This is a genomic window from Pseudomonas benzopyrenica (genome assembly GCF_036884265.1).
In the GTDB taxonomy this organism is placed as follows: Bacteria; Pseudomonadota; Gammaproteobacteria; order Pseudomonadales; family Pseudomonadaceae; genus Chryseomonas; species Chryseomonas benzopyrenica.
In genome coordinates, this window is sequence record NZ_CP145723.1 from 3,569,352 (window position 1) to 3,621,613 (window position 52,262).

Genomic DNA, 52,262 nt, shown 5'->3' on the forward strand with positions numbered 1-52,262 from the left:
CTCCAGGCAGTAGTCCAGCAACGGCAGCACCTGGTCGAGATTCTGGCCACGCAGGGGCACCATGTTGAGCTTGATCTTGAGTCCGGCAGCACGCGCCGCTTCGAGTCCGGCTAGCACCGTGGCCAGGTCACCACCGCGCGCCAGACGGGGAAAGGCCTCGGCGTCGAGGGTATCGAGCGAGACGTTGAGGCGCCGGATGCCGTGATCGATGAGGAAATCCAGCTTTCGTGGCAGCAGCTGACCATTGGTGGTCAGGCTGATGTCCTTGAGACCGAGCTGGGAGACACGGGCGAGAAAGGGCTCCAGCCGCGGCGTGACCAGGGGTTCGCCCCCGGTGATGCGCAGCCGTTCGATACCGGCGGCATCGATGAGGTATTCCACGCCCCGGGCCATGGTCTCGGCACTGAGTTCGTCCTGCGCCGCTACGAGCCGCTTGCCGTTGGGCACGCAGTACGTACAGGCATAGTTGCAGGCCGCCGTGAGGCTGATCCGCAAGTTGCGAAACGCCCTACCCTGGCGGTCGACGATCATCTTGGGGGTACTCCACTAGAACAAGAGAAAAGGGATGACGCGGCATCCCTTGCCTCTATCGGACCCTAGGATCGGACAGGCGTTTCGACGTCTCGCTTGCGCCGGTTGCCCATGCGCACGCCGATCTCCATGAGGAACTGGAAGAAACCTTCCTGATCCTCCAGCACGTCGCGCCAGAACGGCGAATGGTAAAGGGCCACGGCCCCGTGCACCAGCGCCCAGGCGGCGCAGTAATGGAAATAGGGCGGGACGTCCTCGAGCTTGCCTTCGTCGATCCGACCTTCGATCAGGCTGGTCAGCCGCTGGAAATTGGAGGTGCGGATGCTGTGCAGCTGCTCGACCAGTTCGGGCACCTGACGCGTCTTGACCACCTTTTCCTCGAGTCGATCGAACAGGCGATAGCGCTGCGGATCGCTCATGCGGAATTCGAAATAGGCGCGGGAGAGCGCTTCGCGATCCCGGGCGACGTTGTCCGACTGGAACAGCTCGGCCAGGTCCCGCTCGTAATCCAGCATCAGGCGCAGATAGATCTCGGCCTTGGAATTGAAGTGCTTGTAGATGGTGCCTTTGCCGATACCGACCGCCTCGGCGATCATCTCGACGGTAACGCTGTCTTCTCCTTCGGAGAGAAACAATTGCAGAGCGGTATCGAGGATTTCCTGTTCGCGGCGACGGAACTCGCGGACTTTGCGGGATTCTTTCTGCATGGCAGCCCACTTGTTGTTTTGAAAAGGGATAGGGCCTTCGAATCGCCAGTTGCCCCTCGGCATACCGGCACTTCGTCACACCTTGGGCGAGCTCCACCGAAAGCATCGGTGAACCGCGCGGGCGCGCCCCTTATTATGCCCCATCACACCCAGATTGTACGGATCGAGTCAATGTCTTCCTGGAAGCACGAATTCCCTCAGGCCTACGCCATGAGATACCTCAACCACGCGGCCGTGGCCCCGTGGCCCAAGCGCGCCGCGCAGGCCGTCACTGAATTCGCCGCCGAGAACTGCCAGTATGGTGCGCGCAACTATCCGACCTGGCTGGTCCTGGAGCAGCGCCTACGCGATCGCCTGACCCGCCTGCTCAATGCGCCTTCCAGCAGCGACATCGCCCTGGTGAAGAACACCTCCGAGGCCCTCTCCTTCGTGGCCTTTGGCCTGGATTGGCAAAGTGGCGACCAGGTGGTGATCAGCGACGAGGAGTTCCCCTCCAATCGGGTGGTCTGGGAAGCCCTGGCACGCTTTGGCGTCGAGGTGGTGGAAGTCAGCCTGGGTGACACCCCCGAGGCCAATCTGCTGGCCGCCTGCGGTCCGCGCACCCGACTCATGGCCATCAGCGCCGTGCAGTACGCCAGTGGCCTGCGCCTGGACCTGCCCCAGCTGGGCCAGGGCTGCGAGGCCAAGGGCGTGCTGCTGTGCGTCGACGCCATCCAGCAACTGGGCGCCCTGCCCTTCGATGCCCAGGCCTGCAACTGCGCCTTCGCCATGGCCGACGGCCACAAGTGGATGCTCGGCCCGGAAGGCCTGGGGGTGTTCTACTGCCGCGCCGATCTGCGCGAGCAATTGAAACTGCACGAATACGGCTGGCACATGCTGGACAACGCCGGCGACTACAGCCAGCGCGAATGGCAACCGGCCAAGACGGCAATGCGCTTCGAGTGCGGCAGCCCCAACATGCTGGGTGCCGTAGCCCTGGAGGCGAGTCTGTCACTGCTGGAAGATGCCGGCATGGAGCAGGTCGGCAAGGACTTGCTGGCGCGGATCGAGCTGCTCGACAGCCATATCCGTCGCCTGCCCGGCGCGATCCTGCATTCGCCGGTCAATGCCGAGCGCCGCTCAGGCATCCTCACCTTCTCGCTCGAAGGCTGGGACAACCGCCAACTATTCGAACGCCTCAAGACCGCCGACGTGGTCTGCGCCCAGCGAGGTCCGGGCATTCGCCTATCGCCGCACTTCTATACCAGCGAGCACGTGCTGGAGCAGACCCTGGATCTGGTGGGGGCGCTGGCGCGCTTCTAATGGTCGAAAGGCACGGGATAGCCAGTGTTGGGGCAGCGCTATTCCAAAACTGTTTAAAAAACGTCCAATCCCGACTGGACCTTTCCCCGAGCTGGCCAATACTCAAGTGACTGGCCGCGTCGACCCCCGCGGCGCGGGCCAGGGAGGCGGTTCTCTGTCTTGGCGATCCGCTGGTCCGGCCCGGGTATCCCAGGATACCCGGGCCATTTTTTTGCCTAGAGGGCAGCGCGAGGAAACAGCCGGCGGAAGTTGGCGGTGGTCTGCTCGGCAAGGGTTGCCAAGCTCACCCCTCGCACGTCGGCCAGGCATTGGGCGACCTCGACCACGAATTGCGGCAGATTGGCCTTGCCGCGGTGGGGTACCGGGGCCAGATAGGGCGAATCGGTTTCCACCAGCAGGCGATCGGCCGGCACCTGGCGAGCGACGTCGCGCAGCTCGGCGGCATTGCGAAAGGTCAGGATGCCGGAAAAGGAGATGTAGAAGCCCAGGTCCAGAGCGGCCTTGGCCGTTGCCCAGTCCTCGGTGAAGCAGTGCAGCACCCCGGCGCCCGGCAGGTCGGCGGCGCCCAGCATCGCCAGGGTGTCGGCGCGCGCTTCCCGGGTATGGATCACCAGGGGCAGCGCCGTGCGGCGGGCCGCTTCGAGGTGCAGGGCGAAGGACTGCTGCTGGATCTCGGCGGTGTCGGGCTGGTAGTGATAGTCGAGGCCGGTCTCGCCGATGGCGGCGACGCGCGGATGGGCCAGCCGCTCCAGCAGCCAGTCGAGATCGATGGCGCTGCCCTGGGCGGCATCCAGCGGGTGAATGCCCACCGCGCAGTGGACATCGGCATAGCGTTCGGCCAGGGCCTGCACCGTGGGCGCGTTGCCGGCATCGACGCCGATGCAGAGGAACTGGCTGACGCCCCGAGCGCGCGCAGCATCCAGCGCTGCATCCAGGGAGCCGTCATGAAGGGAAAGATCGAGTCGATCCAGGTGACAGTGGGAGTCGACGAAGTGCACGAGAAATAGCCTTGAATCAGGAGAGGCCCCGCCCCGAGCGGGACGGCGACAGTCTCACATGGTATGGGTGGGACGGTCCGACTTCAGCGAGCCGGCCAGATAGGTTTCGATCTTGTTGCGCGCGGTATTGTCGCCTTCGTTGAACTGCACGCCGACTCCGGCGGCTTTATTGCCCTGGGCGCCCTTAGGGGTGATCCAAACCACCTTGCCGGCAACCGGAATCTTGTCCGGCTCGTCCATCAGGTTGAGCAGCATGAAGACCTCGTCACCCAGCTTGTAGGTCTTGCCCGTGGGAATGAACAGGCCACCGTTGCGGATGAAGGGCATGTAGGCGGCATAGAGCACCGACTTGTCCTTGATGGTGAGGGACAGGATGCCATTACGGGGGCCCAGGTTCTGCGGCAAACTCATGAGATTCTCTCGAGACAGGCAAGACGAACGCGCGGATCGCTAGCGTCCGGGCACCAGGCCGGCCCAGCGGATCAACAGCGATTCCAGCAACAATACGCGGTTGAGGTTGGCTTTGCCCAGCACCTTCTGCCGCTCGGCATGCAGCCATTCCTGCAGGGCCAGCACCTCGTGCGGCACGCTCTTCTCAGCCAGGTAACCCAGCACCTTGGCCATGTCCGGCGCGGCTTCGGCATCGGCGCCACCCCACTGCTGACGCAGCACGCCATGGGTCCATTCGCAGAACCAGTCGAGCAGCAGCGGCAGGGGTACGGCGTTCCAGCTCTCGGCCAGTTGACTGGGTGCTGCCTGGCGCTTGAGCAGGCGCTTCACCCCTTCCACCACCAGGGCCCGGCGGGCGAGCACGTCCTCGCCGTGCAGGCGCAGGGCCGCCAGCGGCGAGCCGCCGGCCAGCACCAGCAACTGGATGCGGATCTCTTCCTCAAGGTCCGGCAGGCGCTCGCCCAGCCAGGCGAGACTCTCAGCGCGCGAGGGCACCGGACAGGCCTGCTGCACGCAGCGGCTGCGCACGGTGGGCAGCAGGCGACTCGGCTGGTGACTCACCAGCAGCAGCACGGTAGCACCCGAGGGCTCTTCCAGACTTTTGAGCAGGGCATTGGCGGCATTGAGGTTCATCGCCTCGACCGGCTCCAGCAGGATCAGCTTACGCCCACCCAGCTGGGCGGTCTGGGAGACGAAGTCCACCAGGCCGCGGATCTGATCGACACGGATAGGCTTCTCGGCCTCTTCCGGCTGGATCACGCAATAATCGGGATGCGTCCCTGCCCTCAGGAGCAAGCACGCCTTGCACTGGCCGCAGGCGGCATCGCCTTGGGGCGCCTGGCAGAGCAGCAAAGCGGCCAGGCGCTCGGCCAGGTCGCGCTTGCCGATGCCGCGGGGACCATGCAGCAGATAGGCATGAGCATGCTGCCGCCGGGACGAGATCCGCGCCCAGAGCGCCTGCTGCCAGGGATAGACGTCAGCCACCTAGCGTCGGCTCCAGGGTGGCGACCAAGGCGCGCAGCTCCGCCTGTACCTCGGCCAGGCTGCGCGAGGCATCGATCAGACGATAACGCGCCGGCACGGCCTGGGCGCGGTCCAGATAGGTCTGGCGCACCGCTTCGAAAAAGGCGCACTGCTCCTGCTCGAATCTGTCCAGGACACCACGGCGGGCCGCCCGGGCCAGGCCGATCTTCACCGGCAGATCGAATACCAGGGTCAGGTCGGGTTGCAGATCGCCCAGCACGAAGGCTTCCAGCGTGGCGATGCGCTCCACGGGGACACCGCGACCGCCGCCCTGGTAGGCATAGGTCGCATCGACGAAGCGATCACAGAGCACCAGGGCACCCCGCGCCAGGGCGGGCCGGACGACCTGGGCCAGATGCTGGGCGCGGGCGGCGAACATCAGCAGCAATTCGGTATCCACGGCCATGGGCTCGGCGGCCGGCGCCAGCAGGATCTCGCGGATCCGCTCGGCCAGCGGCGTGCCACCCGGCTCGCGGGTCAGCACCACTTCACGCCCACTGGCGCCGAGGAGTTCGGCGAGATAGTCGCGGTTGGTGCTCTTGCCCGCGCCCTCGGGGCCTTCGAGGGTGATGAACAGGCCGTTTGCCGTCATGGGGTTTCCTTGGTTTCGGGCGTCTGCGGAGCGGGACTGGAGCGATAGTCGGAGCGCCGCTTGAGCTGGAAGTCGCGGACCGCCTGATTGTGCGCCTCCAGGTCCTTGGAAAAGACATGGCTACCATCGCCGCGGGCGACGAAATACAGGCTGTCGCCGTCCTTGGGATGCAGCGCCGCATGGATGGCTTCGCGTCCCGGCATGGCGATCGGCGTCGGCGGCAATCCCGCGTTGAGATAGGTGTTGTAGGGCGAAGGCTCGCGCAGATCGGCGCGGGTGATCCGGCCGTTGTAGCGCTCGCCCATGCCGTAGATCACCGTGGGATCGGTCTGCAGCAGCATGCCGGCCGCCAGGCGCCGGACGAAGACGCCGGCGATCTCGTCGCGCTCCTCGGGCACGCCGGTCTCCTTCTCCACCAGCGACGCCATGATCAGGGCCTGGTAGGCGTCCTTGTAGGGCACTGCGGGATCGCGCGCCTGCCATTCCTGGTCGAGCACCGCCTGCAGGCGCTGATTGGCCTGGCGCAACAGATCCGACTCGCGCTGGCCCTTCACATAGCGATAGGTATCGGGAAAGAAGCGCCCCTCGGGATGCTGGCCCTCCAGCCCCAGGCGTTTCATCAGGGCGGCATCGTCCAGCTCGGCGGTATCGTGTTCGAGCTTGGGCTGCCGCGCCAGGGCAGCGCGCACCTGCCGGAAATTCCAGCCTTCCACCAGGGTGAGGCCGTACTGCACCACCTCGCCCTTGCGCCAGAGGCCGAACAGCTGCTCCACGGTCATGCCTGGGGTCAGGCGGTATTCACCGCTATGCAGCGTCTGCCCGGCCAGATTGAAGCGCCAGTACAGGCGTAGCCAGAAGGCGCCGTCGAGCACCCCCTGCTCTTCCAGGCGCAGCAGACTGCCGCCTGGGGTCGCCCCCTTGGGGATCTCGATCAGTTGCTCGCCGTCGACCTTCAGCGGCTGAATCAGCGCTTGGTGCTGGCGCCAACCGGCCAGGACCAGCAGCAGGCCGCCAGTGGCCAGCAGCGCCGTAAGCAGAGCTCTCGCCTTGCGCATCGGCTATTCCAGAATCTCGTTTATCGAACCTTGCAGTTTACGGGTCACCGGTCCCACGGACCAGTTCGCGGCTGCGTACCGGCGCACGGGCCAGATACCATATTGGCTGTTGCAGAGGAAAACTTCGTCGGCACCGAGCAGGTCATCCAGCGACAGCGATAGCACCTCGGTCGGGATGCCCTCCGCGGCGGCGATGTCGAGCAGCAGGCCACGCATCACGCCGGCCACGCCACAATCATCGAGCGCGGGGGTCAGCAGCCGCCCCGCGCGAACCAGGAACAGATTGCTGAATACCCCTTCGATCGGCCTGCCGTCCTGAGCCAGCATCAGGCCTTCGGCATACTCGGTGCTACTCCACTCCCCACGCGCCAGCACCTGTTCGAGTCGATTCAGGTGCTTGAGTCCGGCCAGCAGCGGCTGGTGCGCCAGGCGTGTGGTGCATGGATAGAGGGCGATGCCCTCGGTGGCATGGACTGCCGGATAGGCCGGTGCCGGGGAGCCCAGCAACAGCCGTCGCACCTCGGGCTCGGCCGGCGGAGCATAACCGCGCAGGCCATCACCACGGGTGAGCAGCAGCTTGGCGACGCCCTCTCCCAGCAGCGTCGCATAGGCGCGGATCTCGGCGTCCAGCTGCGCGATGTCGCCGGAAATACGCAGCCGCTGGCAACCCGTGGCCAGCCGCTGCAGGTGACGGTCCAACAGACGTGGCTGGCCCCGGCGTACCGCGATGGTCTCGAACAGCCCATCGCCATAGGCCAGACCCCGGTCGCGTTGCAGACCGGGATCCAGCGGTTGGCCGTTGAGCCAGTCCTGGATCAAGCGTCGAAGCGCCGGAACACCAGACTGCCGTTGGTACCACCAAAGCCGAACGAATTGGACAGGGCCACTTCGATGGGCCGCTGCCGCGCCTCGTGAGGCACGAAATCCAGATCGCAGCCGTCGCTGGGATGGTCCAGGTTGATGGTGGGCGGCGCCACCTGATCGCGCAGGGCGAGTACCGTGAAGATGGCCTCCACCGCACCCGCGGCACCCAGCAGGTGACCGGTCATGGACTTGGTGGAGCTCACGCTCAGACGCTTGGCCTGTTCGCCGAACACCTGCTTGAGGGCAGCTACTTCAGCCAGGTCGCCGGCTGGCGTGGAGGTGCCATGGGCGTTGACGTAGTCGACCGCTTCCGGCGCGATGCCGGCGTCCTTGAGGGTCGCTCTCATGCAACGAGCGGCACCCGCGCCGTCTTCCGGCGGTGCGGTCATGTGGAAGGCGTCCGCGCTCATGCCGAAACCGATCAGCTCGGCATAGATGCGGGCGCCCCGCGCCTTGGCGTGCTCGTACTCTTCCAGCACCAGGGCGCCGGCGCCATCGGACAGCACGAAGCCATCACGGTCGCGATCCCAGGGCCGGCTGGCGCGGGTCGGATCGTCGTTGCGGGTCGACAGGGCACGCGCCGCGCCGAAGCCACCCAGACCCAAACCCGAGGTCGCCATCTCCGAACCGCCGGCGACCATGACATCGGCCTCGTCGTAGGCGATGTTGCGCGCCGCCATGCCGATGCAATGCGTCGCCGTGGTGCAGGCGGTGGCGATGGCATAGTTGGGACCCTGCAGACCCAGATGGATCGACAGGAAACCGGACACCATGTTGATGATGGAGCCCGGGACGAAAAAGGGGGAAATACGGCGTGGACCCTGGGCGAGCAGCGACTGGCAATTCGCCTCGATATTGGTCAGTCCACCGATGCCGGAACCCATGGCGACACCCATGCGCTCGCGATTGCCATCGTTGACCTCGATACCGCTGTCACGCATGGCCTGGAAGCTGGCAGCGAGACCGTATTGGATGAACAGATCCAGCTTGCGGGCTTCCTTCGCGGACAGGTACTGCTCCACGTCGAATCCCTTGACCGATCCGCCGATCCGCGTGCTGAAGGCAGAGACGTCCATATGCTCGATCGGCGCGATACCGCTGCGACCGGCCAGGATGCCTTCCCAGCTGCTCGCCACATCGGCGCCAAGCGGCGATACCATGCCCATACCCGTGATCACGACACGTCTACGCGACACACCCAACTCCTCTTGTCCTTCCGGGGCGGCCACCCCTCTTAAAAAAAGCCGATTCCAGCGATCTTGACCTTGGACCTAAAGAAAAGCCGCACGCCCTACAGGACGTGCGGCTTCTTGTGTCCGAAACTGGCGACTACTTATTGCTGGTGAGCAACGATGTAGTCGATAGCTTCCTGGACGGTGGTGATCTTCTCAGCCTGCTCGTCCGGGATTTCGGTCTCGAATTCCTCTTCCAGAGCCATCACCAGTTCGACGGTGTCAAGGGAGTCGGCGCCCAGATCCTCGACGAAGGAAGCGCTGTTGGTAACTTCCTCTTCCTTCACGCCGAGCTGCTCAGCGACGATCTTCTTAACGCGTTCTTCGATGGTGCTCATACCGTGTTCTCACTCCTAAAGGAAAAATCCGCACAACGGATTGCGCGTAAGTGTATAGAAAGGGATTTCCGTATTTCAAGCTGACGCGACATCAAGACGTATGCACGGCCATTGCTGGTCCGACAGTTTACCAGCTTAGCGCAATAGCCGCGCGGGGGTAACGCCGGTCAGCTCATGTACATTCCGCCGTTCACGGGGATCGTGGCGCCGGTCACATAGGCCGCGCCCTCGCCGGCCAGGAAGCCGACCACCTTGGCGATCTCGTCGGCCTGGCCGAGGCGGCCGGCCGGGATCTGGGTCAGCAGCGCGGTGCGCTGGGCTTCCGGCAGTTCACGGGTCATGTCGGTATCGATGAAGCCAGGCGCAACGGCGTTGACGGTGATATTGCGCGAACCCACCTCGCGAGCCAGCGCCCGGGTGAAGCCCTCGAGACCGGCCTTGGCGGCGGCGTAGTTGGCTTGGCCGGCATTGCCCATGGCTCCCACCACCGAGCCGATGCTGACGATGCGACCCCAGCGCCCCTTGGTCATGCCCTTGAGCACAGCCTTGGACAGGCGGAACAGGCTGTTGAGGTTGGTATCGATCACGTCGAACCACTCGTCGTCCTTCATCCGCAGCATCAGGTTGTCGCGGGTGATGCCGGCGTTGTTGACCAGGATCGACGGGGCGCCGAATTGTGCCTGGACCTGCTCGAGGGCAGCCGCGACGGAGGCGTTGTCGGAGACGTTGAGCACCAGACCGGTGCCTTCGATACCGTTGGCCTTGAGCGACTCGGCGATGCGCTGGGCGCCCGCCTCACTGGTCGCGGTGCCGATCACAGTGGCGCCCAGGCGGCCCAGTTCCAGGGCGATGGCTTGACCGATACCACGGGTGGCGCCCGTGACCAGGGCGACCTTACCTTGCAGACTCATCTCGTTTCCTCGATTCAAAAAGCCGCGCGCGCGGCGGCGAAGGCGTCGGGGGTGTCCAGGGCCAGCGTTTCCACGCCCTTGACGCATCTCTTGTTCAGACCGGCCAGCACCTTGCCGGGGCCGCACTCCACCAGGTGGGTGACGCCCTGGGCAGCCAGGTACTGTACGGATTCGACCCAGCGCACCGGACTGTAGAGCTGGGCCAGCAGATCCTGCTGGAGGCTGTCCAGGTCGGTGTTGACGCCGGCATTGACGTTTTGCACCACCGGAATCTCCGGCTGGCTCCAGGTGCAGCCGCGTACGTCCTCGGCGAACCGCTCGGCCGCCGGGCGCATCAGCTCGCAGTGGGACGGCACGCTGACCGGCAGGGCCACGGCGCGCTTGGCACCCAGCGCCTTGCAGGCCTCGATGGCGCGCGCTACCGCGGCGGCGGCACCGGCGATCACCACCTGACCCGGGGCATTGAAATTGACTGCGCTCACGACCTCGCCCTGGGCGGCTTCGGCACAGGCGGCCAGCACCTGGGCATCTTCCAGACCCAGGATGGCGGCCATGCCACCCTGCCCGGCCGGCACGGCCTGCTGCATCAGCTCACCGCGACGCGCCACCAGGCGTACCGCCTCGGCGAACGGCAGGCTGCCCGCGGCGACCAGCGCCGAATATTCGCCCAGGCTGTGACCGGCGACATAGGCCGGCTTGGTGCCGCCTTCGGCCAGCCACAGACGCCATAACGCGATGGAGGCGGTCAGGATGGCGGGCTGGGTACGGTCGGTCTGGTTGAGCGACTCCTGGGGGCCCTGCTGGGTCAGCGCCCAGAGGTCGTAGCCGAGGACGGCGGAGGCTTCGGCGAAGGTTTCGCCGATCAGCGCATGGTGCGTGGCCAACTCACCCAGCATGCCCAGGGCCTGGGAACCCTGACCGGGAAAGACGAAAGCGAGAGAGGCGGACATAGGCAGGTCTCTTGTAGGTCCATTGCTGGCGAAACCGCGATTCCGCCACTGACAGACTGAGATGTCGGTGTTGACCGGTCGGTCACACCGCTTTCAGAGCCGCCAAGTTTAACCGGATACGGCCAGGCAGATCAGTCTCCACGTCGCGCAGAGCGCGCTCGATGGCCTGAACGAGACCGACTTCGCCTGCCGCGCCATGGCTCTTCACCACCACCGCGTTCAAGCCGAGAAAGCTCGCGCCATTGCGCAGCTCCGGATTCCAATGACGGAAACGGCGGGCCAGCCAGGGTTGCAGCAACCGACGTTCGAGCCAGGAGGCCGTGCCGCTGCGCTCGACCAGCAGGCGCAGCAGCGCCTCGCCGGACTTGAGCACGGCGTTGCCGGTGAAGCCATCGCAGACCACCACGTCGGCTGCGGCGGCATAGAGATCGCTGCCTTCGACGAAGCCGATGAAATCGAAGGCCTGACTCTGAGCGAGGCGCCGGGCGGCGTCCTGAATCACCGGCGTGCCCTTGCCCGGTTCGCGCCCGACGTTCAGTAGCGCGACCCTTGGCCGCACCAGACCCCGCGCCTGGGCCGCCCCCGCGCCCAGATAGGCGAACTGCACCAGCTGTTCGGCCGAGGTGTCGAGGTTGGCGCCGAGATCCAGCAGCAGCGTCTGATGCCTGTCCCGTCCGGGCAGCGCCGATACCATGGCGGGTCGATCGATATCCGGCAGCGTTCCGAGCAGCTGTCGCGCGAGCGCCATCCAGGCCCCGGTATTGCCGGCACTCAGGCAGCCCTGGGCACGCCCCTGCTGGACCGCTTCGAGGGCGGCATGCATGGAGGTCCGGGTGCGACTGCGCACCACAGCAGCGGGTCGCTCATCGGGCCCGACGAGGGCATCGACGTATTCGAACTGCAGGCGGTTGGCGAGGGAGGCAGGCGGTGACCAGGCCGACAGGGCGTCGCGCTGACCACAGAGGAGAAGCTGTAAGGCGGGGAAACGCTCGAGAGCGTCGAATGAAGCAGGAACAATGCAGCGGGGACCGAAGTCCCCGCCCATTGCATCGATCGCGATGACGATTTCGATCGAGGACTACTCGTCGGAACCCTTGTCGATCACTTTGCGACCGCGGTAGAAACCGTCGGGCGACACGTGGTGGCGCAGGTGAACTTCACCGGTGCTCTTTTCCACGGACAGAGCGTTCGCTTCGAGGGCGTCGTGCGAACGACGCATGTCGCGAGCGGAACGGGATTTTTTGTTCTGCTGAACAGCCATGATTTAACTCCTAAACGTTTGGGTCACGCTTCAACTGCGCAAGTACACTGAACGGGTTGGGTCGCTTTTCCTCGTCCGCCGGCTCTTCGGGCGCCTCGAAACCTTCCGGATGTTGGCAAGCACCTTCCGGATGCACAGGAATGATCGGCAGAGCGAGCAACAGCTCTTCTTCGATCAGGCTATGCAGATCCAGGGGTTCTTCACCAACCTCCAGGGCATCGTAACCCTGTGGCAAGGCATCGGCCGACTTCCCTTCCCAGAGCACGGCGAAATCGAATTCGCTGCTAATGGGAAGCACTGCCGGCTCCAGACAACGCTGGCAAATCATCTCGACCGCGGTATCCAGGACACCATGGATGACGAATTGCTTTTGTTGATCACGCCCGAAGTCGAGGACGACGGCTACCGCGCCTTCGGACTTCACGAGCTGCTCGCCGACACGCCGCATGTTCGCGAGAGGCAGCTCACCCTTGAGGGTTACGCCGCGATCCGCCAATTTGCGAGGATCGACCTGAGGTGGAATTGGCCCATTCAACATAAGCGCGCCATTATAGGGACGGCCTTACGGCTGTCAAAGGAAATTAACCCCGAAGCGATTCCGACCGACCTCTGGTCGACCGCGCCCGAGAACAAACCGATGCCTCTCATTCTACTCGCTTCCAGCTCACCTTACCGCCGCCAATTGCTGGAAAGGTTGCACCTGCCCTTCGCCCACCAGTCGCCGGACATCGACGAGACGCCGCTACCCGGCGAAAGCCCCCGGGCGCTGGTGGAGCGACTGGCGCGGGCCAAGGCTGCCGCCCTGGCCGACCAGCCCGCGCCCACGCTCATCATCGGCTCGGATCAGGCAACCGCCATTGATGGCGAGATTCTCGGCAAGCCCTTGACGCATGAACGGGCCCACCAGCAACTGGCCCGCGCCAGTGGCCAGACGCTGGTATTCCATACCGGACTCGCCCTGCTGGACAGTCGCACCGGCGAGTGCCGTAGCGAGGTGGTGGATTTCCAGGTGCGCTTTCGCCCGCTCGACGCGGCGACGATCGACCGCTACCTGTTGGCGGAACAGCCCTATGACTGCGCCGGCAGCTTCAAGGCCGAGGGCCTCGGCATCGCGCTCTTCGACGCCATGCAGGGAGAGGATCCGACCAGTCTGATCGGCCTCCCCCTCATTCGGCTCGCCGCGCTGCTGCGCGAGGCAGGACTGCAGGTCCCCTGAGACCTGCTGGACGCTGCCCTAGCGCAGCGTCGGACCCTGCCAGCCCATATAGAGGGCCAGACGCTCGGCGACGCTGGCGCCCAGGCGCTTGGCGAAGCGATCAAAGGGCGAATCTTCCTGGGTATAGTCCACCAGCCGCTCTTGCTTGATCACATCCCGCGCCACGTAGCTGGCACTGCCCAGGCCATCGATCAGTCCCAGGGTCAGGGCTTGCTCGCCGGACCAGACCAATCCGGAGAACAACTCGGGATGACCCTCGACCTTGAGCCGGTCGCCACGCCCTTTCTTGACGCTGTCGATGAACTGCTGATGGGTGGTATCCAGCACCTGCTGCCAGAAGCGGGTTTCCTCGGGCTTCTGCGGCTGGAAGGGATCGAGGAAAGCCTTGTGCTCGCCAGAGGTGTAGACGCGCCGCTCCACACCCAGCTTTTCCATGGTGCCGACGAAGCCGAAGGAAGCCGCGGTCACGCCAATGGAGCCGACCAGGCTGGCCTTGTCGGCATAGATGGCATCGGCCGCACTGGCCACATAGTAGGCGCCCGAGGCACCCAGGTCGGTGATCACCGCGTACAGCTTGATGTCCGGATGCAGGCCGCGCAGGCGCTTGATCTCGTCATAGATGTAGCCGGATTGCACCGGACTGCCGCCTGGGCTGTTGATGCGCAGTACCACGCCACGGGTGTTGCTGTCGTCGAAGGCCTTGCGCAGGGCCGTAACTACATTGTCGGCACTGGCCTTCTCGTCGTCGGCGATCACGCCCTTGAGCTCGATGAGCGCGGTATGGGCACCGGACTCGGTCACCCCACCCTTCTTGCCCAACGACAGCAGCGGCGTGAACAGCACCAGCATGACGATCAGGTAGGCGAAGGTCAGCAGCTTGAAAAAGATGCCCCAGCGCCGCGCCCGCCGCTGCTCGCGCACACTGGCGAGCATGGTCTTCTCGATCAGGGCCCAGGTCTTGTCGTCCGCCGGACGCGCACGCCCATTGTCTTCCTTCCACTCGTCAGCCATGCCCTACCTCACTCCTGCCCACAACGTTGTCACCCAGCCACAGCGCCAGGTCCGCGAAAGCTTCGATCACCAGGCGCGGTCCGAAATCCCTCAGCACCTCGGCCGGCTGGGCACCATAGGCGACCCCGACCGCAGCGACCCCGGCGCGCCGGGCCATCTCCAGGTCGAACACCGCATCTCCCACCAGCAGGGCACGCTCAGGCCCCACGCCGCAATGGGCGAGGATCTCCTGCACCATCTGCGGATCGGGCTTGCCGGCCGTCTCGTCGGCGCAACGGGTGATATCGAAGAACTCGCTCAGGCCATGCTGCTGCAGCGAACGGGCCAGCCCACGCCGGCTCTTTCCGGTCGCCACGGCCAGTTGGTAACCCTGGGCGCGAAAACGCTGCAGCCCACTCATCACCTCCGGAAACAGCGGCGATGCCTCCTGTTCGCGGCGGACGAACTCGGCGCTGTAGGCATCGCGAAAGCCCTCGATCTGCGCCGGAGTCACCAGGTGCGGATAGAGGGTCTGGATGGCCGCGACCAGCTCCAGGCCGATGATGCCCTTGATGGCCACGTCGCTACGCGGCGGCAGCCCCAGCTGTTCGGCCGCCACGTGCATCACCTCGACGATCCGGCCGATGGAATCCGCCAGGGTGCCGTCCCAGTCGAAGATCAGCAGCTGGTAGTCAGGCATCCAGGCGCTCCAGCGTCTGGCTCCAGGTGCCGTCGACCGGCGCTTCCAGGCGCAGCTCACCACCTTCGGGCAAGGGGATCACCAGACTCGCCGAGTGCAGGAACAGCCGCTTGCCGCCCAGCTCGCGAATCTCCTGGGAGAAGTCTTCATCACCGTATTTGGGATCACCGGCGATGGCGTGCCCGGCGTGACGGGCATGGACGCGGATCTGATGGGTACGACCGGTCACCGGCCGCGCCTCGACCAGGGTGGCGAATTCCCCATAGCGCCGCAGCACGCGGAATTCGGTGAGCGCTTCCTTGCCTTCGTCGTTGACCTCGACCATGCGCTCGCCGGATCTGAGGGTGTTCTTCAGCAGCGGCGCATTGATTTTCTTCTTGGCCGCCGGCCAATGGCCGCGCACCAGGGCGTGATAGCGCTTGTCGACGCCATCGCCACGCAAGGCCTCGTGCAGGAAACGCAGCATGCTGCGTTTCTTGGCGATCATCAGCAGGCCCGAGGTATCCCGGTCGAGGCGATGGACCAGCTCGATGTCGCGGGCCTCGGGACGCAGCTGGCGAAAGACCTCGATGACCCCGCCGGTCAGGCCACTGCCGCCGTGCACGGCGATCCCGGCCGGCTTGTTGATGACGATGAGGGCCTTGTCCTCGTGGACGATGGACTCTTCCAGCCGCTCGAGCAGCCCCTTGGCCAGGGGTGCCGGCTCGCCGGGCTCGGACAGCCGCAGCGGCGGTACGCGAATCTGGTCGCCGGCCTGTAGACGATAGTCGGGCTTGATGCGCCCCTTGTTCACCCGCACTTCGCCCTTGCGCAGGATGCGATAGATGAGGGTCTTGGGCGCGCCCTTGAGTTGGGTACGCAGGAAGTTGTCGATACGCTGGCCGGCATAGTCGGCGGGCACATCGAGCAGTTGAACGCCGGTGCTGGGAGAAGGAGGCTTAGTCATCGGCAGATGATAGCAATTTTCCCTTATTTGAAGCACTTAAAGCTTGCTGCTATAGTCCGGAGGCGGTTATCAGTCCTGTCTGGATGGCACCGCTCGCGAGGCCGTCGATTCCGCCCGCGAATAATAGGCTGCAAATGCAATAGTCACTGGACGTCTGGCCGTCCAGCAGACCGCCGACTCTGCCCAAGGGGGTGAGTGGCGAGCTGCGATCCGCCTGGTAACCAAGGCAGCGGCACCCAGGGTGCCAGCTGTAAAACGACAACCGCTCCGGACCTTGCGGGCGGCACCAGATTCCTGAAGATTGTGTGCAGGATGGAGATGCACAACCAGCGTATCGCGTAGCCTGACAGTACGCCTGCAGCCCGCTTCGCGCCCAGCTTCGGCCAAGGTGACGATCGCAGGTGGAAGCCTCAAGGCCAACGGCCGATGCTCCAACCGCGACACCTGACACGAATCCCGCGACGACCCGGCTGCCCGAGCCTTTCGGCTGTCACGCCCGCACCATGCCTGGTTGATTCCTCCTTCTGCGGAGCTGCAAAGGCAGTCGCTCAAGCGCCTGCAGGAGACGTAGTCGCGGCACGCCCCCGGGCCTGCTGCTGGACACGAAGACCGGAGCTACTCCGGTTTCGATACGACCCCGTGCACCCTTCTCCTGAATCCTGTTGCCACCACGCGGGCCGAGAGCCTGGAACGTAGTGGTATTACATGAAGAGAATGCTCATCAACGCGACCCAGCCCGAGGAATTGCGGGTTGCCTTGGTCGACGGTCAACGCCTGTTCGATCTGGACATCGAGTCCGGAGCCCGCGAACAGAAAAAGGCCAACATCTACAAAGGCCGCATCACCCGCATCGAACCCAGCCTGGAAGCCGCCTTCGTCGACTTCGGGGCCGATCGCCACGGCTTCCTGCCGCTGAAGGAAATCTCCCGGGAATACTTCAAGAAGAACCCGGAAGGCCGCGTCAACATTAAGGAAGTGCTCTCCGAAGGCCAGGAAGTAGTCGTCCAGGTCGAAAAGGAAGAGCGCGGCAACAAGGGCGCCGCCCTGACCACCTTCATCAGCCTTGCCGGTCGCTACCTGGTGCTGATGCCCAACAATCCCCGCGCGGGCGGCATCTCCCGTCGCATCGAGGGTGAAGAGCGCAACGAACTGCGCGAAGCCCTGAACGGCCTGAACGCTCCGGGCGACATGGGCCTGATCGTGCGCACCGCAGGCCTCGGCCGCAGCACCGAAGAGCTGCAGTGGGACCTCGATTACCTGCTGCAACTCTGGTCCGCCATCAACGAAGCCTCGGGCGAGCGCAAGGGTCCCTTCCTGATCTATCAGGAAAGCAACGTCATCATTCGCGCCATCCGCGACTACCTGCGCCAGGACATCGGCGAGGTCCTGGTCGACAGCGTCGAAGCCCAGGAAGAGGCCCTGAGCTTCATCCGCCAGGTGATGCCGCAGTACGCCAGCAAGATCAAGCTGTACCAGGACAGCGTCCCGCTGTTCAATCGCTTCCAGATCGAAAGCCAGATCGAGACCGCCTTCCAGCGCGAAGTGAAGCTGCCGTCGGGTGGCTCCATCGTCATCGACCCCACCGAAGCCCTGGTGTCCATCGACATCAACTCGGCGCGCGCCACCAAGGGTGGCGACATCGAAGAAACCGCCCTGCAGACCAACCTGGAAGCGGCTGAGGAAATCGCCCGCCAGCTGCGCCTGCGCGACATCGGCGGCCTGATCGTCATCGACTTCATCGACATGACCCCGGTCAAGAACCAGCGTGCCGTGGAAGATCGTGTCCGCGAAGCCCTGGAAGCCGACCGCGCTCGCGTGCAGATCGGTCGCATCTCGCGCTTCGGCCTGCTGGAAATGTCCCGTCAGCGCCTGCGCCCTTCCCTGCGGGAAACCAGCGGCATCGTCTGCCCCCGTTGCAACGGCCAGGGCATCATCCGCGATGTGGAATCCCTGTCGCTGGCCATCCTGCGCCTGATCGAGGAAGAAGCCCTCAAGGACCGCACCGCCGAGGTCCGTGCCCACGTACCCATCCAGGTCGCGTCCTTCCTGCTCAACGAGAAGCGCAACAGCATCACCAAGATCGAGTTGCGTACCCGCGTGCGCATCATCATCCTGCCGGACGATCACATCGAGACCCCGCACTTCGAAGTGCAGCGTCTGCGTGACGACAATCCCGAGCTGCTGAACAGCCAGTCCAGCTACGAGATGGCCAATACCGAAGCCGAAGAGGTGCAACCGGTCAGCTCCACCCGCACCCTGGTGCGCCAGGAAGCGGCGGTGAAGGTCGCGCCCGAGCGCGCGCCGGCCCCTACTCCGGTCACCGCCGAAGTGGTGGCGCCCGCCGCCCCCGCAGCCAAGGCCACTGCCGAGCCGAACCTGTTCAAGGGCCTGGTGAAGTCCCTGGTCAGCCTGTTCGCCGGCAAGACCGAAGAGCAGCCGATGGCCGATAAGGCCGTTGCCGCGCCGGTCGCCGCCAAGAGCAGCGACGAGCAGCGCAGCCAGGACGAGCGCCGCAACGGTCGCCAGCAGAATCGCCGCCGCGAAGGCCGTCGTGACGACGAGCGCAAGCCGCGTGAAGAGCGTCAGCCCCGCGCTGACCGTGGCGAGCGTAGCGAGCGCCCGGCCCGCGAAGAGCGCAAGCCGCGTGAAGAGCGTCAGCCCCGCGAAGAGCGTCAGCCCCGCGAAGAGCGTCAGGCCCGCGAAGATCGTCCGGCTCGCGAGGAGCGTCAGCCCCGTGAAGAGCGCGCCAACCGCGAAGAGCGTCAACCGCGTGAAGAACGCCAGCCGCGCGAAGAGCGTCAGCCGCGTGAGGAGCGCGCCAATCGCGAAGAGCGCCAGCCGCGTGAAGAGCGTCAGCCCCGCGAAGAGCGCCAACCTCGTGAGGAGCGTCAGCCGCGCGAAGAGCGCGTGAGTGCCGAAGAGCGTCCGACTCGCGAAGAGCGCAAGCCGCGTGAAGAGCGTCAACCGCGCGAAGAACGCAAGGTGCGCGAAGAGCGTCAGGAAGCGGCCAGTGCCGAAGAGCTGAACGAAGAAGAGGTACTAGACGGCAACGAGGAGCTGGAAGAAGGCGAAGAGCGTCCGCGTCGCCGTTCCCGCGGTCAGCGTCGTCGCAGTAACCGTCGCGAGCGTCAGCGTGATGCCAACGGCAACTTCATCGAAGACGAAGAGCAGAGTACTGCAGCCACCGATGCCCCTGTCGCGCCGGCCGCGGTCGCCCTGGGTACCGCCGTCGTGGTCAGCGAAAGCGTGACCGCCATTGCTACCCAGGAAGAGGTTCGTGACGTTCGCCAGCAGGAACCGACAGTCGCTGCCGACACCACTCCTGCCGCCGCCGAAGCGACTCAGGAAGCTGCGCTGGAGCAGCCTGCCGCAGACGCCCCTGCCCAGCCGGAGATCCTCACCCCCCAGGTGAGCCAGCTGCAGGACGAGCGTGCACCGCACCAGGAAGTGGAAATCGCCGCACCGGTCGCCGAGCAGGTCGCTCCGGTAACCGCAACCGCGCCCATCCCCACAGCACCGGTCGAGACCGACGCGGCAGAATCGGCTGCAGGTCGCGCCTCCAATGATCCGCGCGAGCGTCGTCGCCGTGAGCGCCTGGCCCGTGAAGCTGAGGCTGCCCGTGCCAAGCAGGCCGAGCAGGATGCGCAAGCCCCTGCCCTGGGCGCCATCGCGGAAACCGAGGAAACCTTCGCTACCGCAGCGGTAGGGACCGTAGAGCCGCAGCAGGCACCCGAGGCTCAGCCCGTCCAGGCCGCCGAAGAGCTGCCCGCCGCTGAAGCCGAGTCCGCGCCAATCGTGGTGGAAGAGCCCGTCGAAGTCGTGCCCAGCCCTGCCCAGGAAGAAGCGGCCAACATCGCCCTGACCGGCGAGCACGATAGCCCCGCAGAAGCCCCCAAGGCCGACACGGTGCAAGAAGACGAAGCCACTCAGGCCGAGCTCGACCGCAAGCGTAACGAGTCGCGGGAAAACCACACCCGCTGATTCTGGCGGTAGATGAAAAAGGGCGCCTTGGCGCCCTTTTTCATGCCCGGAATTCAAGGAGGTGCCAGGGCCTGCGGTAGCTGGTAAGCCCCACCCACGCCGCCCGGATACATCCCCGCGGGTTGGCGCTGAGCGTAGCGAAGCCCAATGCCAACACGGATGCATTGTCTGTTGGGCTTCGACGACAGAGCCGTCTCAGCCCAACCTACGTTACCCAGGCATACCCCCGTAGGTTGGCGCTGAGCGTAGCGAAGCCCAACGCCAACAGGGATGCATTGCTTGCTTGTTGGGCTTCGACGATAGAACCGTCTCAGCCCAACCTACGTTGCCTAGGCACAACCCCGTAGGTTGGCGCTGAGCGTAGCGAAGCCCAACGCCTCAAGGTACGGTCGCTGCCGGACTTCGGCGGTGGAGCTGCCTCAGCCCAACCTACGACATCCCTGCTGGAAAAATGCCGGGCATAAAAAAACCCAGCCGCTTGGCTGGGTTTTTCGAGCGTATCCCGAAGGATTAACGCTTGGAGTACTGCGGACGCTTACGCGCTTTGCGCAGACCGACTTTCTTACGCTCGACTTCACGGGCGTCACGAGTGACGTAACCGGCTTTGCGCAGGGAGCTGCGGTAGCCTTCGTCATACTCGATCAGAGCGCGGGTGATGCCGTGACGGATAGCACCGGCTTGACCGCTCACACCACCGCCAGCGACGGTGACGTAGATGTCGAACTTCTCCAGGGTCTCGGTCAGCTCGAGGGGCTGACGCACGACCATGCGCGCGGTTTCGCGGCCGAAGAAGGTGTCCAGAGCACGATCGTTGATGGAGATCTTGCCAGTGCCCGGACGGAGGAAGACACGAGCGGTGGCAGTCTTACGACGGCCGGTACCGTAATTTTGAGTTGCCGACATGTTGTACTATCCCGATTAAAACTTGAGTTCTTGGGGCTGCTGAGCGGTGTGCGGATGGTTCGCACCCTTGTACACCTTGAGCTTGCGATACATGTCGCGGCCCAGCGGGTTCTTCGGCAGCATACCCTTGACGGCGGTCTCGATGACGCGCTCGGGAGCACGGGCGATCAGCTTTTCGAAGTTGATCGACTTGATGCCACCCGGGAAACCGGAGTGATGGTAGTACATCTTGTCGGTAGTCTTGGCACCGGTCACACGAACCTGCTCGGCGTTGATGACGACGATGTAGTCGCCGGTGTCAACGTGAGGGGTGTATTCGGGCTTGTGCTTGCCACGCAGGCGAGTGGCGATTTCAGTAGCCAGACGACCCAGAGTCTGGCCAGCAGCGTCGACGACGTACCAGTCGCGCTTAACGGTTTCCGGTTTTGCGGTGAAAGTTTTCATTCTCTATGGCCTCAGAGGCCGCCCTGGTAAAAAGACGGCAAATTCTACACAACAGTGCAACCCCAGACAAGTCAGGGGCAGCCGGAAACAGACGCTCTTCGGGGGCTCGGGTCGGCGTCCGCTACGGCGATCTCGGCAGGCTTAGGCATCCCCCGCCAAGAAAGCTGCGGCATGATACCCGCTCAGGGTAAAAAAGCAAGCAGAGAATCAGAAGGAAAAGAGCGCCTGGGTAGCCGCCGAGCCCTGACGGCGTGAGGCCAGGTGGTCTGCCAGCCGTGTGGGTTCCGGCAGGCGGTGGCGTCTGACACAGGCCATGACCAGCGCGGGCGCGGTGGCCAGACTGACCCGGTGGCCGGGCGAGACGATCAGCGGCTTGACCCGATCCTTGCTGCGCAGCACCGACCCAATCACCGCGCCTTCGCAATCCAGCAATTCGACCTGACTGCCACGGCTCTCGGCGAGTTCGGCGTGGTGACCGGTGAGAATCTTCTTAGCCACGCCAATCGTCGGCAGACCGGTGACCACGCCCAGATGAGCGGCGATACCCAATCGGCGTGGATGGGCGATGCCGTGGCCATCGCAGAACACCAGCTCGGGGGTCTCTGGCAATTCCGCCAAGGCCTGAAGCAACGCCGGCAGTTCGCGAAAGGACAGCAAGCCTGGCACATAGGGCATCACGGTGGGGATGCGGGCGACGGCATGGGCCAGCGGCTGCAAGGTCTCGGCATCCAGCAGGACGGCGACCGCGCGGGTGATCTCGCCGCCCTCCTCGAAGCCTACATCGACGCCGGCATAACGCCGCGGCGAGCCGAAGTCGTCGTGCAACAGGACCTGCTTGGCCAGTTGCTTTTGCAGGATGCGCGCCTGGGTAGGCGAGCCATCCCAATCGGCGAAGGGGTCAGAATTCACACGTACCTCCCGAAAACCTGGGTCAAAGGATTGATCCTTCAACCCAGCCAGGGTTCAGGGCTTGTGCGGTCGAGCGAGGTACTCGTGGGACTGCATTTCCAGCAGACGGCTGAGGGTGCGCTGGAATTCGAACTCCAGGCGGCCACCCGAATAGAGGTCCTTGAGTTCGACCTCGGCGGACAGGATCAGCTTGACCTGGCGATCGTAGAATTCGTCGACCAGGTTGATGAAGCGCCGCGCCATGTCGTCCTTGAGCGCATCCATCTGCTCGACGTTGCTGACCAGCACCGTCTGGAAGATCTTGCCCAGCTCGATGTAGTCGTTCTGGCTGCGCGGACCGTCGCAGAGGGCGCGGAAATCGAACCAGGCGACGTCTTCGCAGGTGCGGCGGGCGCGAATCTCGCGATTCTCGATCATCAGCGGCACGTCTTCGCAGAGGTCGTTGCACTCGACGGTGAGCGAACGGAAGCTCTTGGCCATCGCGGCCTCGACCTCCTCACTCAGCGGATAGTGAAAGAGCTGGGCCTGCTCCAGGGCGCGCAGGCGATAGTCCACGCCGCTGTCGACGTTGACGATCTCGGTGTGCTCCTTGAGCAGCGCGATGGCCGGCAGGAAGCGCGCGCGCTGCAGGCCGTCCTTGTAGAGGCCGTCTGGCACGATGTTCGAGGTGGCGACCAGACTCACGCCGTTCTTGAACAGCTCTTCGAGCAGCGTCGCCAGGATCATGGCGTCGGTGATGTCGGAAACGAAGAATTCGTCGAAGCAGATCACCCGCGCCTCGTCGGCGAAGCGCCGGGCGATGATGGTCAGGGGATTCTTCTCGCCCTTGAGGGTGCGCAACTCTTCATGCACGCGCTTCATGAAGCGATGGAAGTGGGTGCGCATCTTCTGCTTGAACGGCAGGGCGTCATAGAAGGTATCGACCAGATAGGTCTTGCCGCGCCCTACCCCACCCCAGAAATACAGCCCCTTGACCGGCGTGACCGTCTTGCGCCCGAGCAGCTTGCCGAACAGGCCGCCCTTGGCCGCGGGCTCGGCGAGCAATTCGTCATAGAGGCGCTGCAGATGGCGGACGGCCTCTTCCTGGGCAGCATCGTAGAAAAACTCCGGGCGCTTGAGGTCGGCCTGGTAACGCTCGAGGGGGGTCATGGCGGCTTCTGGTCGGGTGGGAAAAAAGGGTGGTCACTGTAATGGCGGTCCCCGGCGTTGACAACGCCGGGGACCGCGGGTGCCCTTTAGGCTTCGGCCAATTGCGCCAGGGCGGCGCGGGTGCGCTCGACAAGGGCGTCACGGGTGGCGGGGGAATCGCTGGCGACGCCTTCGGCCACCACCTGATCGTCCAGCAGCAGCTGGAAGCCATTGCCGTCTCCCGCCACGACACTGGCCGGCGTCGCGACCAGCTGCTTGCTGGTGATGCCGGCGGTCTTGGCTTCGGCGAAGGGGATCGACAGCGCCAGTTCGGTGCCGTCGGTGTCGAGCAGGCGGAAACGGAAGCTATCGCCTTCACGGAAGCTGACGAAGCGGGCGGTCTTGTTGGTCTTCTTCTTGGTGCTGCCGACGGCGACCTGGGTCTTGAGCGAGCGCAGGCCCACGGCTTCGCGCAGTTCGCCGAGGAAGGGCGTGGCATCGCGGCGGGCCTTGGCGGCGCCGGCCAGCAGGATGTCTTCCAGATCGTCGGGACGGGCGATCAGCGCCGCATAGCGCTCGCGGGCCTCGCCCAGCTCGGCATCTAGTACCTCGAACAGCTGACCCTTGGCTTCGCCCCAGGCCAAACCGTCCTGCAGGGCCGCGCGGAAGGCCGCGCTCTGCTCGGGGGTGGCGAAGGCTTGGTAGAGAGTAAAGAGATGGGCGCTGTCCGGGTCCTTGGGCTCGCCGGGCAGGCGCGAATCGGTGACGATCCGGGCGATGGCGTCCTTGAGCTGCTTGGCGCTGCCGAACAACGGGATGGTGTTGTCGTAGCTCTTGGACATCTTGCGACCGTCGAGGCCGGGCAAGGTGGACACGCTTTCCTCGATGACCGCCTCGGGCAGCGAGAAGTAGTCGCGCCCGTTGCCGAACAGGTGGTTGAAGCGCTGACCGATGTCGCGGGCCATTTCCACGTGCTGGATCTGGTCGCGCCCGACCGGTACGCGCCGGGCGTTGAACATGAGGATGTCCGCGGCCATCAGCACCGGGTAGCTGTAGAGGCCCATGGTCACGCCCGCGTCGGGATCCTCGCCCTGCTCCAGGTTGCGGTCTACCGCGGCCTTGTAGGCATGGGCGCGATTGAGCAGGCCCTTACCAGCGACGCAGGTGAGCAGCCAGGTCAGTTCGGGGATCTCGGGGATGTCGGACTGGCGATAGAAGGTCACGCGCTCCGGATCCAGGCCGCTGGCCAGCCAGGTGGCGGCGATCTCCAGGCGCGAACGCTGGATGCGCGCGGGATCGTCGCACTTGATCAGGGCATGGTAGTCGGCGAGGAAATAGAAGGAGTCGGCATCGGCGGCCAGACTGGCGCGGATGGCGGGACGGATGGCCCCGGCGTAGTTGCCCAGGTGCGGGGTACCGGTGGTGGTGATGCCAGTGAGAATACGAGTGGTCATGGAGGCGCTGGGAATCCGAGAGACTAACGAGGGTCAGGCCTGCAGGCGCGGCAGGACCAGATCTTTGAGTTCGACGAGTTTGCCATGGAAGAAATGGCTGCACTCGGCGACGCGGAGCAATTCGTGCGGCTGTTCGAGCGCGGCGGACCAGGCATAGACCCGCTCAGGGGTCACCACCTCGTCGGCTTCGGGCTGGATCACCGTGAGGCGCGCCCGCTGTGGCAGGCGGCCGTCGACCGCGAAGCGCTCCACCGGCGGCGCCAGCATGAACAGCCGTTCCACCGCCACGCCCTCGCCTTCCAGGCGGCCGCCCAGGCAGGCGGCGACACAGGAACCGAAGGAGAAACCGCAGAGGGTCAGCGGCAGGTCGGGATGGTGCTCGCGCAACCAGGCCACGGCGGCCGCGGCATCGTCGATCTCGCCTTCACCGCCGGCATGCACGCCGGTGCTGGCACCAACGCCCCGGAAGTTGAATCTGAGGGTGGCCTGGCCGGCGTCCCGGGCGATGCGCTGCAGGGTGGCGACCACCTTGTTCTGCATGGCGCCGCCATGGAGCGGATGGGGATGGCAGAGCAGTACAGCGCCGGCAGGGGCGTCCGGGCTCTGGTACAGCGCTTCCAGAGTGCCCGCGGGGCCCTCCAGTAGCAGAGATTGTTCACGGGCTGACACGCTTGACTCCGTGCCCCCGGACGAACAGTGCTCATCCAAGGAGTTGATTTTGATAGGGTCGATCCTGCGCGATGCCTGAGTGCGGGGTATGATGACGCCCAGCGAATGGCAGATGACGCAACCCAGTGTACAGGCTCGCTGGTCTGCCGTTACCGTAAAGCAAAGCCGCTCATAGAGGAAGTTTCGTGGAACAGTCGCTCACTACCTGGTTGTTGCCCCTGATCGCGCTGCTGATCGGGGTCGGGATAGGTTTTCTGCTGGCGCGCCTGGTGCCGGGTGCCGCGCCGAGCCGCGTGCAGCGCCAGCTGGATGACCTGCAGAAGAAGTTCGACGACTACCAGCACGAGGTCACCAGCCACTTCAGCACCACCGCCGGCCTGGTGCGCAAGCTCACCCAGACCTACCAGGACATGCAGTCGCACCTGTCTGAAGGCGCCGAGCGTCTGGCCCAGGACGAGCTGACCCGTCAGCACCTGCTGGCCTCGCTGCACAGCGCCGAGCAGCGTTACCCATCCAGTCGCGAGCGCATCGACGGTCCGACCGAAGCGCCGCGGGACTACGCGCCCAAGGGTGACGGCACCCCCGGCACCCTCGATGAAACCTACGGCGTGAAAAGCCGCGGTTGATCGCCAAGGCCGGGGACTCCCCGGCCTTCTGCTTTCCGGCGCCCGCCCTCGTCACTCGGGACGCGACGTCCGGCCCTTTTCCGGCCCGTCATGGCATAATCCGCGGTTGTTAGAGCCTGTTCAAAGGCTCGCGAGCTAGAGCCAAACAAGGCAAAAATGGCTGAGGAAGCGGAGTTTACGAGTGGTAAATGAGCATTCCGAATGCCATTTTTAACGCCGTTTGGCCGACGCGCAGCAGACTTTGAGCAGGCTCTTAGTCTTTCGCAGGAGAACACCATGCCCGCAGCGGCCAGTGGCCTGAGCCTCTACGACATCAAGGCCTGGAATGCGATGGTAAATCAGGCGAAACCCAGCTAGCGCAAGGGCTGCAGACCGAAAACGGCCTATTCCGATAGGTCGTTTTACTGCTCGATACTTTCCTTTGCTGACGCATACTTACGCGCCAGTTTTGGGGAAGGCTTTTTCCCACCTCCGGCGTTCTGCCGACACCCAATCCCCTACCGTTTTCCCTGCAGCCAACTGACCTGGCTGCGCAGCCGATCGGCGTCCATCTTCTCGTCCACGGCCATCGCCCTGGCCGCGGCCAGCTCCTGGCGAAGGCGCTCGTTCTCCTTCTGGGTGACGTTCACCACCAGCAGCAGCTCGTGATACTTCACGTCGATCTCTCCCAGCGACGGCGCCGGGGCCCCATCACCTCCCCCGGCCATCCACTTCTGCACGCTGAGCTGCTTAAACCCTCGGACAATGCGAACCTCAGCCCACAGCTGATCGCGCTCGGCCAGCACTGTCAGCAGGTTCTGGCGCAGCCGCCCCATGATCCCGCGCATGATCGCGATCTCATCGACGTAGAGGTCGCGCTGGTTCCTGATCATCTCCAGGCAGTCAGGGTCGAAGTCATCACCCCCGAAGCTGCCGAACTCGTCGACTTGTTCCATGGCAAAGCCCAATACTGGTTTTCCATACAGTATTGAGGAGACCTAGTAGCATCAAGCCCGAGAGCGACGAACGGTAGTGGACAGCGTCGGCGTGCCGATTCCATATAGCCAGACAAGGATTCCCGACGTGCGCAACCAAAGCGCTATCAAAATTTTTTAGGAAACTGGTTGACTGGCCGATACGCCTATCAGATCCTACGCGCAAGCACGATTCAGACCTCTGGAACCACAGAAGCTTCGCGAGGTCAACCGGTAGCTGGAATAACATGCATTATTTATCCAGCTGCCGAGTAAGATTTCATAAACCAATGGAGTGAGAGGGCGCTAATTATGAAAATTGAAACCGGAGTTGGTGCAGGCTGACTTTTAGATTACCAGAAAGGGCCCTTCGGGGCCCTTTTTATTCAAAAGGGAATTGTAATGAGCAATGGTAAAATTGGTGCCGCAGCTGGTGTATTAGCGTGCCTCGTAATAACAAGAGCCATAATCAGCCTAGGCAACATTATTATACCTTTCAGCATCGATATAATTGATGCACTGGTAGTGCTTTCTGCCGCAACACTATTTGTCCTATCAGCGTATAATTTTATTTTAGAAAAATACCCAGACACTCGAGATATGCTACCCGTGTTCAGCGGGATAGTGTGGATTATAATTGTTAGCAGCTATACTATTTTAAGGTATCAGCCAACTTATCAGGCTTCCCTATCTGTTCTTGTGACCGGATCTTTCGTCGGCATGGGTTGGTGGATACAGGCAATCACCACCGCTGCAAATGCCAGGAGAAGCCATACTCTTAACATAATCATGGCATCCAGAACCAGCAGCGAATACCAGCAACAAACGAGAGCAAGCTCTAAAATTTATATCTCCTCGGTCATACCGCCTGAACTGGCCGAGTGGAAATTCAATAAGTCCAAACCGGAATATCAAGGAGTAGTCGTACCTGATGAGATAGAGGAAGCAATATCGGGAACTATTTACATCCTTAACTATTTTGAGTTTTTGGCGCAAGGTATTAGATATCGAGACTTAGATGACTGCCTTCTCAGAGAGTGCTTCTCATCTATTTTGGCGGGCATAGAGCGCCGAGGCTTTCATATCATTATCGAGTCCCAGAAAACGGACCCTAGAAACTTTGAAGGATTGATTGAGCTTTGTAAAGCCTGGAACAAAGAGTCTGTTGTAGAACGGTACCGCTCAAATCCGGACAACGCTGCTCTGGGGGTAAGATATCCTGACGACAATGAGCTGAAAAGGATATTTTCTCCACAACCCAAGGGAAAGACTGAAAAGGAAACAGCCCTGCCCTCAGCGCCATCACTAGCAACAACTGATGGACATCCAGTAGCTCCTAGCCCGACATAGCTCAGGCATGAGGATCTAATCTGAAGCTGATAACCGACAGGTATCTTGCATATCAGCTTCAGAATATGTGTACGCACTTTCACAGATCCTGGCTTTGCTTGATGAGCTTAAGCCAGTGGTTACTGGCAACTTGCTACCGCCGCCACCAGCTCCCGCTCGTAGCCGATCCGCTGTCTGCGCTCCGCCAGCAACGCCCTCACCTTCACCTCCAGACTGTCTTCCTTGCGCAGCCCCTCCGCCGCCCAGGCCGGCACCGCCGGCGACGTCACCCGGCACGGAACCTGGACCGGCACCTCTACGCGCACCACGCGCGGCTCGGGCTCGGCAACGGGCTGGCCAGCGCACCCCGCCAGCGCGACCACCATTCCCACGATGATCCACCTCATAGGCCCAACTCCTTGTCGATGATGGCTGCGGCGGCTGCCGCCGGGTCGCCCCCGGTGCGCTCCTGCTGCAGGCGGTTGGCTGCCTGATAGTCCTCGCCGGCGGCCTTGGCGGCCTGCTGCTGGATTGGCTCGGCCTCCTTGGCGCGCTTCTCGGCGGCCAGGCGGAGATCCGCCAGCGCCTGGTTCTGCTGTCCGACCTGCCCTTCCAGCGTGCTGCTGGTGGTCCGGCAGGACGCGAGGGTGCTGGCCGAGGTCTTCACGTCATCCCGCAGGCCTTCGACGATGGGCCGGTAGTGGCCGGCGGTTATCCAGTAGGCCACCCCGCCGCCGATCACTCCGCCCAGGCCGAGCAGGACGACAACGGCGACCGCGATCACGGCCGCCCTGTACTGCTCGAACACGACCATTACTGCAGGCGCTCCTGTACCAGGGACAGGTAGGGCTTCCAGAGCTCGGCCAGGGCGTCGTAGCCCGGATCGAGGAAGTGCACCCCGTCATTCGGATCGGTCATGCCGACCTTGATCTGGTCCTGGCCGGAGGCGTCCCGGGTGCCGGTGACCACCGCGGCGGTGCCCTTCACCACGATGGCGCCCGTGCAGCGCGGCAGCCAGAAGGCGTTGTGGTCCCGGCGAACCTGATCGCCAGCGCCATGCGGGCGCTTGTCGCTGTTGGCCGGCGTCGCCTCAGGCAGGAAAACGATGGGGCGCAGGCCAGCGGTGCGGAGCCCCTCCATGACACGTCCGAAGGCGCCCTTCAGCCGGCGGAGGCCCGCCGCGGTCATGCCACCGTTGGGCACGTCGTTGATCGACCAGGGCGCATAGGCCAGGATCGTCGGCCGCACCGCCGCCAGCAGGGACACCACCAGGCGGCTGTAGACGTCCGGCACCTGGGCATGCAGTCCGGCGTTCACGTACTCAATGGGGCGGTCAGGCGTCGACAGCGCCAGCACGGCACGCTGGACGGCGCCCATGTCGCGGACACTACCGCCCAGACCCTCGGGAATGCTGTCACCGCCGATCAGCACCTGGTGGCCGCGCGCGACGGTGATGTACTGAATCAGCGGAACCACCGCCTTCTCATCGCCGCCGCTGCTGTAGACGTTGGCCTGGGTGAAGGCGGGCTTGTTGGTGACGCCCTGCACCTCCTGGTTCGAGCAGCGGCACACGCGCGGGCCGGTGCTTCGCCAGTTGTAGAGGTTGTTGTAGGGCATCGAGGCGACCGAGTTGGCCGGGTACTCCATGCGCACCAGCACCAGGGGTCGGCCGGTGGTGGCATCGGTGCGCACCACGCTGGGCAGGAACACCGGATCGGACCAGGTGACGCTCCAGACTTCCTCAGCCGAGCGCGCCGCCAGATCCACAGTGGCCGCGCCGTTGAAGGTGAGGTCGATCCACTCGCCCTGCTCCGGCGCGATGGCAACCAGGTGGTTGGCGGCCGGTACAGCCGCAGAGACGCCGACGCACACCTTCACCCCGGTAACAGGAGTCGCGGACACGTTGGGGATGCCCACGCGGAAGGACATGAACTCGCCTTCCAGCTCGATCTGCAGGTTGAAGGTGGTGACGGCGGTCAGGGTCTGCTGCCGCAGGCGCCCGAACAGGCCCCGGGTCAGGACGTTGGTACCGGTGGTGGCCAAGCCGGCGAGCTTGTCACGCTCCTCCATCTGGTCGTACAGCGGGTCGAGAATACGCGGCAAGCGGCGGGGATAGGGCATGGTCCGTGTCCTTGTTGTCGGTGGGTGCAGCCGGGTGGGTGGATCAGGTGAGAACGGCCAGACCCCGGGCGGTGAGCGCGGTGCGCTCGGCCAGACCCTTGGTACCGCCGTTGATCTTCTTGGTGATGGCCACGGTGTCCTGCAGGTCGGCCAGCTGGTTCAGCCCGTTGACCGACCAGAAGTGGCCGGCGGACATGCAGGCGTTCCAGGGCAGCTCCAGCAGCTCGGGGTGATGGACCAGGTCCAGCGCCAGCGCGGTGCCGGCAGCGACGTAGTTGGCCCGGCCGGTGACCTGCAGCAGGCCGCGGCCCCGATAGGTCCAGCCGTCACCGGAGGCTTCCGGGCCGTTGCCGTTGCGGTTGGCATAGGCGTTGTTGGCGATCGCCTCAGGGCGCCGGGCCAGCTTGGCGGCCAGCTCGTTCGGCTTCAGCTCTTTGGCGCGCGGGTCGATGGCGTAGCGGCTCGGCCAGGTGTTGGCCAGGCCCTGGGCGCCGTAGTTCAGGTTTTCGACCAGGCGGGTCAGCGCGCCGGACTCGTGGCCGCACTGGGCGACGAAGGCGGCAATGCGCAGCGGGTTCTGGTCGATGGCGTAGCGATTCATGGCGGCGTTCAGCGCCGGGACGAAGACGGCCGCCACCTTGGCCGCGCCGGGCAGGATGGCGACCAGCTGGTGCTCGGTGATGGGCATGAGAAACTCCAGGCGAAAAAAATCCCGCGCAGTGGCGGGCTGATCGGGTTGGCCGTCCTCACAAGCGCGAGGATTCAGGGGATGACGGTGCTTTCTGGCGGGCGATTCCGCGCGAGCGTGAGGATTCAGCGCCGACCGTAGCGGCGCCGGCCGCCGAGGACCGGGCCCAGGTAGAAGACGGCGGCTCGCGGGCGCGCCATGCCCTCCCCGGTCCGGGCCATGCGCCAGAGGATCTGGTCGCACACCTCCTTGGGGAAGCGCTTGGTGCGGTAGAGGAAGTCGTGCATGGCGCCCATCCGGTTCCCGTAGCCGGCGATGTAGGCGTACAGCAGGACGGCAGCCAGGGCGATCACCGCGGCGACGATGGCCAGCACCACCGGCAGGCCGAAGGCGGCGCTGAAGATGCCGAACGCCACAGCGATAATGGCGCCCCAGCGGAACACCTCGCGGAGGAAGCGGATGCTGGCCAGGTCGGTGGGCGACGGCGCCGGGCAGGTGATCACGCCCACCACCGGGTCATGGAAGGAGAACACCTCCTCCACTACCCACTCCCAGCGCCCGATCTGCCGCATCAGCGGGTAGCGGTCGAACTTGCCGACGGCGGGCGTCATTTGCGGGTGGTCTTGGCCGTGCTGTCCAGCGGCGGCCAGTATTTATCGTCTATGTAGTCGGCCGGGATCGGGTCCATGGCCTTCAGCGCCAGGCCGGCGCCGACCAGCAGCGTCTTCCGTCGAACGGCTGAGCGGGTGAAGGCCAGGCATGTCTGAGCATCCATCGGCACCAGGGTCCCATCCGCAGTGCTCCAGGCGAAATCGTACTCTGGGCTGGCCCAGCGCAGATCACCGGGCTGGGCCTGGTCGATAGTGATCGCTGCCAGGGAATCGGTCATCTTGCCGAGTATGTCGTCGATCTGGCTTTGGTTCTCGGTCTGGTAGGCCTTGCCGTCGTAGACGAAGCCCATGGCAGTCCGGCGATCGCGCTCGGCATCGATAATAGGAGACATGTAGGCCAGCTCTCGGGCACGTCGCTCATCCTTCTCTTCCTGAGTCAGCGGAATCTGCTCGCGAGTGATTTCCACGATGTGGTTTTCGTAGTCCAGGTGATAGGACTCATCGCCCCACTTGAAGTCTCGACCTAGCTCACCGTCAACAAACTTCGATGGCCACCATTGGGTGTCATAAAGACCTAATGCCGGATCTACCCATGTCAGATCAAGCAGGATTTCGGGTGGCAATCCATATATAGACTCTGGAACGGGAGTTCTGGATGCAACGCCGTCTTTAACCATCAGTAGGTTTTCGTACATGACAACTCCTCAAGGCCAAAGCTCAAGATAGATGGCACTATCACCACGGTTACCGGATTGTGTGCCCGCAGGGTCTCCGGTTTCCTTCGCACCGAAACCGAATCCCTTTCCAGGGTAAAATGAGCCCTGCCCTCTGCCCTCTATTCCAAAAGGCCCATTTAAGCCGCCATCAGATCCTAATGCATTCTGGCCGTCACCATACAAGGTTGCAGCCCCGCCACCTGCAATGCCAGTTGCAGAGGTGCTGGTGCTTCCCTGCCCTCCAGAATAGTTTTTCAGACCACCGATGGGCCTTGTAGTGGTATTGAACCCATATCCTGAGTTTGGCATATATATGGAAAAAGCGGAAGAATAAGACAGATACTGGTTTCCAGACTGCTCTAATAAATCAAGCGTTTTACCAGGAATCAGATTAAATACATCTGTGATTGAGCAACCAGCTCCATTACCTCCGTAATAGGTTGATCCGGAGACAGATCCTAGCCCACCTTTACCAATAAAACTAACCCTGGCCTTTTTGTACCCGTCGGGAATCTTAAAGCTCTTGCTTGCTGTATCAGTGGCAGAGATTACGATAACTAAGACCGTCGGTGGCGGAGATGAATCTGACTTTCTAGGAATTCCTCCAAGCCCGTTCCCAGCGCGCGGAGAAAGCTGAGGGAGATTAGGGCTAGGCATCAGAAATCCGTCCATTCAATACGGAAGCAAATGCCCTGCGCGTTTGCTACCTGAGAACCCACATAAAGCTTGTCGCCGGCAGCCAGGCGGATCGGCGCTGCTTCGCTGTAGTTCGCGAACTGTGTTTCAGGCAGTGCAGCGCTGGTGGAGCCTGCAAAGCTCGGCATCGCCTCTGAGTCAATCACGCGGACCGCACCGTCAGCACCGGCAAGGAAGAGAATTAGGCTACTGGCCGAGACAGTTCCGCGAGGAATCGCCCAGATCCGCGTGACAATTGCGCCGTCAGGGCCGGCTGTGGCAATCAGGCTTAGGTTCGTCGGCGCATCGCTGGTGATGTTCGCCGCTGCAGCAGTCACGACGGCGGTACCGGTGCGGGGAGTCTGAGCGAACGGGCAGGTGTAGGTCTTGGACATGAGGTGGATTCCTTGTCAGAAGCAGAGCGCGACGGCGTGCAGTAGGCCGAGGCGGATAGGGTTGCCTGCGGCGGCTTCTGCCGCTGCCTGGGCGTCTTGCGCGGCCTTCGCCGACTTGGCCGCTGCTGATGCGTTGGCACTAGCGTTCTGGATCTCAGGAAGCACCGGATTGAGCGCGTCCAGCATCTGGTTGATCTCGCCGACCATGCCCTGCTGGGCTGTCAGGCTAGCGTCAGCGCGCGAGACGAATACCTCCTCGGTGTCATCCTGGCTCGGTGCCGGGGGTAGCGGGGTGAGTTTAGGGATCGCCATCAGTTCAAGCTCCTAACTTCAGCGGTGGCTTCGCAATACGCCGGGTTGGCGATGTTGATGCCGAGATTTTCGAAGCGGCCGACGGTGATCGTGGCCTCCATGTCCTCGGTGCCGATGTACGGACAGACGGTGTCGCGCAGCTGGTCGAGGATGCGGGTGACGCGGGATAGGTCTTCGGTTGGGATCCGGACGTCGTAATCCACCGTGCGGCGCGAGCCCCTGGCGATGATCGTCTCGTTGCCAAAGTCATCGATGTCGGTGCGGCTGTAGGACTGGATCCCCACGCTGGTGCCGTAGATGGACTCGCCGATGGTGATCAGGCGGCCCAGCACCAGGAGGCCTACCCGCGCCTGCCCGCCGGGGTTGCTCACGATGACGCGCACCGTGGCCTGGCCGTAGGCCGGGAGGTTGGTCCTGACCATCGTCTCGGCCCGGTCAATGGGCGTGAAGTAGTACTCGTACCAGTTGTTCACGCCCCGGCGCTGCTGACGGAACGTCTCGTTGTAGACCTCCTTGCCACCTGGAGCCGTCATGATGATCTGAACCGTGGCAGCCTCCATCCCGAACAGCGCAATGGAGTTCACCACCTGCCCGGGCTTGAGCGTCACATCGATCGTCTCGGCGTTGGTCGTAGCGGTACCGATGCGCCAGGTGTTGCCGGCCTTCTTGTCGAACATGCGCCACCGGCGGTTGGCACCCAGGTCCAGCCACCTCGCCGGAAGCGTCGTGTCGGCCGAGGGTGCAACCGCAGTGTTCTTCCCTGCCTCGCCCTGCCACTGCCAGATGTGGTGCGCATCCATGACCTTGTCGCCGACCGCATAGCCGTTGGTCTTGGCGGGATTCCACCCGGGGGCATCGTCCTCGGCGACGTTGCTGGTCAGCGAGGCCTCCGTCACTGGCGCGGGCTTGATGAGCTTCATGCTGTCTCCAATTTGACGCCGGTGTCGTTCTGCTGCCGCAGCTCATCCCGGGTACCGCGGGTGTGCTTGGCGATTTCGCTCAAGGCCATGCGCATGTCTCGGTTCTCCTGGCGCAGCGCCTGCAGCTCGCGAACTACCTCCGCGCTGCTGCCGCCGCCGAGCATCCGGGACGTCTCCGACGCGGTGTACACGTAGCCAGGCCGCTGGAAGTTGATGATCTCCGGGCCGCGCTCGCCCACCATGGCCAGACCGCCGGCGTAGTCCCCGCCATTGGCGAAGGCCGGGATCTTCAGCGCCGCCTCGGCCGCCTTGTCGCCGTACTGCTGGCGATAGGCGTCGATGCCGTAGACCGAGATGTAGTCCCGGGCTCCGGCCGCGATGGCCTTCTGCAGGTCGCTGGCCGAAAGCGCGCCGCTGGTGACCTTCTGCTTCCAGAAGTCCAGTCCACCCGCGTCGACGTTGCGGCCGAGCACCTGGTTGTAGATCCGGCCGATCTGGCTATCCAGGGAGGCGGTACTGCCTGCCTCGTTCTGGTTCTTCTGGCCGGCATAGGCGGCGCCCAGGGCGGTGGCGAACTGAGCCAGCGCATCCTTGACGCTGAGCACGCTGCTGTTGATGCCGTTGAGCGTGTCCAGCTGCTGCTGCGCCAGGTCGATCTGGCCCTGGAAGGCCTTCATCTGCGCGTCGTAGGCCGACTTGCCCTGGTCCAGCTGCTTGTTCAGCGTCTCCAGCGTGCGCTGCTCCACCGACAGCTGGCCGCCGGCGGCCTTGTTGAGCTCGTCGATGAGGTTGGCAGCCCGGCCCTGGTCCCGCGCGAAGTCCTCCCAGTTGCTGTAACGGTCGGCCGAGTTGCCGGTGACCGCGTCCAGCGCCTGATCGAGACCCTCGAAGTTGGCCAGCGATCCGCCCGCCTTCGCGATGGCCGCCGCCGTCTCCAGCGTGGCACGGCCCTGCTGATACAGCATGGCAGTCGCCGCGTCACTCTGGCCCAGCAGCTGCTTCAGCGCCCCGCCCAGGCCACTGGTCATCGAGGTCAGGCTGCTGATGATGTCGCCCGACGCCGAGATCCGAGCGTTCAGCGCATTGACCTGGGCGTTGTAGCTTTCGGTCAGCGCGTCCTGCTCGCCCTTGATGGCGCTGGTGATGGCAGACATCGCCCGCTGCGCGTCAGACGCATAGGCCTGCTGCATCGCATCGGCGTAGCTGATTTTTGCTTGCCGGGCTGCTTCGAGCTGCTGAGCCGCTGCGTCTGCTGCTGCCTTGGCTGCCTGACTCTGGGCATCGGCCAGGGCCTGCTGAGCATCCGCGGCCTCCTTGGCGCGGCGTTCGAGCACGTCATACACCGATGCCGCAGCGCCCGATTGGCCGAGCAGGAAGCTCAGTGTTTTCTGGCCGGCGTCATAGCTCACATCCATGGACTCGACGAGCTTGCGATACTGCTCGCGCGTGTCGGGCAGCACCAGGTTGAACGCCTCGAACTGCTTGCGCAGCGCGGCCAGTGCATCGTCCTCGCGTTCAGTCTGCGAGAAGAAGCCCTGGTAGTAGCTGTTCACGTTGGCGCCGAACTGCTCCATGCCACCAGCGAACTGGCGCAGGGCGTCGGCTGCATAGGCGCTGGCCGGGCTCAGCTTCAGTGAGGTGACATGAATCTGGTCCAGGCCGGCATTCACCGCCACCAGGTTGTTCAGCAGCGACGTCAGTCCGCTGAAGGTCAGCCCCTCACGGAACTGGCTGCCGGTGGCCACGTTGAGCTGGTCGGTGATGCTGTCGAAGGTGTTGTTGAACCAGTCGTTGATCAGCCCCTGGACCTCTTCCGAGGTCTTGTCTTTGGTGCTGAACGTCGTGGTTGCTACTTCCAGGCCGTCGATCGCGCTTTCAGTCAGCTCGATCCCGAACTGCTTGTAGACGTTTTCTATACCCAGGAGACCTGCGTAGTACGTGGCATCCAGCGCGTTCTGGTTGTCGTCCTCCAGATCACTGTAGCGGGTGCGCTTCTTGTTCTTGCCGAACAGGCCGCCCTTCTTCTTCTGGTATTCGTACTGCTGGGCATCCAGCTCTCCGCCAGACACCCCGAGCACCAAACCGGTGTCCTTGGTCTGCCAGTCACCGCCCCACAGCGATCCACCCACGGTACCGCCGAGGAACGCGCCGATAGCGGCCCCGATGGCGGTCCCGATAATCGGGATCACCGAGCCAATGGCAGCGCCCGCGTAGGCGCCTGCCACGGCACCGCCCGCGCCAGTCACTGCGCCTTTGACGCCCGCCTGCTGGTAACCCATGAGCGCGCCGCCGATGCCATAACCCACGGCGCCGATGGCGGACAAGCCAGCATTCGCCGCAGTGCTACCAGCAGCCGCCCCGGTACCCGCGTAGCTCGCGCTGCCGACTCCGCCTTGGACAAGGCTCTGCCCATAGCCAAAGCCAGTACCCGCGGCATTTCCAATCGTATTAGCGCCGACGGTGGCCGCACCATTGCCGACAAGATTGCCAACCGCAGACGCACCGTAGTTGTAGAGCCCGGTGAACCCGCCGGTGCTGTAGGCATTCCACAAGTTCGCGCCGGTGCCAGTGATGAAGTTGTAGGCTCCGGTGCCGTAGTTGTAGAGGTCGGAGAGGTTGAACCCGCCCGATCCGGATCCGCCAATCCCAAAGATCCCCTTGTTCTGCGAGGCAGAAAGCCCCCCTACCCCCATGGCTGCACCGATCTGCATGATGATCGGCTTGGTGATGGCCATGTGAGCCAGTTCGGCCAGCAGTTGTTTGAAGCCGTCCTTCAGGTTGGCCGCAAAACCATCGAAGCCCTTATCAATGTTCTTCCAGGCATTGGCGAAAGCATCATCAACGCGGTCAACCGCACCTTCGGTGAATTGCCCCCAGGCGGTGGCCTTCGCCTTGTTCTGCTCATACTCCAAACCCAGGAGGCGGATTGTCTCGCGATACTGATCAGCCTTTTCGGGGTTGCGCTCCATTGCTTTGGTGAGCGCGTCCAGCTCCTTGGAGTAATCGCGCAGCAGCTTCACCTCCGGCTGGAGGCGATCCATGATCCCCTCAACCGACGACAGCTGCTGGCTGAGTTTCAGCGCTTGGTTGCGCTTGCCCATAGCCTCGAGATAGGCCGCGGTCTCCTTATCCAGTGCCTCAGCGTTGCGACCGGCCAGGATCTCGGACTTGGCCCGCTCAAGGTTATAGGCCTCGAGCGAAGTCACGCCCTGGAGCGTGGCCACTCCCTGGGAGATGAGTGCGGCCGTCTCAAGCTGCAGGTCTCGAGTCGCTTTATTGATGTCCCGGCGCGCCTCGGCATCCATCTGGGCCTTAACCGCTGCCGTGACTTGCTCACGGGCCCCAGCGCCGGTTTTGAGCAGCTCTTCCTCGACCCGCTGCTGAAGCGTCAGGTCATAGAGGCTGTCCTTCCCGGCCGCATATGCATCCGCCAGACCCTGGGCCTTGGTGGTGGCAATGTCCGCCTGGCTCTGGAAATCCGCCAGGGCCTTGGCCTGGTTCTTCACCAGGGTCTCGGCCTCCTTGGTGGCGCTGTTGCTGTCCTTGGTGGCTTGGGTGGCGGCCTGGTTCGCGGCCTTCTGCTTATCGATCGCGGCGGCTTGGTCCAGGATCGCCTTCTTGTCGGCGTCGTTGAGCTCCTTGTGCTCGGAGATAAAGCGGTTCGCGGCCTTCACCGCATTGCCGTTGTCTTCCAAGCCAGCGAGGGTCTTGTCCAGGGTGGCCAGGTAGGTCTTGCCCGCCTCGCTCATCTCGCCAGAGGCCACAACCGCAGCAGCACTACCCCGCTGCATCTCAGTTCTCAAGGTGCCGATCTGGTTCTGAAGGGTAGTCGCGACGCGCGTGGTGTTGTCGAAGACGCCGGCCTGTACGCGCCAGCCATCCATGGCGTCCGCAGGCAGCCGGAAGCGAGTGGACAGGTTGTCCAAGACGGTAGACAGCGGCTGCCCGTTGTCCTTAGCCGCGCGCAGCATGGTCTCGAACTCGCCCGCGACACGCCCGCCAAACCGGCTCGACAAGGTGCGTTGAACCGAGGAGGACAGGTCGTCGAATGCCTGGCCTGCCTGCTTTGCAGCATCGCGCTGATCAATGGCCAGCTGCGCCAATCCCGCGGACTGCTGGTCCTTGGTCAGGGTCTTGAATTTCTCGCTCAGCGACTTGACCCGGCCCTCCAGCACACCCAGATCGGTCTCAGCCTTGTGGGCGCTCGACCCCATGGTGATGAAGGCGGCGCCCACGCCGACTGCCAGAGCCAGCATGCCAGCAGGCCCGCCAAGCATGCCTGCCAGAGCACCTGCTGCACGCGAGAGCAGACCCTTCGCGCTGGCTGCTTCTTTCTGAACAGCGATGTTCGCGGCGGTGGCCGCAGTGTCCTTCGCCATCGCCATAGCTGCAGCATTGCTCGCAACGGCCAGGGATTCCGATGCTTTCGCCGATGCTCGCTTGGCCTTCTCCAGGTCCTTTTCAACAACGGCCAGAGCCGTCGAGTAGCGCGCGGCTTCCGCAGTACCTGCTGCGAGCTGGGTCTGGTAGGCCAGTTGATCCCGGCCGGCACTGAGGCTGGCCACACGCGCCGCGGTTTCCGCCTGCAGTGCTTGTGCAGCGGTGACAGTGGCAGAGGCTTCTCGCAGGCGTGCAGAGGCCGCCTGTGCGGAAGCGGCCGCCTCCTCGACCTTTGCCAGGCTCGCAGCCTTGCTGGCCGTGACGCTGTCCAGCATGGCCTTGGTGGCCTGATAGCCGGACGCTACGGCTTCCAGTGCGTACTTGGCGAACGCTGCTGCCAGCTTTCCGCCCAGAGCCGCGGCGAGGATGTCGACGTTCTCAGCGAGGAAGCCGATGGTCTGCCCGATCTTCTCGGCTGCGCCGTTATCGCGCATGTTGGCCAGCTTTTCGTTCACCGCCTCAATGCCAGGCAGCAGCCCGATCGTCACCTGGCGAGAGACACCGGACAACGTGGCTTCAAGATCGCTGAAGGACTGCCTTGCCTTGATCAGGCGCTCAATGTTGAGCGCGTTGATGATCAGGCCGGTGTTTTGCGCACGGTCCCCGAACTCGTTGAAACCTGCGCCGGCGTTCTTGAGCAGCGGCGCAAGTGCGGAGGCCTCGTCGGCCACCTGCTCCATGTAGCTGATGATCTGCTGCTGACTGACACCCGCCTTTTCGAGGGAGGTGTAGTAGAGCTGCAGCGCTTGCGGGCCAGATAGGTTTTTGAAGGCGTCAGCCGTCAAGCCAACCTTGGGAGCGATCTCCTTGAAGAAGTCAGCCAGCTCGCCGCCGCCGCGACTGACGAACTCGCCCACACGGTCCGTGGTGTCCTTGAAGATGTCGGCCAGCTTCTCCTGCTCGATGCCGACAGACTTCGCGCCGTAGGCGTAGCGCTGGAACTCCTCCACCGAACTGTTAGAAAGGTTCGAGAGGTTCCGAACCTCCTTGGCATAGTCCATGGTGGACTTGGTCAGCCCGACCAGGCCAGCGATGGACCCAGCTGCGGCCAGGTTGCCAGCGCCGATCGACGAGAAAGCACCAGTGACGGCTTCCTGCAGAGTCCGGGCATTCCTGCCCACGCGATCGAAGGCCTGGTCGACGGTACCCAGGTTGCGGTCAATATTGCCGCTTGTCTTCGCCACAGCTGCTTCGCCGCGGTTCAGCTCCTGGATCATCTGGGCAGCGGTCGCCTCCAGGCGCACCATCATCCCTAGATCGTCACGTTCGGCCATTTACCTTTCTCCAGGCGAAAAAAAACCCGCCGGAGCGGGTCTTGGATTAGTCAGAATCTATTTTGATGAGGCCTGGACCTTCCTCCATACCTCGGAGAAACCTTTCAGCGAAATCTTGCCGTCCTTGCTGTTGAGACGGACAACGGCCTCATTACCCGACAGCATTGCTGAGAGCGCCTGGCCGTCGATATCGAGTGAGTTGCAGATGCCAGGGTGCATCTTGGTATCAAGCTGGATCGGCTTCGCGCCGTCCACGGAAATCATGCTGCCGTCGAAGTCGCAGCCAGGCCAGGCGGCGCGGCCCAGATCCGAAGAGGGGGCCAGGGCGGCTATCTTTCCATCGAACACCTCAATCCCGAACACCAGATTGTTGGCGTTCAGCGGTGCCATGTAGCCGGCGCGAGGCTTGTACTGCATTGCTGTGAAGATCCGGACATGAGTAGAGGCGTCCATGTCGTCGCTCAGCTTCCTGAAGTACCAGTCACCGACCCTCTGCCACCCCGGGTAATCAGGTAAGGCCTTAGGGCCAGCTACTGGCGCAACCGGAGGCGTATAGGCAGGTACCGGTTTGTAGCTGTTTCCCGCACACCCGGCGAGAAACAGCATTGGAATTATCAGCAGCGCTTTCATAACTATCAGCTCCATGCTAGGAAATCTGATACTAGCAGCCCAGCCGACAATTCCCAGCGCACCTACGCCCCCTTCCGAGCAGCAGCCGCGGCGCGCAGCCCGATCTTGATGTCATGGGCGCTTTCCTTCTGCGCCTGCTCTCCCTCCGGGGCAACTCCGAAGGGGCTCGTCGTCCTAATGAAGTCTATCTTTCCTTCCCACGCCATCAGAATTTCGGGCACCAGGGCGTCCCACGCTTCACGCGGAACCCATCCGAGCGCACCGGTCGCGATCTTGAACAGATCCGCCCAGTAGCTACCGTCGCCTGACCGCTTTATTCGTTTCCCGACTCAGCCTCGGCCTCGATCTCTTCGGGAGACTTGGCGGCGGGGTTGAGCAGCGCTAGCAGGTAGGGCGTGACTTCGGCGGCGATGTTAGCGGTGCCAGCCTGGATCACCTCCCACTCCAGAGCCTCGACGTCCTTTTGCTTGGTGGACAGACCGGCGCCGAAGGTGATCACAGCAGAAACGGCCTGAGGCGACATGCGCTGCACGCTCTGGAGTGCATTCACCAGGCCGTTGAAATGGGTGTCGATGAGCTTGACGGCCTTCAGGTTGAACTTCAGTTCGAATTTTTCTTCGCGGACTACAACGAAGGTATTGCCGTGGTCGATGTTGGTCATGGGTCAATCTCCGAAAGGATGCAGGAAAAAGAGAGCCCCAGCGTCCCGGGGCCCTGGAGAAAGCAACGGATCAGGCCGAGCCAGTGGTCTCGAAGATCTCGCTGTTGATACCGACGTTGAAGCTGCGGCGCAGCACGTCGCCGTTCTGGATGTTGGTCTTGCGGCTCGACATCACCTTGCCGACGAAGTAGTCGACTTGGCCGTCAACGTAGGTGACCTGGAACGGGTAGTTGTAGCGGCTGCGGTTCTTCTGGGCGGCAACCATGGCCACCTGGCCGGCGTCGCCTGCATCCAGGGCCACGGGCAGCGCCACGGTGCCGGCGTCGAATGCGCCCTTGAGGTGGCGAACGCGACCGTCGGAGAGACCGGTGAACGAGACGTCAGCCGCCTCATCGCCGTAGTCGCCGATGTTTTCGAGCTCACCGACTTGCACGTAGGTGATGCCCTTCAGCTGGGTGATGGCTGCGGCCGAGTCCTTGGGAAGGTCCGCGGTGAGGATGGGGCCGATGGCAAAACGAGTGCCGGCGCCGGTATTGATGGACATGGGTATGCCTCCATTGGCATGGATAAAGCCGCAGCGCGGCGGGGGTGGTGGTGCTAGTTCTGGGTGATGACCTGGACGGTCACGCTGCCCATGTACGTGACGCCATCGGCGTCTGGGGTGCTTTCGGTAGCTGTCACGCGCAGCGAAACAGCCCGCCCCGCCTCCAGGGTCAGGGAGACCTCGTGCAGCGCCGCATCCACTTCGCTGTTGATGCGCTTCACCTCGGCCTGGCCGGGGTAGTCGGACCAGACACTCAAGTACAGAATCCGCAGATGCCTCCGGCGTCCCTGGACGGGACTGCGGTCACTGCCAACCTCTCGGCCGATCGTGACGTAGGGGTATGGGGTTTCCTGCGGGACATAGTCGAAGACTGGGACGCTGATCTGGCCTGACAGCCGCTGATAGATCGCTTTCTGCAGCGCGCTGGAGACGTCAGTTACTTGAGCCACTGCGGCCTCCTTGTCCGGCGCGCTCCAGGGTCTGCCGGATGGCGCCCCGGATGATGACGAGGATCTCGTCTCGGTTGATGTCGTAGGACGGGCGCAGCCAGGGATGAGCCGGCCGCGCCGGGATGTCCGGGTACAGCCCGAAAAAGTGACTGCCGTCGGTCTTCATGGTGGAGCGGCGACTGCGCCCACCCGATCGCTTGGTCCCGGAGTAGCCCTTCGTGCCGCGCTCCAGAAACCGCACATAGAAAAACTCGCGCGCATGCTTCTTGCCGCGGATGCCTATCTGCGCGTCCAGCCCAGACTTGGAGACGAAGGCCTCCAGAGCGTTGGCGGCGTCGCCAGTGTCCTTCGGTATGAACTGCCGCTGGGACTCCAGCACCAGGTTGGAGGCCTCCTCCATGCCGCCGCGCACGTTGCTCTCGACGTTCTGGCTGATGGCGCGCAGCACCTTCCGGAGCTTGAAGTCACCCTGGATCGAGCTGCGTCGGGCCATGGTCAGGCCTTGGCGTCAGCCGCGGCGGCTTCCTTGTCGGCCTTGGTGGTGGACTTGGTCTCCTTGACCTCTTCCACCCAGCCAAGCTCTTTCAGCTCAGCAGCCTTATCGGCGGGAAGGTCGAACTCGTCGCCGATCTCCTTCGGGCCTTTGGGGGTCGACAGTTCTGCGAGTGCACGGACTTTCATTGGTCGATTTCCTCAGTGGGGCGGACGGACACCTGGCGCAACTGCTCTTCCAGCAGGGCGTCCAGGTGGCGGGAAAGCCGATCAGCCAGATAGCCTTCGGCGGACTTCAGGAGCTCCACGGTCGAGGCGATCGCCGACTCCAGTTCGTAAGAGACGGTTGCCTGCAAGGTGCCGGTGATCAACTCGCCAGCGATGGGCGTCAAGCTCATGGGGTCTTCCTCATAGGTACAGGGAGGGTCGAACACAGCACGCGAAACATGCTGATCAGGTTGTCGGGCAGAACGGCCTCGACGATGTAGGTGGTGGAGCCGTGGACGATGCGGTGCCCTGCCTTCAGGTCAGAGCGCGGGCGCATGGTGATCTCGACGGTGACCGTGGCCTGCAACTGCTGGGCGACCGGCGAGGTGCGGCCGGATGGGCTATCGATGCCCGCCCAGGCCTTGCCGTACTCGACCCAAGTCTTGCGACCACCGCCCATGCCGTCGCTCTGCTGGATCTCGCTCTGCAGCGATACCCGATGGCGTAAGGGTCCGACTCTCATCAGAAGCGCTTCCTATACCAGAGCAGCCGGTCGACGGCGAGCGGGACTGCAGCAGGCGCGGCGCCTATTACCACGGCCTCGCGGTTGGCGTACCAGTGGCCGACCAGCAGGAGCATGGCCTGTTCGACGTCCTTGGTGAGCAGCATCTGCTCCGGCCCGGTGGGGTTGGCCTCCACCAGGGTCCGGTCACAGTGCTGCTCGACGTATGCCGAGGCGGCAGCGAGATACCCCTGGATCAGGTCATCCTCATCGTCGTGGTCGACGCGCAGGTGGAGCTTCACCCGGGATAGCTCGATCATCACTAGGCCTCTTTCTTACCGCGGGTTCTGGGCTTTTCCACCACCACCGGCTCGGGCTCGGGCTCGGGCTCGGGGATGGGCTCGGGGATGGTGACCACCGCCGGAGCAGCGTCAACGTCCTCGGCGAGTTCCAGGCCGATCAGCTGCTCGGCGATCTCGTCCATCACGGGGCGGGTCTCGCCCTGGTCGAAGTTGCCGGCGTGGTAGTGGGAGAACTGACGCAGCGCGCGAATCGTCTTCATCGTGGTGTCGGGGCAGTTTCCTGCCCCGCCTCGTCTGATCAGGCGCCGGAAGCGACGGTGAAGGTGCCCTTGATGAGCGCGGTGGGCCGGTAGTGAGCCAGCGCCAGGCGCTCTTCGCAGAGGATCGTCAGCATGTTCTTGACGAAGTTGTCGCGGTCCTCGCGGCTCACCTCGACAGTGGCGTCCATACGATCCCAGACCTGGGATGCCAGATCGAAGCCGCCGACGGTGAAGGTGCCCTGTGCCTGGGCCTTGGTGGCCACGACCGGCAGACCCCACATGACGCGAGCCGCGAAGGCAGACGGGCCGCCGAAGATGTAGCGGCCCATGTCGTCCTTGAGCAGCGCGATGGCATGCCAGTCGCGCGGGTTCAGGATGATGCCGGAGGCCTCGAACTCGGACTCGGTGACCTGGAAGACCGCGTGCGCGATCTGGTCGGCCTTGTTGTCGCGGGCGACGTTGAGAGCGGTGTCGTAGGCGGTGGCCACCTTGTTGATGCCGACCAGGTTCTCACCGGTGCCGTCACCGTTCAGCAGCTGGGCCTCTTCAGCCAGCGCCAGGCCGAACAGCAGGCGGTTGTTCACGTACGATTCCAGCAGCGGCGCGTCGTCCATGATCTGGCGCGAAGCCTGGATCCAGTGGGCGATGGTGCGCACGTTGGCGGTTTCTTTGGTGAAGGTGATCTGCGACTCGGGCTTGAGGGCGCCTTCCACCACCGGCGCGGCCGAGTTGGTGAAGACGTTCTCGCGCACGTAGTCCAGCGAGTTGGAGCTGATGCGACCCTGGGCCAGCAGATCGCGGATGGTGAGGCGGCGCAGGCCAGGCATCAGGATACCGGCGTTACGCTGCGGCTCGACGAGCGCACCAGCCGAAGCGGTGCCGCTGCCCAGGGCCTTGTTGAAGGACTGGACTTCGACCTTGCTGGAACGACCGTCCCAGCCCTTCATGATGTCGTCGGCGGTGCGCTCGGCGAAAGACTTGTGGGTGGTCGGATCGTCGATTTTGCCGCCCGCCAGCTTCTGCTCCAGATCGAACAGGCGGCTGCCTGCGGTCTTGAGCTCTTCCTGGACGGTGGTCAGGTCGCCCTGCAGCTGCTTGCTGACAGCGCCAGTGTCCTGAATTTCTTTCTTCTGGGCGTCGAACAGCTCCGTCATGCGGGTCTGGGCGGTTTCGATCGCCTTCTGGATTTGTGCAAGATCCATGGGTATTCCTCGGTTCAGAGAGAGGGGAAGGAGTTGATGCGCTGCAAGAGCGCGGCGATGTCGTCGCCGCCTTCGGACTCACTCCGAACTGCGGACTTGATGCGGGCGATGAACGCCTGCGCCTCGGACTTGGAGAGGCCAGCTGCATCTCGCAGCCAGTGCTCCGCGTCACGAATGCTTTCGATGCCATCCATACTCTTGAGCGAGGCCACGGTGGCGTGCTCGTTGGCGGGCATGGTGCAGATGCTGATTTCGCTCAGCCGGGCGAAGTTTTTGAACGACATCCCCGTGGGGATCGGGGAAAAGTCGCTCTTGGTGGCCAGGGCGCCGATGGACATGCCGGCCACGGTGCCATGCAGCATCGCTGCCTTCAGCGCCTCGGATTGCGGGTTGCCCGGGGTGAGCTCACCGCGCGCCAGCAGGCCCTTACTGTCCTCTTCCAGGTGCAGCCACTTCCCTACTGGGATCTCGTGGCGCCGGTGGTTGAAGAACATGGCCACGGAGCGCGTTTGGGTCTTGAGCGCATTGGCGAAGGCGCCCGGCTCGATCACGTCACCGTCGCTGTCGGTCACGCCGAAGACGCTGGCGTAACCCTCGAAGATGCCTTGGGTGCTGTTGCCAGTGAACTTCACCGCCGACAGCTCGAAGTCCAGGGTCTTGCAGATGTTGGGCATTGCAGCCTCCAGATAGATCAAACCCCGCTCGGGGCGGGGTTTGTTTGGCCAAGTTGGGTGATCGGCACGTTCTGCGATTGCCGGGTGGCGACATCGCCTCCGGGCAGTGGCGGACGGTTGTCTAGGCGCCGGCCCTCGTTGATGGTGAGCAGGCCGCTGTTGACCAGAGCGGTGAGGAACTGCGCCCGCGCCGCCGAATCGCCCCGCAGCAGCCCTTCCAGGTTGTGCTCGGCGTGATAGCGGCTGATGTCGGCGGGCTTCACCAGCCAGCGCCAGATCGCCTGCTCCCAGCGAACCAGGTACGGCGACAGGGTGTACTGCAGGAACCCAAGGTTCTGCTGCTCGATGCCGGAGCCCCAGCTAGTGGATTTCTCCACATCGCCCACCAGGTGGGGCGGCACGCCGAAGAATCTGGCCAGCTCGCTGACCTGGAATTTCCGGGAGGCCATCGTCTCAGCATCCTGCGGCGTCACGCCAATGGGCTGGGTAGTGAAGTCGGCCTCAAGGATCCATAGCCGCTTCTTGACCGGGCCGCCGGCGATCTCCTTGAAGTTTTCCTCAAGCTGCTCGCGCTGCTGCTTGCTCAGGAGCTTGTCGCCGGTCATCAGCAGCTGAGGCGACTTCGCGCCGTTGCCGTAGAAGTCGCGCTGCTGGTCTTCCATCGCCACTGCGACGCCTGCGGCGCGAGCGGCAAAGGCGATCGGTGAAAGGCCGACCAGGCCGTTAAAGCCGAAACCCTTCAGGTGGAAGATCTCGCGCTGGCCGAAATCGGCGTATTCGGTATCGCGCCGGTAGCGATAGACGACCTTCTTGCCCTCCAGCCGCACGTCCATGTTGGCAGACAGCAGGGGGATCATCGAAACCACATCGCCAGTCGAATTTCGCTCCACCAGGGCATAGGCGTTGCCGTAGAAGCACAGCTGCATGGTCATCGCCTCGCGGAACTCAACGGCGGTCATGAAGCTGTTGGGGCTGTAGCGCAGCAGGCGAGCCAGGGGGTTATCCAGCCCAGCCTTGCGGCGGTCGTCACCGTTGCTCTCGAAGACATCCAGCGGGAGCCCAGCCGTGACGCTGGAGATCAGCCGCACGCAGGCATAGACGGTGCTGATCTGCAGGGTGCGCTCATCGCTCACCACCGAGTCCCCGACCACTCCGCTGGCGGAGACAGGGCCGGTCACCGAGCCTTTTTCAGGCGAAACCAGGCGCCCACCGACGAAGAAACTCGCCATGCGCGCCCAGAAGGGGCTGCGAGTCCGCAGGTCGATGCTGTAGTCGGTATCTGCCATCACATGCTCAGGGTGTTGTTCAGGAAGGAATCGATGCTGCCGTGCTCCGCCGCTGCTGGCATTGCGCGACCCACCGCCATGATCAGCGCCACCGCGCCGTCGATCTTGTTGTCGTTGCCCTGCTTGATCGGCCGTACGATGTCGTCGTTGCCGGGCAGGTTCTTGCCGATCACGTTGGAGATACACCAGGTCATGATCGGGTTGCCGTCGTGGTGGAACCGCCCCGACTGGATAGCCGCTTCCAGCTCCTTCATCGGGTCGGACATGTTGGTGAAGTTCTGCACCGTGGTGACCGGCGTCAGGCCCTCGTCGTCCAGCTGGTGGCTCAGGTTGGTAGCACCGTGCGGGTCGATTGGGCTCTCTCTCACCGGCGAGACCATGTTGGCCTCCTTGGCGTCTTCGAGGATCTCGCGATAGTCGATCTCGGCGCCGGGCGTTACCTGCAGGTGCCCAGTGTTGATCCAGGCCTGGAAGCGTTCGGCCATGCGCTTGTTGTCTTCGTCGAAGGCCGTGTCTTCCGGCACCCAGAAGGCCGGGGCCACGCTGTAGTAGTGCGTTCGGCCGTCGATCACGCGCCAGAACAGCCGCGCCATGGAGTTCATGTCCAGCTTGCGCGCCAGGTCGAAGCTAAGAATGCATTCCTGCCCCTCGAACTGGTCCAGGGTCAGCGTCTTGTCCTCGCAGGCCTTCCACTTCTCGACGTTGAAGAAGCCTGTCTTGGCGCTCACCCACCGGTTGAGGTGCTTGGTCTTGAAGGTGTTGGTGAAGCGCGCCGAGCGCAGCGCCCGGGCGAGCTGGCTTTCCAGGTACTCCTGGAACACCGAAACCCCTATGTTCGGGTTGGCCTTGGCCAGATTCTTCGGGTCGGTCCAGTCGTCGTCGTCGTCGAGTGTCCAGATCCAGGCGAACAGCTCGGGATCTGGCACCGCGCCGTCGAGCATCTCGATAGCCTGCCGGCGCTTGTCGTAGCACGGCCCCTCGATGTTCGCGCCTGCCGTGGTGATGATGAACATCAGCGGCTGCCGGCGTGCGCCCATGCCGGTGATCATCGTGTCGTACTGGGCCGAGCTGTCATGCTCGTGGAATTCGTCGATGATCGCGCAGCTGGGCGAAGCACCGTCACCCGGGTTGCCGATAAGCGGCTCGAAGCGGCTGCCCTCGGCGGGCACGTTCATGTTCGAGGCGTTCACCTCGATCCCCGCAGCCTCGATCAGCATGGGCGAGCGTTTCACCATCAGCCGGGCCGGGCGAAACACCTCCCAGGCTTGCTTCTCGGTGGTGGCGCCGCTGTAGACCTCGGCACCGAACTCGCTGTCGGCGACGAACATGCTGATGCCCACGCCGGCGGCCACCACCGACTTGCCGTTTTTCCGCGGCACCTCCCAGTAGCTCTCGCGGAATCGGCGGAAGCCGTCCTTCTTGCGGACCCAGCCGAAGGTGCAGGCCATACCGAACAGCTGCCATGGCTCCAGGGTGATGAGCTGGCGCTTGAACGCCCACTCCCCTTTCGTGTGTGGCAGCAGCTGGATCAGCCGCAGCTTCTTCTCCGCCTTGACCGCATCGAATTTGTAGGGAAAAGCCTTGCCGCGACTATCGGCCACGTCGTCGAAGTGGCGCTGGATCGCCAGGTGAATGAACCGGCACGCCGGCACCCGGCCTCGCAGGACAGACCGAGCCCACGCCATCGCCTTGTCGACGTTGGGCGTAAGGGGCTTGGCCATCAGGAACCTAGGATCGCTGCGAACTCGTTGGTGGATTTCTGCTTGTTGCCGCCGATCAACCGCGTGCGGCTGGCCGGATCAAGGCCGAGGAGTGAGCCGAAGGTCACCATCTGCCGCATCGTTTCGTTGGCCGCTGTCAGGGCAGGGTTCTTCATCGGTCCGCCCTGGGCGCCCTCCACCACGATCCCGTGGGTATTGATCGATTCCTGAGCCAGGCGCCAGTTGCCATAGGCCGTGCAAAAGGCCTCGACGTTATGCAGGTCGGTCAGCGCCAGCACGTTCTCGCGCAGCAGCTCGGGAATGATCATCCGCCACATGTCGGCGGCGCGGTCGTTCAGCCACTCGGGCGGGTCGACGTTCGTGACCGTGGAGAACTGAGGTTCGGCCTTGTTCAAGGCTCGCTTGCCGGGGTTACCGGCGAGCTGTTTCTTGGCCGTGGGCTTCGGCTTGCGACCTCGGCCAGCGACCGCCGCTGTGCCGCCCATGGCGCGACTCCTGAATTTTTAATTTCGCGGGTGTGAAAAAACGACGGAGCGGACGGTGTCCTATTGGATAGCTGTAGGCTTTTAGACCGCCCCCACCCATTGGCAAACCCTATCGTGCACTTTTCTGGTGCATGAATAGGGCCTCTACCGTGCTACACCGATGGGCGGTAGGCCGCGGCTGCCTCGCGCTGGGTCTTCGCCCGGTGGCATTCGTGATTGATCGCCACCAGGTTGGTCGGACTGTCTGTGCCGCCCTGCGCCAGGGGGATAACGTGGTCGACCTCATGCGCGGGCCTGATCCGAGCCAGGCGCTTGCACTCCTCGCACTGGCAGAGGAAGTTGTCCCGTTTCAGCACCTGGTCGCGCAGCCGGCGCCAGGGTCGACCGCCACGACCCGAGCCCTGGCGAGTTGCCCAAGGCCTGGCCAGGTCGGCGTGGTCATCGCAGTAGCCGTTGGCATTCCGGGTCAGGGCGTTGCAGCCTCTGGCCCTGCAAGGCTTGTTGGGGCGTAGGGCCATCAGTCATTCCCTTCGTGACATGTCACGACACCACGGCTTGGGTGCGCCGGCAGTAGTGGATGCACTCAGCAGCGCTGATGACATCATCCAGGCTGGCTTTGCAGCGGGCGTGCCCATACTCGTCAGCGCCGAAGGCTTCAGCGATCTCAGAGACGGGGCGACCAGCAGTGCCGGCATTGACCATCATGACGATCAGCTGACCATCTACAGCCAGCTCAGGCCCAGGCTCGTCGCCCTCGTACTCAATGGTCACCTTGCCGCCCTTGATGTCGCGCCAGATCTCGTCAGTGCCGGGCCTGACCTGCAGCGGGCTGACCGCATAGATCACGAAGCCACGCTCGGTATCGGCGTACTCGACATCCTTGACCTCGAAACCGTCGACCAGCACGCGCTTGATCGGGACGCCGCCATAGTTGCCTGGTCCGAAGAACGTGCCAGGCTTCGGCGATCCCATGCTGGACACGAAGCGTGCAGCAGGGTCTTGGTGGAGCACGTCCAGCTGACCCTGTAGCCGGCGGATGTCGTGCTGCAGGATGCGGCACTCTTCTGCCACCGCTCGCTCTTCCTGGGGGATGGGATGGCTCATCGCTTCACCTCGGTCATCTTCATGGTCATGCCGCGCTGCACCCAGGCGCCGACGCGATCCGGATCAGGCTGCAGGCCGGTCAGTCTGGACATGAGCAGCACGCCGCACAGGTAGGGCTTCACCCACCAGGCCATGTGGATGGTGAAGGTGACGGTTGTCGACCGACTCACTGCTTCACCTGCTCTTGTGCCTGGCCTGCAACCTCGGAGGCCTTCACCGCGGCATCGCTCGCCTTGATGGCGGCTTGGCTGGAACTGACGCCGGCAGCGGCCAACTGGTCGGACTGGCGCGCGATGATCTGCTTGGACTCCACCAGACGCTCCCGAAGGTACCCAATGTCGGCACGACAGGCCTGATCGTCCTTGTCGCTCTCCATTCGGTGAGCAGCGATCAGGCTCAGGATGTCGCTCTTGGCCGACCACATGCCGGCGGAGAAGCCGCAGGCAGCAGCAAGCATCACGGCCAGGGTCGCGTACACCGCCACCCCGCTCTTGTCCCACGCGGTCTGTACCCGCTCGCGATGCGTCATTTGAGTTTCCCCATCAGGTCCTCAACCTTGGCGTTCAGAGACTGGTTCTCCTCGCGCAGGTGGCGGACCTCTTCGGTCAGAGTGGCGTTCTGGATCTTGACGGATGTCAGCTCGTCCCTGATCTGAATGACGATCTTCCATGCTTCGTCGGCCTTCGCCTCGGCCTTATCCGCTCGCTCCTGCTGGAACTTGCGGTCGGTTTCGAGGATGCCTACCTGGGTCTGGTCAGCTCTACGCATCTCCAGCCACTTGTTGAAGCAGAGCAGGATCGCCATGAACGCACCGGCTCCAAGCCCGACGACACCCAGCCCGCTCGTTGCGAGTGCGGATGGCTCCATCGTTCGTCTCTCTCGGTACTGCGCCGATACGGCAAAGGAGGTAGGCCGGCAAAAGCCAGCCCGGGAAAGGGGAATCTCACAGATCCGCCCGCTTGTCGCCGCGCATGGCCATAACGCCTCCTCGGCACAAGACTGAGTCTTCCACCACAGGAGTGCACTTATGGATATGCGCAGTTTCGAGGTCAGTTACACCAAAGGCGGCAAACAGGACACGTTCACCGTCGAGCAGGAGTTCTTCTCGGACGAGGAAGCCTGGGGAGCC

62 protein-coding genes (2 of these 62 cut by a window edge) are annotated in these 52,262 nt (G+C 63.7%); 6 read left to right on the forward strand and 56 right to left on the reverse strand.

Translation table 11 applies throughout. The features are described from left to right. A protein-coding gene (locus V6W80_RS16895; protein ID WP_017641889.1) for a GTP 3',8-cyclase MoaA crosses the window boundary here: on the reverse strand, nt 1-531 show its 5' portion. It extends 438 nt beyond the left edge of the window; 531 of the gene's 969 nt are visible here — the first part of the coding sequence; the start codon lies at nt 529-531; its stop codon lies off the left edge, out of view. Between the two features lie 65 nt (nt 532-596). Continuing rightward, nucleotides 597-1,238, reverse strand: coding sequence for a TetR/AcrR family transcriptional regulator (locus V6W80_RS16900; protein ID WP_007160588.1), 642 nt, complete (start codon nt 1,236-1,238; stop codon nt 597-599). Between the two features lie 171 nt (nt 1,239-1,409). Here V6W80_RS16900 and V6W80_RS16905 point away from each other — a divergent pair, with 171 nt between their 5' ends. After that, a complete protein-coding gene (locus V6W80_RS16905; RefSeq protein ID WP_338544873.1) occupies nt 1,410-2,540 on the forward strand; it encodes an aminotransferase class V-fold PLP-dependent enzyme in 1,131 nt (376 codons plus the stop codon). A gap of 215 nt (nt 2,541-2,755) precedes the next feature. On the opposite strand, the gene V6W80_RS16910 is transcribed toward V6W80_RS16905, so the two are convergent. The 13 genes from V6W80_RS16910 to V6W80_RS16970 all read right to left on the reverse strand — a co-directional run bounded on the left by V6W80_RS16910 (nt 2,756) and on the right by V6W80_RS16970 (nt 12,752). After that, nucleotides 2,756-3,538, reverse strand: a complete 783-nt coding sequence (locus V6W80_RS16910; RefSeq protein WP_017641887.1) for a TatD family hydrolase — start codon at nt 3,536-3,538, stop codon at nt 2,756-2,758. 54 nt (nt 3,539-3,592) lie between these two features. After that, nucleotides 3,593-3,949, reverse strand: coding sequence for a PilZ domain-containing protein (locus tag V6W80_RS16915; RefSeq protein ID WP_064307436.1), 357 nt, complete (start codon nt 3,947-3,949; stop codon nt 3,593-3,595). Between the two features lie 39 nt (nt 3,950-3,988). After that, nucleotides 3,989-4,972, reverse strand: coding sequence for a DNA polymerase III subunit delta' (locus V6W80_RS16920; protein WP_338544874.1), 984 nt, complete (start codon nt 4,970-4,972; stop codon nt 3,989-3,991). Next, the gene (tmk, locus tag V6W80_RS16925; RefSeq protein WP_338544875.1) at nt 4,965-5,603 is read right to left on the reverse strand and encodes a dTMP kinase; all 639 of its coding nucleotides are present in this window, start codon (nt 5,601-5,603) and stop codon (nt 4,965-4,967) included. Before tmk ends, V6W80_RS16920 begins: the two co-directional genes overlap by 8 nt. Next, on the reverse strand, nt 5,600-6,658 hold the full coding sequence (gene mltG, locus V6W80_RS16930) for an endolytic transglycosylase MltG (protein WP_064307435.1): 1,059 nt from the start codon (nt 6,656-6,658) through the stop codon (nt 5,600-5,602). The genes tmk and mltG overlap by 4 nt, the downstream gene beginning before the upstream one ends. Before the next feature lie 3 nt (nt 6,659-6,661). Beyond that, on the reverse strand, nt 6,662-7,474 hold the full coding sequence (pabC, locus tag V6W80_RS16935; protein ID WP_338547462.1) for an aminodeoxychorismate lyase: 813 nt from the start codon (nt 7,472-7,474) through the stop codon (nt 6,662-6,664). Next, nucleotides 7,474-8,718 (reverse strand): beta-ketoacyl-ACP synthase II, encoded by a 1,245-nt coding sequence (gene fabF, locus V6W80_RS16940; protein ID WP_026083937.1) that lies wholly within the window; start codon nt 8,716-8,718, stop codon nt 7,474-7,476. The genes pabC and fabF overlap by 1 nt, the downstream gene beginning before the upstream one ends. A gap of 137 nt (nt 8,719-8,855) precedes the next feature. Further along, nucleotides 8,856-9,092 (reverse strand): acyl carrier protein, encoded by a 237-nt coding sequence (gene acpP, locus V6W80_RS16945; protein WP_007160597.1) that lies wholly within the window; start codon nt 9,090-9,092, stop codon nt 8,856-8,858. 167 nt (nt 9,093-9,259) lie between these two features. After that, nucleotides 9,260-10,003 carry a 3-oxoacyl-ACP reductase FabG gene (fabG, locus tag V6W80_RS16950; RefSeq protein ID WP_017641880.1) on the reverse strand — a complete coding sequence of 248 codons (744 nt, stop codon included), beginning with the start codon at nt 10,001-10,003 and terminating at the stop codon, nt 9,260-9,262. 14 nt (nt 10,004-10,017) lie between these two features. Beyond that, complete coding sequence (gene fabD / locus V6W80_RS16955; RefSeq protein WP_017641879.1) at nt 10,018-10,953, reverse strand: ACP S-malonyltransferase; 936 nt, start codon at nt 10,951-10,953, stop codon at nt 10,018-10,020. Between the two features lie 82 nt (nt 10,954-11,035). After that, the gene (plsX, locus tag V6W80_RS16960; protein ID WP_338544876.1) at nt 11,036-11,998 is read right to left on the reverse strand and encodes a phosphate acyltransferase PlsX; all 963 of its coding nucleotides are present in this window, start codon (nt 11,996-11,998) and stop codon (nt 11,036-11,038) included. Nucleotides 11,999-12,031: 33 nt separating this feature from the next. Continuing rightward, on the reverse strand, nt 12,032-12,214 hold the full coding sequence (gene rpmF / locus V6W80_RS16965) for a 50S ribosomal protein L32 (protein WP_007160601.1): 183 nt from the start codon (nt 12,212-12,214) through the stop codon (nt 12,032-12,034). A gap of 10 nt (nt 12,215-12,224) precedes the next feature. Beyond that, nucleotides 12,225-12,752: a YceD family protein gene (locus V6W80_RS16970; protein WP_081594602.1), complete on the reverse strand. Its 528-nt coding sequence runs from the start codon at nt 12,750-12,752 to the stop codon at nt 12,225-12,227. Nucleotides 12,753-12,851: 99 nt separating this feature from the next. Between V6W80_RS16970 and V6W80_RS16975 the strand changes: the two genes are divergently transcribed. Then, on the forward strand, nt 12,852-13,430 hold the full coding sequence (locus V6W80_RS16975) for a Maf family protein (protein ID WP_026083935.1): 579 nt from the start codon (nt 12,852-12,854) through the stop codon (nt 13,428-13,430). 18 nt (nt 13,431-13,448) lie between these two features. Here the strand turns inward: V6W80_RS16975 and sppA are convergent, their stop codons facing one another. The 3 genes from sppA to rluC are packed head-to-tail and all read right to left on the reverse strand — an operon-like array spanning nt 13,449 to nt 16,066. After that, entirely contained in the window at nt 13,449-14,441 is a 993-nt protein-coding gene (gene sppA, locus V6W80_RS16980) for a signal peptide peptidase SppA (protein WP_068383800.1), read from the reverse strand. Then, nucleotides 14,434-15,120, reverse strand: coding sequence for an HAD-IA family hydrolase (locus V6W80_RS16985; protein ID WP_338544877.1), 687 nt, complete (start codon nt 15,118-15,120; stop codon nt 14,434-14,436). Before V6W80_RS16985 ends, sppA begins: the two co-directional genes overlap by 8 nt. Continuing rightward, entirely contained in the window at nt 15,113-16,066 is a 954-nt protein-coding gene (gene rluC / locus V6W80_RS16990; protein ID WP_017641874.1) for a 23S rRNA pseudouridine(955/2504/2580) synthase RluC, read from the reverse strand. Before rluC ends, V6W80_RS16985 begins: the two co-directional genes overlap by 8 nt. A 705-nt stretch (nt 16,067-16,771) precedes the next feature. On the opposite strand from rluC, the gene rne reads away from it, so the two are divergent. Beyond that, a complete protein-coding gene (gene rne, locus V6W80_RS16995) occupies nt 16,772-20,047 on the forward strand; it encodes a ribonuclease E (protein WP_338544878.1) in 3,276 nt (1,091 codons plus the stop codon). Nucleotides 20,048-20,557: 510 nt separating this feature from the next. On the opposite strand, the gene rpsI is transcribed toward rne, so the two are convergent. The 6 genes from rpsI to V6W80_RS17025 form a co-directional block, all read right to left on the reverse strand. Next, nucleotides 20,558-20,950, reverse strand: a complete 393-nt coding sequence (rpsI, locus tag V6W80_RS17000; RefSeq protein WP_017640910.1) for a 30S ribosomal protein S9 — start codon at nt 20,948-20,950, stop codon at nt 20,558-20,560. A gap of 15 nt (nt 20,951-20,965) precedes the next feature. Continuing rightward, entirely contained in the window at nt 20,966-21,394 is a 429-nt protein-coding gene (gene rplM, locus V6W80_RS17005) for a 50S ribosomal protein L13 (protein ID WP_007160609.1), read from the reverse strand. Nucleotides 21,395-21,601: 207 nt separating this feature from the next. Continuing rightward, nucleotides 21,602-22,303: a deoxyribonuclease V gene (nfi, locus tag V6W80_RS17010; protein ID WP_338544879.1), complete on the reverse strand. Its 702-nt coding sequence runs from the start codon at nt 22,301-22,303 to the stop codon at nt 21,602-21,604. 54 nt (nt 22,304-22,357) lie between these two features. Continuing rightward, on the reverse strand, nt 22,358-23,452 hold the full coding sequence (zapE, locus tag V6W80_RS17015; RefSeq protein WP_017640912.1) for a cell division protein ZapE: 1,095 nt from the start codon (nt 23,450-23,452) through the stop codon (nt 22,358-22,360). Nucleotides 23,453-23,538: 86 nt separating this feature from the next. Next, on the reverse strand, nt 23,539-24,885 hold the full coding sequence (locus V6W80_RS17020; RefSeq protein WP_338544880.1) for a tryptophan--tRNA ligase: 1,347 nt from the start codon (nt 24,883-24,885) through the stop codon (nt 23,539-23,541). Nucleotides 24,886-24,918: 33 nt separating this feature from the next. Further along, the gene (locus V6W80_RS17025; protein ID WP_338544881.1) at nt 24,919-25,554 is read right to left on the reverse strand and encodes an alpha/beta hydrolase; all 636 of its coding nucleotides are present in this window, start codon (nt 25,552-25,554) and stop codon (nt 24,919-24,921) included. A gap of 185 nt (nt 25,555-25,739) precedes the next feature. Between V6W80_RS17025 and V6W80_RS17030 the strand changes: the two genes are divergently transcribed. After that, nucleotides 25,740-26,180 carry a YhcB family protein gene (locus tag V6W80_RS17030; protein WP_064307427.1) on the forward strand — a complete coding sequence of 147 codons (441 nt, stop codon included), beginning with the start codon at nt 25,740-25,742 and terminating at the stop codon, nt 26,178-26,180. A 497-nt stretch (nt 26,181-26,677) separates the two neighbouring features. Here the strand turns inward: V6W80_RS17030 and V6W80_RS17035 are convergent, their stop codons facing one another. Next, nucleotides 26,678-27,115 carry a hypothetical protein gene (locus V6W80_RS17035; RefSeq protein WP_338544882.1) on the reverse strand — a complete coding sequence of 146 codons (438 nt, stop codon included), beginning with the start codon at nt 27,113-27,115 and terminating at the stop codon, nt 26,678-26,680. Between the two features lie 420 nt (nt 27,116-27,535). Here V6W80_RS17035 and V6W80_RS17040 point away from each other — a divergent pair, with 420 nt between their 5' ends. Further along, nucleotides 27,536-28,483, forward strand: a complete 948-nt coding sequence (locus tag V6W80_RS17040; protein ID WP_338544883.1) for a DUF4760 domain-containing protein — start codon at nt 27,536-27,538, stop codon at nt 28,481-28,483. Between the two features lie 119 nt (nt 28,484-28,602). Here V6W80_RS17040 and V6W80_RS17045 read toward each other — a convergent pair whose 3' ends face one another. The 31 genes from V6W80_RS17045 to V6W80_RS17195 form a co-directional block, all read right to left on the reverse strand. Next, the gene (locus V6W80_RS17045) at nt 28,603-28,869 is read right to left on the reverse strand and encodes a hypothetical protein (RefSeq protein WP_338544884.1); all 267 of its coding nucleotides are present in this window, start codon (nt 28,867-28,869) and stop codon (nt 28,603-28,605) included. Then, complete coding sequence (locus V6W80_RS17050) at nt 28,866-29,276, reverse strand: hypothetical protein (RefSeq protein ID WP_338544885.1); 411 nt, start codon at nt 29,274-29,276, stop codon at nt 28,866-28,868. Before V6W80_RS17050 ends, V6W80_RS17045 begins: the two co-directional genes overlap by 4 nt. Then, nucleotides 29,276-30,583 carry an SGNH/GDSL hydrolase family protein gene (locus tag V6W80_RS17055; RefSeq protein ID WP_338544886.1) on the reverse strand — a complete coding sequence of 436 codons (1,308 nt, stop codon included), beginning with the start codon at nt 30,581-30,583 and terminating at the stop codon, nt 29,276-29,278. Before V6W80_RS17055 ends, V6W80_RS17050 begins: the two co-directional genes overlap by 1 nt. Nucleotides 30,584-30,626: 43 nt before the next feature. Further along, nucleotides 30,627-31,271 carry a glycoside hydrolase family 19 protein gene (locus tag V6W80_RS17060; protein WP_338544887.1) on the reverse strand — a complete coding sequence of 215 codons (645 nt, stop codon included), beginning with the start codon at nt 31,269-31,271 and terminating at the stop codon, nt 30,627-30,629. A gap of 125 nt (nt 31,272-31,396) precedes the next feature. Further along, on the reverse strand, nt 31,397-31,882 hold the full coding sequence (locus tag V6W80_RS17065; RefSeq protein ID WP_338544888.1) for a hypothetical protein: 486 nt from the start codon (nt 31,880-31,882) through the stop codon (nt 31,397-31,399). Continuing rightward, nucleotides 31,879-32,577: a hypothetical protein gene (locus tag V6W80_RS17070; RefSeq protein WP_338544889.1), complete on the reverse strand. Its 699-nt coding sequence runs from the start codon at nt 32,575-32,577 to the stop codon at nt 31,879-31,881. Before V6W80_RS17070 ends, V6W80_RS17065 begins: the two co-directional genes overlap by 4 nt. Nucleotides 32,578-32,586: 9 nt before the next feature. Next, nucleotides 32,587-33,255 carry a hypothetical protein gene (locus V6W80_RS17075; protein WP_338544890.1) on the reverse strand — a complete coding sequence of 223 codons (669 nt, stop codon included), beginning with the start codon at nt 33,253-33,255 and terminating at the stop codon, nt 32,587-32,589. Then, entirely contained in the window at nt 33,255-33,668 is a 414-nt protein-coding gene (locus V6W80_RS17080) for a hypothetical protein (protein ID WP_338544891.1), read from the reverse strand. The genes V6W80_RS17075 and V6W80_RS17080 overlap by 1 nt, the downstream gene beginning before the upstream one ends. 15 nt (nt 33,669-33,683) lie before the next feature. Next, complete coding sequence (locus V6W80_RS17085) at nt 33,684-33,980, reverse strand: hypothetical protein (protein WP_338544892.1); 297 nt, start codon at nt 33,978-33,980, stop codon at nt 33,684-33,686. Beyond that, on the reverse strand, nt 33,980-34,900 hold the full coding sequence (locus tag V6W80_RS17090) for a hypothetical protein (protein ID WP_338544893.1): 921 nt from the start codon (nt 34,898-34,900) through the stop codon (nt 33,980-33,982). Before V6W80_RS17090 ends, V6W80_RS17085 begins: the two co-directional genes overlap by 1 nt. Beyond that, on the reverse strand, nt 34,897-40,614 hold the full coding sequence (locus tag V6W80_RS17095) for a hypothetical protein (RefSeq protein ID WP_338544894.1): 5,718 nt from the start codon (nt 40,612-40,614) through the stop codon (nt 34,897-34,899). The genes V6W80_RS17090 and V6W80_RS17095 overlap by 4 nt, the downstream gene beginning before the upstream one ends. Nucleotides 40,615-40,671: 57 nt before the next feature. Beyond that, nucleotides 40,672-41,244 carry a hypothetical protein gene (locus tag V6W80_RS17100; RefSeq protein WP_338544895.1) on the reverse strand — a complete coding sequence of 191 codons (573 nt, stop codon included), beginning with the start codon at nt 41,242-41,244 and terminating at the stop codon, nt 40,672-40,674. 313 nt (nt 41,245-41,557) lie between these two features. After that, nucleotides 41,558-41,905, reverse strand: a complete 348-nt coding sequence (locus tag V6W80_RS17105) for a hypothetical protein (RefSeq protein ID WP_338544896.1) — start codon at nt 41,903-41,905, stop codon at nt 41,558-41,560. Between the two features lie 70 nt (nt 41,906-41,975). Continuing rightward, nucleotides 41,976-42,449: a phage tail tube protein gene (locus tag V6W80_RS17110; protein ID WP_314586570.1), complete on the reverse strand. Its 474-nt coding sequence runs from the start codon at nt 42,447-42,449 to the stop codon at nt 41,976-41,978. 53 nt (nt 42,450-42,502) lie between these two features. Next, on the reverse strand, nt 42,503-42,898 hold the full coding sequence (locus V6W80_RS17115; RefSeq protein WP_338544897.1) for a DUF3168 domain-containing protein: 396 nt from the start codon (nt 42,896-42,898) through the stop codon (nt 42,503-42,505). After that, on the reverse strand, nt 42,882-43,391 hold the full coding sequence (locus V6W80_RS17120; protein WP_338544898.1) for an HK97-gp10 family putative phage morphogenesis protein: 510 nt from the start codon (nt 43,389-43,391) through the stop codon (nt 42,882-42,884). Before V6W80_RS17120 ends, V6W80_RS17115 begins: the two co-directional genes overlap by 17 nt. Before the next feature lie 2 nt (nt 43,392-43,393). After that, nucleotides 43,394-43,579, reverse strand: a complete 186-nt coding sequence (locus tag V6W80_RS17125; RefSeq protein ID WP_338544899.1) for a hypothetical protein — start codon at nt 43,577-43,579, stop codon at nt 43,394-43,396. Then, on the reverse strand, nt 43,576-43,788 hold the full coding sequence (locus V6W80_RS17130) for a hypothetical protein (protein ID WP_338544900.1): 213 nt from the start codon (nt 43,786-43,788) through the stop codon (nt 43,576-43,578). Before V6W80_RS17130 ends, V6W80_RS17125 begins: the two co-directional genes overlap by 4 nt. Further along, on the reverse strand, nt 43,785-44,120 hold the full coding sequence (locus V6W80_RS17135; RefSeq protein ID WP_338544901.1) for a phage head closure protein: 336 nt from the start codon (nt 44,118-44,120) through the stop codon (nt 43,785-43,787). The genes V6W80_RS17130 and V6W80_RS17135 overlap by 4 nt, the downstream gene beginning before the upstream one ends. Then, entirely contained in the window at nt 44,120-44,419 is a 300-nt protein-coding gene (locus V6W80_RS17140; RefSeq protein ID WP_338544902.1) for a head-tail connector protein, read from the reverse strand. The genes V6W80_RS17135 and V6W80_RS17140 overlap by 1 nt, the downstream gene beginning before the upstream one ends. Before the next feature lie 2 nt (nt 44,420-44,421). Continuing rightward, nucleotides 44,422-44,661 (reverse strand): hypothetical protein, encoded by a 240-nt coding sequence (locus V6W80_RS17145; RefSeq protein WP_338544903.1) that lies wholly within the window; start codon nt 44,659-44,661, stop codon nt 44,422-44,424. Between the two features lie 38 nt (nt 44,662-44,699). Beyond that, nucleotides 44,700-45,863 (reverse strand): phage major capsid protein, encoded by a 1,164-nt coding sequence (locus tag V6W80_RS17150; RefSeq protein ID WP_338544904.1) that lies wholly within the window; start codon nt 45,861-45,863, stop codon nt 44,700-44,702. A gap of 14 nt (nt 45,864-45,877) precedes the next feature. Further along, nucleotides 45,878-46,537 (reverse strand): HK97 family phage prohead protease, encoded by a 660-nt coding sequence (locus V6W80_RS17155; RefSeq protein WP_338544905.1) that lies wholly within the window; start codon nt 46,535-46,537, stop codon nt 45,878-45,880. Between the two features lie 17 nt (nt 46,538-46,554). Next, nucleotides 46,555-47,823, reverse strand: coding sequence for a phage portal protein (locus V6W80_RS17160; protein ID WP_338544906.1), 1,269 nt, complete (start codon nt 47,821-47,823; stop codon nt 46,555-46,557). Continuing rightward, nucleotides 47,823-49,544, reverse strand: a complete 1,722-nt coding sequence (locus V6W80_RS17165; protein WP_338544907.1) for a terminase large subunit — start codon at nt 49,542-49,544, stop codon at nt 47,823-47,825. The genes V6W80_RS17160 and V6W80_RS17165 overlap by 1 nt, the downstream gene beginning before the upstream one ends. After that, on the reverse strand, nt 49,544-50,029 hold the full coding sequence (locus V6W80_RS17170; protein ID WP_338544908.1) for a phage terminase small subunit P27 family: 486 nt from the start codon (nt 50,027-50,029) through the stop codon (nt 49,544-49,546). Before V6W80_RS17170 ends, V6W80_RS17165 begins: the two co-directional genes overlap by 1 nt. A gap of 152 nt (nt 50,030-50,181) precedes the next feature. Then, a complete protein-coding gene (locus V6W80_RS17175) occupies nt 50,182-50,547 on the reverse strand; it encodes an HNH endonuclease (RefSeq protein ID WP_338544909.1) in 366 nt (121 codons plus the stop codon). A 22-nt stretch (nt 50,548-50,569) separates the two neighbouring features. Then, entirely contained in the window at nt 50,570-51,133 is a 564-nt protein-coding gene (locus V6W80_RS17180; RefSeq protein WP_338544910.1) for a hypothetical protein, read from the reverse strand. Next, nucleotides 51,130-51,303: a hypothetical protein gene (locus tag V6W80_RS17185; protein WP_338544911.1), complete on the reverse strand. Its 174-nt coding sequence runs from the start codon at nt 51,301-51,303 to the stop codon at nt 51,130-51,132. The genes V6W80_RS17180 and V6W80_RS17185 overlap by 4 nt, the downstream gene beginning before the upstream one ends. Continuing rightward, on the reverse strand, nt 51,300-51,662 hold the full coding sequence (locus V6W80_RS17190; RefSeq protein WP_338544912.1) for a hypothetical protein: 363 nt from the start codon (nt 51,660-51,662) through the stop codon (nt 51,300-51,302). The genes V6W80_RS17185 and V6W80_RS17190 overlap by 4 nt, the downstream gene beginning before the upstream one ends. Next, nucleotides 51,659-51,937: a hypothetical protein gene (locus V6W80_RS17195; RefSeq protein WP_288358220.1), complete on the reverse strand. Its 279-nt coding sequence runs from the start codon at nt 51,935-51,937 to the stop codon at nt 51,659-51,661. The genes V6W80_RS17190 and V6W80_RS17195 overlap by 4 nt, the downstream gene beginning before the upstream one ends. 223 nt (nt 51,938-52,160) lie before the next feature. Here V6W80_RS17195 and V6W80_RS17200 point away from each other — a divergent pair, with 223 nt between their 5' ends. Beyond that, nucleotides 52,161-52,262, forward strand: partial view of a hypothetical protein gene (locus V6W80_RS17200; protein WP_316858154.1) — the beginning only. It continues 117 nt past the right edge of the window; only the first 102 of its 219 coding nucleotides appear in the window; the start codon lies at nt 52,161-52,163; its stop codon lies off the right edge, out of view.

What these genes read in the sequence shown, in the direction of transcription:
- V6W80_RS16900 (WP_007160588.1), bottom strand. Translation starts at nt 1,238, where the DNA reads ATGCAGAAAGAATCCCGCAAAGTCCGCGAGTTCCGTCGCCGCGAACAG.
- V6W80_RS16905 (WP_338544873.1), top strand. Translation starts at nt 1,410, where the DNA reads ATGTCTTCCTGGAAGCACGAATTCCCTCAGGCCTACGCCATGAGATAC.
- V6W80_RS16915 (WP_064307436.1), bottom strand. Translation starts at nt 3,949, where the DNA reads ATGAGTTTGCCGCAGAACCTGGGCCCCCGTAATGGCATCCTGTCCCTC.
- tmk (WP_338544875.1), bottom strand. Translation starts at nt 5,603, where the DNA reads ATGACGGCAAACGGCCTGTTCATCACCCTCGAAGGCCCCGAGGGCGCG.
- mltG (WP_064307435.1), bottom strand. Translation starts at nt 6,658, where the DNA reads ATGCGCAAGGCGAGAGCTCTGCTTACGGCGCTGCTGGCCACTGGCGGC.
- acpP (WP_007160597.1), bottom strand. Translation starts at nt 9,092, where the DNA reads ATGAGCACCATCGAAGAACGCGTTAAGAAGATCGTCGCTGAGCAGCTC.
- fabG (WP_017641880.1), bottom strand. Translation starts at nt 10,003, where the DNA reads ATGAGTCTGCAAGGTAAGGTCGCCCTGGTCACGGGCGCCACCCGTGGT.
- fabD (WP_017641879.1), bottom strand. Translation starts at nt 10,953, where the DNA reads ATGTCCGCCTCTCTCGCTTTCGTCTTTCCCGGTCAGGGTTCCCAGGCC.
- plsX (WP_338544876.1), bottom strand. Translation starts at nt 11,998, where the DNA reads ATGGGCGGGGACTTCGGTCCCCGCTGCATTGTTCCTGCTTCATTCGAC.
- rpmF (WP_007160601.1), bottom strand. Translation starts at nt 12,214, where the DNA reads ATGGCTGTTCAGCAGAACAAAAAATCCCGTTCCGCTCGCGACATGCGT.
- V6W80_RS16970 (WP_081594602.1), bottom strand. Translation starts at nt 12,752, where the DNA reads ATGTTGAATGGGCCAATTCCACCTCAGGTCGATCCTCGCAAATTGGCG.
- V6W80_RS16975 (WP_026083935.1), top strand. Translation starts at nt 12,852, where the DNA reads ATGCCTCTCATTCTACTCGCTTCCAGCTCACCTTACCGCCGCCAATTG.
- sppA (WP_068383800.1), bottom strand. Translation starts at nt 14,441, where the DNA reads ATGGCTGACGAGTGGAAGGAAGACAATGGGCGTGCGCGTCCGGCGGAC.
- V6W80_RS16985 (WP_338544877.1), bottom strand. Translation starts at nt 15,120, where the DNA reads ATGCCTGACTACCAGCTGCTGATCTTCGACTGGGACGGCACCCTGGCG.
- rluC (WP_017641874.1), bottom strand. Translation starts at nt 16,066, where the DNA reads ATGACTAAGCCTCCTTCTCCCAGCACCGGCGTTCAACTGCTCGATGTG.
- rne (WP_338544878.1), top strand. Translation starts at nt 16,772, where the DNA reads ATGAAGAGAATGCTCATCAACGCGACCCAGCCCGAGGAATTGCGGGTT.
- rpsI (WP_017640910.1), bottom strand. Translation starts at nt 20,950, where the DNA reads ATGTCGGCAACTCAAAATTACGGTACCGGCCGTCGTAAGACTGCCACC.
- rplM (WP_007160609.1), bottom strand. Translation starts at nt 21,394, where the DNA reads ATGAAAACTTTCACCGCAAAACCGGAAACCGTTAAGCGCGACTGGTAC.
- zapE (WP_017640912.1), bottom strand. Translation starts at nt 23,452, where the DNA reads ATGACCCCCCTCGAGCGTTACCAGGCCGACCTCAAGCGCCCGGAGTTT.
- V6W80_RS17020 (WP_338544880.1), bottom strand. Translation starts at nt 24,885, where the DNA reads ATGACCACTCGTATTCTCACTGGCATCACCACCACCGGTACCCCGCAC.
- V6W80_RS17035 (WP_338544882.1), bottom strand. Translation starts at nt 27,115, where the DNA reads ATGGAACAAGTCGACGAGTTCGGCAGCTTCGGGGGTGATGACTTCGAC.
- V6W80_RS17040 (WP_338544883.1), top strand. Translation starts at nt 27,536, where the DNA reads ATGAGCAATGGTAAAATTGGTGCCGCAGCTGGTGTATTAGCGTGCCTC.
- V6W80_RS17045 (WP_338544884.1), bottom strand. Translation starts at nt 28,869, where the DNA reads ATGAGGTGGATCATCGTGGGAATGGTGGTCGCGCTGGCGGGGTGCGCT.
- V6W80_RS17050 (WP_338544885.1), bottom strand. Translation starts at nt 29,276, where the DNA reads ATGGTCGTGTTCGAGCAGTACAGGGCGGCCGTGATCGCGGTCGCCGTT.
- V6W80_RS17055 (WP_338544886.1), bottom strand. Translation starts at nt 30,583, where the DNA reads ATGCCCTATCCCCGCCGCTTGCCGCGTATTCTCGACCCGCTGTACGAC.
- V6W80_RS17060 (WP_338544887.1), bottom strand. Translation starts at nt 31,271, where the DNA reads ATGCCCATCACCGAGCACCAGCTGGTCGCCATCCTGCCCGGCGCGGCC.
- V6W80_RS17065 (WP_338544888.1), bottom strand. Translation starts at nt 31,882, where the DNA reads ATGACGCCCGCCGTCGGCAAGTTCGACCGCTACCCGCTGATGCGGCAG.
- V6W80_RS17070 (WP_338544889.1), bottom strand. Translation starts at nt 32,577, where the DNA reads ATGTACGAAAACCTACTGATGGTTAAAGACGGCGTTGCATCCAGAACT.
- V6W80_RS17075 (WP_338544890.1), bottom strand. Translation starts at nt 33,255, where the DNA reads ATGCCTAGCCCTAATCTCCCTCAGCTTTCTCCGCGCGCTGGGAACGGG.
- V6W80_RS17080 (WP_338544891.1), bottom strand. Translation starts at nt 33,668, where the DNA reads ATGTCCAAGACCTACACCTGCCCGTTCGCTCAGACTCCCCGCACCGGT.
- V6W80_RS17085 (WP_338544892.1), bottom strand. Translation starts at nt 33,980, where the DNA reads ATGGCGATCCCTAAACTCACCCCGCTACCCCCGGCACCGAGCCAGGAT.
- V6W80_RS17090 (WP_338544893.1), bottom strand. Translation starts at nt 34,900, where the DNA reads ATGAAGCTCATCAAGCCCGCGCCAGTGACGGAGGCCTCGCTGACCAGC.
- V6W80_RS17095 (WP_338544894.1), bottom strand. Translation starts at nt 40,614, where the DNA reads ATGGCCGAACGTGACGATCTAGGGATGATGGTGCGCCTGGAGGCGACC.
- V6W80_RS17100 (WP_338544895.1), bottom strand. Translation starts at nt 41,244, where the DNA reads ATGAAAGCGCTGCTGATAATTCCAATGCTGTTTCTCGCCGGGTGTGCG.
- V6W80_RS17105 (WP_338544896.1), bottom strand. Translation starts at nt 41,905, where the DNA reads ATGACCAACATCGACCACGGCAATACCTTCGTTGTAGTCCGCGAAGAA.
- V6W80_RS17110 (WP_314586570.1), bottom strand. Translation starts at nt 42,449, where the DNA reads ATGTCCATCAATACCGGCGCCGGCACTCGTTTTGCCATCGGCCCCATC.
- V6W80_RS17120 (WP_338544898.1), bottom strand. Translation starts at nt 43,391, where the DNA reads ATGGCCCGACGCAGCTCGATCCAGGGTGACTTCAAGCTCCGGAAGGTG.
- V6W80_RS17125 (WP_338544899.1), bottom strand. Translation starts at nt 43,579, where the DNA reads ATGAAAGTCCGTGCACTCGCAGAACTGTCGACCCCCAAAGGCCCGAAG.
- V6W80_RS17130 (WP_338544900.1), bottom strand. Translation starts at nt 43,788, where the DNA reads ATGAGCTTGACGCCCATCGCTGGCGAGTTGATCACCGGCACCTTGCAG.
- V6W80_RS17135 (WP_338544901.1), bottom strand. Translation starts at nt 44,120, where the DNA reads ATGAGAGTCGGACCCTTACGCCATCGGGTATCGCTGCAGAGCGAGATC.
- V6W80_RS17140 (WP_338544902.1), bottom strand. Translation starts at nt 44,419, where the DNA reads ATGATCGAGCTATCCCGGGTGAAGCTCCACCTGCGCGTCGACCACGAC.
- V6W80_RS17145 (WP_338544903.1), bottom strand. Translation starts at nt 44,661, where the DNA reads ATGAAGACGATTCGCGCGCTGCGTCAGTTCTCCCACTACCACGCCGGC.
- V6W80_RS17150 (WP_338544904.1), bottom strand. Translation starts at nt 45,863, where the DNA reads ATGGATCTTGCACAAATCCAGAAGGCGATCGAAACCGCCCAGACCCGC.
- V6W80_RS17155 (WP_338544905.1), bottom strand. Translation starts at nt 46,537, where the DNA reads ATGCCCAACATCTGCAAGACCCTGGACTTCGAGCTGTCGGCGGTGAAG.
- V6W80_RS17160 (WP_338544906.1), bottom strand. Translation starts at nt 47,823, where the DNA reads ATGGCAGATACCGACTACAGCATCGACCTGCGGACTCGCAGCCCCTTC.
- V6W80_RS17165 (WP_338544907.1), bottom strand. Translation starts at nt 49,544, where the DNA reads ATGGCCAAGCCCCTTACGCCCAACGTCGACAAGGCGATGGCGTGGGCT.
- V6W80_RS17170 (WP_338544908.1), bottom strand. Translation starts at nt 50,029, where the DNA reads ATGGGCGGCACAGCGGCGGTCGCTGGCCGAGGTCGCAAGCCGAAGCCC.
- V6W80_RS17175 (WP_338544909.1), bottom strand. Translation starts at nt 50,547, where the DNA reads ATGGCCCTACGCCCCAACAAGCCTTGCAGGGCCAGAGGCTGCAACGCC.
- V6W80_RS17180 (WP_338544910.1), bottom strand. Translation starts at nt 51,133, where the DNA reads ATGAGCCATCCCATCCCCCAGGAAGAGCGAGCGGTGGCAGAAGAGTGC.
- V6W80_RS17190 (WP_338544912.1), bottom strand. Translation starts at nt 51,662, where the DNA reads ATGACGCATCGCGAGCGGGTACAGACCGCGTGGGACAAGAGCGGGGTG.
- V6W80_RS17195 (WP_288358220.1), bottom strand. Translation starts at nt 51,937, where the DNA reads ATGGCGATCCTGCTCTGCTTCAACAAGTGGCTGGAGATGCGTAGAGCT.